At 74.3% G+C, this 55,605-nt stretch carries 52 protein-coding genes (1 of these 52 cut by a window edge); 28 read left to right on the top strand and 24 right to left on the bottom strand.

What is annotated here, in order from left to right; translation table 11 throughout:
• Nucleotides 1-74: 74 nt before the first annotated feature.
• Complete coding sequence (locus tag IE316_RS22635; protein WP_190206275.1) at nucleotides 75-449, top strand: YchJ family protein; 375 nt, start codon at nucleotides 75-77, stop codon at nucleotides 447-449.
• A 41-nt stretch (nucleotides 450-490) separates the two neighbouring features.
• Here the strand turns inward: IE316_RS22635 and IE316_RS22630 are convergent, their stop codons facing one another.
• Nucleotides 491-1,192, bottom strand: a complete 702-nt coding sequence (locus IE316_RS22630) for a FadR/GntR family transcriptional regulator (protein WP_190206274.1) — start codon at nucleotides 1,190-1,192, stop codon at nucleotides 491-493.
• A gap of 137 nt (nucleotides 1,193-1,329) precedes the next feature.
• Between IE316_RS22630 and IE316_RS22625 the strand changes: the two genes are divergently transcribed.
• The 3 genes from IE316_RS22625 (at nucleotide 1,330) to IE316_RS22615 (ending at nucleotide 4,490) form a co-directional block, all read left to right on the top strand.
• A complete protein-coding gene (locus IE316_RS22625; RefSeq protein WP_190206273.1) occupies nucleotides 1,330-1,854 on the top strand; it encodes a gluconokinase in 525 nt (174 codons plus the stop codon).
• A 51-nt stretch (nucleotides 1,855-1,905) separates the two neighbouring features.
• Entirely contained in the window at nucleotides 1,906-3,303 is a 1,398-nt protein-coding gene (locus IE316_RS22620; protein ID WP_190206272.1) for a GntP family permease, read from the top strand.
• An 83-nt stretch (nucleotides 3,304-3,386) separates the two neighbouring features.
• Nucleotides 3,387-4,490, top strand: coding sequence for a hypothetical protein (locus IE316_RS22615; protein ID WP_190206271.1), 1,104 nt, complete (start codon nucleotides 3,387-3,389; stop codon nucleotides 4,488-4,490).
• A 56-nt stretch (nucleotides 4,491-4,546) separates the two neighbouring features.
• Here IE316_RS22615 and IE316_RS22610 read toward each other — a convergent pair whose 3' ends face one another.
• Together IE316_RS22610 and IE316_RS22605 are read right to left on the bottom strand one after the other, a co-directional pair.
• On the bottom strand, nucleotides 4,547-6,091 hold the full coding sequence (locus IE316_RS22610) for an APC family permease (protein ID WP_190206270.1): 1,545 nt from the start codon (nucleotides 6,089-6,091) through the stop codon (nucleotides 4,547-4,549).
• Between the two features lie 102 nt (nucleotides 6,092-6,193).
• On the bottom strand, nucleotides 6,194-7,144 hold the full coding sequence (locus IE316_RS22605; protein WP_190206269.1) for a tetratricopeptide repeat protein: 951 nt from the start codon (nucleotides 7,142-7,144) through the stop codon (nucleotides 6,194-6,196).
• 225 nt (nucleotides 7,145-7,369) lie between these two features.
• Here IE316_RS22605 and IE316_RS22600 point away from each other — a divergent pair, with 225 nt between their 5' ends.
• From IE316_RS22600 to IE316_RS22580, 5 genes are all read left to right on the top strand, one after another.
• Complete coding sequence (locus IE316_RS22600; RefSeq protein WP_190206268.1) at nucleotides 7,370-7,888, top strand: NUDIX hydrolase; 519 nt, start codon at nucleotides 7,370-7,372, stop codon at nucleotides 7,886-7,888.
• Nucleotides 7,889-8,141: 253 nt separating this feature from the next.
• Nucleotides 8,142-8,534 carry a YidH family protein gene (locus IE316_RS22595; protein WP_190206267.1) on the top strand — a complete coding sequence of 131 codons (393 nt, stop codon included), beginning with the start codon at nucleotides 8,142-8,144 and terminating at the stop codon, nucleotides 8,532-8,534.
• Entirely contained in the window at nucleotides 8,531-8,872 is a 342-nt protein-coding gene (locus IE316_RS22590; protein ID WP_190206266.1) for a DUF202 domain-containing protein, read from the top strand. The genes IE316_RS22595 and IE316_RS22590 overlap by 4 nt, the downstream gene beginning before the upstream one ends.
• Before the next feature lie 121 nt (nucleotides 8,873-8,993).
• Nucleotides 8,994-10,016: a phosphotransferase family protein gene (locus tag IE316_RS22585; RefSeq protein WP_190206265.1), complete on the top strand. Its 1,023-nt coding sequence runs from the start codon at nucleotides 8,994-8,996 to the stop codon at nucleotides 10,014-10,016.
• Nucleotides 10,017-10,021: 5 nt separating this feature from the next.
• A complete protein-coding gene (locus IE316_RS22580; RefSeq protein WP_190206264.1) occupies nucleotides 10,022-11,236 on the top strand; it encodes an acyl-CoA dehydrogenase family protein in 1,215 nt (404 codons plus the stop codon).
• Between the two features lie 6 nt (nucleotides 11,237-11,242).
• On the opposite strand, the gene IE316_RS22575 is transcribed toward IE316_RS22580, so the two are convergent.
• Genes IE316_RS22575 through IE316_RS22565 form a run of 3 tightly spaced genes read right to left on the bottom strand, consistent with a single transcriptional unit; the run spans nucleotide 11,243 to nucleotide 14,297 of the window.
• Entirely contained in the window at nucleotides 11,243-11,836 is a 594-nt protein-coding gene (locus IE316_RS22575; RefSeq protein ID WP_190206263.1) for a TetR/AcrR family transcriptional regulator, read from the bottom strand.
• 26 nt (nucleotides 11,837-11,862) lie between these two features.
• Nucleotides 11,863-13,530: a class I adenylate-forming enzyme family protein gene (locus IE316_RS22570; RefSeq protein ID WP_190206262.1), complete on the bottom strand. Its 1,668-nt coding sequence runs from the start codon at nucleotides 13,528-13,530 to the stop codon at nucleotides 11,863-11,865.
• Nucleotides 13,527-14,297 (bottom strand): SDR family oxidoreductase, encoded by a 771-nt coding sequence (locus IE316_RS22565; protein WP_190206261.1) that lies wholly within the window; start codon nucleotides 14,295-14,297, stop codon nucleotides 13,527-13,529. The genes IE316_RS22570 and IE316_RS22565 overlap by 4 nt, the downstream gene beginning before the upstream one ends.
• Nucleotides 14,298-14,518: 221 nt before the next feature.
• Here IE316_RS22565 and IE316_RS22560 point away from each other — a divergent pair, with 221 nt between their 5' ends.
• Nucleotides 14,519-15,760, top strand: coding sequence for an exo-beta-N-acetylmuramidase NamZ family protein (locus IE316_RS22560; protein ID WP_190206522.1), 1,242 nt, complete (start codon nucleotides 14,519-14,521; stop codon nucleotides 15,758-15,760).
• Nucleotides 15,761-15,849: 89 nt separating this feature from the next.
• Nucleotides 15,850-17,157, top strand: a complete 1,308-nt coding sequence (locus IE316_RS22555) for a serine-threonine protein kinase (protein WP_190206260.1) — start codon at nucleotides 15,850-15,852, stop codon at nucleotides 17,155-17,157.
• Nucleotides 17,158-17,178: 21 nt separating this feature from the next.
• On the opposite strand, the gene IE316_RS22550 is transcribed toward IE316_RS22555, so the two are convergent.
• Entirely contained in the window at nucleotides 17,179-19,980 is a 2,802-nt protein-coding gene (locus IE316_RS22550; protein ID WP_190206259.1) for a penicillin acylase family protein, read from the bottom strand.
• 286 nt (nucleotides 19,981-20,266) lie between these two features.
• Between IE316_RS22550 and IE316_RS22545 the strand changes: the two genes are divergently transcribed.
• On the top strand, nucleotides 20,267-20,869 hold the full coding sequence (locus IE316_RS22545; protein ID WP_190206258.1) for a hypothetical protein: 603 nt from the start codon (nucleotides 20,267-20,269) through the stop codon (nucleotides 20,867-20,869).
• Here the strand turns inward: IE316_RS22545 and IE316_RS22540 are convergent.
• Both IE316_RS22540 and soxR read right to left on the bottom strand, forming a co-directional pair.
• Nucleotides 20,752-22,431 (bottom strand): ATP-binding cassette domain-containing protein, encoded by a 1,680-nt coding sequence (locus IE316_RS22540; RefSeq protein WP_229910521.1) that lies wholly within the window; start codon nucleotides 22,429-22,431, stop codon nucleotides 20,752-20,754. The genes IE316_RS22545 and IE316_RS22540 overlap by 118 nt on opposite strands.
• A 162-nt stretch (nucleotides 22,432-22,593) precedes the next feature.
• Entirely contained in the window at nucleotides 22,594-23,082 is a 489-nt protein-coding gene (gene soxR / locus IE316_RS22535; protein WP_190206257.1) for a redox-sensitive transcriptional activator SoxR, read from the bottom strand.
• Nucleotides 23,083-23,181: 99 nt separating this feature from the next.
• Between soxR and IE316_RS22530 the strand changes: the two genes are divergently transcribed.
• Entirely contained in the window at nucleotides 23,182-23,643 is a 462-nt protein-coding gene (locus IE316_RS22530) for a MaoC family dehydratase (RefSeq protein WP_190206256.1), read from the top strand.
• On the opposite strand, the gene IE316_RS22525 is transcribed toward IE316_RS22530, so the two are convergent.
• From IE316_RS22525 to IE316_RS22515, 3 genes are all read right to left on the bottom strand, one after another.
• Nucleotides 23,634-24,278 (bottom strand): TetR/AcrR family transcriptional regulator, encoded by a 645-nt coding sequence (locus IE316_RS22525; RefSeq protein ID WP_190206255.1) that lies wholly within the window; start codon nucleotides 24,276-24,278, stop codon nucleotides 23,634-23,636. The two genes, IE316_RS22530 and IE316_RS22525, sit on opposite strands and share 10 nt — an antisense overlap.
• A 75-nt stretch (nucleotides 24,279-24,353) precedes the next feature.
• The gene (locus tag IE316_RS22520; protein WP_190206254.1) at nucleotides 24,354-24,641 is read right to left on the bottom strand and encodes a YiaA/YiaB family inner membrane protein; all 288 of its coding nucleotides are present in this window, start codon (nucleotides 24,639-24,641) and stop codon (nucleotides 24,354-24,356) included.
• A gap of 139 nt (nucleotides 24,642-24,780) precedes the next feature.
• Nucleotides 24,781-25,932 carry an acyl-CoA dehydrogenase family protein gene (locus IE316_RS22515; protein ID WP_190206253.1) on the bottom strand — a complete coding sequence of 384 codons (1,152 nt, stop codon included), beginning with the start codon at nucleotides 25,930-25,932 and terminating at the stop codon, nucleotides 24,781-24,783.
• Between the two features lie 64 nt (nucleotides 25,933-25,996).
• Here IE316_RS22515 and IE316_RS22510 point away from each other — a divergent pair, with 64 nt between their 5' ends.
• Nucleotides 25,997-26,638 carry a TetR/AcrR family transcriptional regulator gene (locus IE316_RS22510; protein WP_190206252.1) on the top strand — a complete coding sequence of 214 codons (642 nt, stop codon included), beginning with the start codon at nucleotides 25,997-25,999 and terminating at the stop codon, nucleotides 26,636-26,638.
• Nucleotides 26,639-26,695: 57 nt separating this feature from the next.
• Here the strand turns inward: IE316_RS22510 and IE316_RS22505 are convergent, their stop codons facing one another.
• Entirely contained in the window at nucleotides 26,696-27,037 is a 342-nt protein-coding gene (locus IE316_RS22505) for an ArsR/SmtB family transcription factor (RefSeq protein ID WP_190206251.1), read from the bottom strand.
• 159 nt (nucleotides 27,038-27,196) lie between these two features.
• On the opposite strand from IE316_RS22505, the gene IE316_RS22500 reads away from it, so the two are divergent.
• The 3 genes from IE316_RS22500 to IE316_RS22490 all read left to right on the top strand — a co-directional run bounded on the left by IE316_RS22500 (nucleotide 27,197) and on the right by IE316_RS22490 (nucleotide 30,594).
• Nucleotides 27,197-28,669 carry an MFS transporter gene (locus IE316_RS22500; RefSeq protein WP_190206250.1) on the top strand — a complete coding sequence of 491 codons (1,473 nt, stop codon included), beginning with the start codon at nucleotides 27,197-27,199 and terminating at the stop codon, nucleotides 28,667-28,669.
• A 63-nt stretch (nucleotides 28,670-28,732) separates the two neighbouring features.
• Nucleotides 28,733-29,443, top strand: a complete 711-nt coding sequence (locus IE316_RS22495; protein ID WP_190206249.1) for an ArsR/SmtB family transcription factor — start codon at nucleotides 28,733-28,735, stop codon at nucleotides 29,441-29,443.
• Nucleotides 29,444-29,634: 191 nt separating this feature from the next.
• Complete coding sequence (locus tag IE316_RS22490; protein WP_373311261.1) at nucleotides 29,635-30,594, top strand: DMT family transporter; 960 nt, start codon at nucleotides 29,635-29,637, stop codon at nucleotides 30,592-30,594.
• Here the strand turns inward: IE316_RS22490 and IE316_RS22485 are convergent.
• The 8 genes from IE316_RS22485 to IE316_RS22445 all read right to left on the bottom strand — a co-directional run bounded on the left by IE316_RS22485 (nucleotide 30,591) and on the right by IE316_RS22445 (nucleotide 41,437).
• Complete coding sequence (locus IE316_RS22485; RefSeq protein WP_190206248.1) at nucleotides 30,591-31,679, bottom strand: Zn-dependent alcohol dehydrogenase; 1,089 nt, start codon at nucleotides 31,677-31,679, stop codon at nucleotides 30,591-30,593. The genes IE316_RS22490 and IE316_RS22485 overlap by 4 nt on opposite strands.
• 16 nt (nucleotides 31,680-31,695) lie before the next feature.
• Entirely contained in the window at nucleotides 31,696-33,084 is a 1,389-nt protein-coding gene (locus tag IE316_RS22480) for an aldehyde dehydrogenase family protein (RefSeq protein WP_190206247.1), read from the bottom strand.
• A 109-nt stretch (nucleotides 33,085-33,193) separates the two neighbouring features.
• Nucleotides 33,194-34,666: an ABC transporter ATP-binding protein gene (locus IE316_RS22470; protein ID WP_229910520.1), complete on the bottom strand. Its 1,473-nt coding sequence runs from the start codon at nucleotides 34,664-34,666 to the stop codon at nucleotides 33,194-33,196.
• 420 nt (nucleotides 34,667-35,086) lie between these two features.
• Entirely contained in the window at nucleotides 35,087-36,304 is a 1,218-nt protein-coding gene (locus IE316_RS22465; protein ID WP_190206246.1) for an MFS transporter, read from the bottom strand.
• A 27-nt stretch (nucleotides 36,305-36,331) separates the two neighbouring features.
• Nucleotides 36,332-37,765, bottom strand: a complete 1,434-nt coding sequence (locus IE316_RS22460; RefSeq protein WP_190206245.1) for a CitMHS family transporter — start codon at nucleotides 37,763-37,765, stop codon at nucleotides 36,332-36,334.
• A 123-nt stretch (nucleotides 37,766-37,888) separates the two neighbouring features.
• Nucleotides 37,889-40,120 carry a molybdopterin oxidoreductase family protein gene (locus IE316_RS22455; protein WP_190206244.1) on the bottom strand — a complete coding sequence of 744 codons (2,232 nt, stop codon included), beginning with the start codon at nucleotides 40,118-40,120 and terminating at the stop codon, nucleotides 37,889-37,891.
• Between the two features lie 139 nt (nucleotides 40,121-40,259).
• Nucleotides 40,260-40,883, bottom strand: coding sequence for a TetR/AcrR family transcriptional regulator (locus IE316_RS22450; protein ID WP_190206243.1), 624 nt, complete (start codon nucleotides 40,881-40,883; stop codon nucleotides 40,260-40,262).
• Entirely contained in the window at nucleotides 40,880-41,437 is a 558-nt protein-coding gene (locus tag IE316_RS22445) for a hypothetical protein (protein WP_229910519.1), read from the bottom strand. The genes IE316_RS22450 and IE316_RS22445 overlap by 4 nt, the downstream gene beginning before the upstream one ends.
• 136 nt (nucleotides 41,438-41,573) lie before the next feature.
• Here IE316_RS22445 and hmgA point away from each other — a divergent pair, with 136 nt between their 5' ends.
• Genes hmgA through IE316_RS22430 form a run of 3 tightly spaced genes read left to right on the top strand, consistent with a single transcriptional unit; the run spans nucleotide 41,574 to nucleotide 44,854 of the window.
• A complete protein-coding gene (hmgA, locus tag IE316_RS22440; RefSeq protein ID WP_190206242.1) occupies nucleotides 41,574-42,899 on the top strand; it encodes a homogentisate 1,2-dioxygenase in 1,326 nt (441 codons plus the stop codon).
• A gap of 27 nt (nucleotides 42,900-42,926) precedes the next feature.
• A complete protein-coding gene (locus IE316_RS22435; RefSeq protein WP_190206241.1) occupies nucleotides 42,927-43,676 on the top strand; it encodes a GntR family transcriptional regulator in 750 nt (249 codons plus the stop codon).
• Between the two features lie 23 nt (nucleotides 43,677-43,699).
• Entirely contained in the window at nucleotides 43,700-44,854 is a 1,155-nt protein-coding gene (locus IE316_RS22430; protein WP_190206240.1) for a type ISP restriction/modification enzyme, read from the top strand.
• Nucleotides 44,855-44,860: 6 nt separating this feature from the next.
• Here IE316_RS22430 and IE316_RS22425 read toward each other — a convergent pair whose 3' ends face one another.
• Entirely contained in the window at nucleotides 44,861-45,565 is a 705-nt protein-coding gene (locus IE316_RS22425) for a TetR/AcrR family transcriptional regulator (RefSeq protein ID WP_190206239.1), read from the bottom strand.
• A 63-nt stretch (nucleotides 45,566-45,628) separates the two neighbouring features.
• Between IE316_RS22425 and IE316_RS22420 the strand changes: the two genes are divergently transcribed.
• Both IE316_RS22420 and IE316_RS22415 read left to right on the top strand, forming a co-directional pair.
• Nucleotides 45,629-46,573, top strand: coding sequence for an ATP-binding cassette domain-containing protein (locus tag IE316_RS22420; RefSeq protein WP_190206238.1), 945 nt, complete (start codon nucleotides 45,629-45,631; stop codon nucleotides 46,571-46,573).
• Nucleotides 46,570-47,352 (top strand): ABC transporter permease, encoded by a 783-nt coding sequence (locus IE316_RS22415; RefSeq protein ID WP_190206237.1) that lies wholly within the window; start codon nucleotides 46,570-46,572, stop codon nucleotides 47,350-47,352. The genes IE316_RS22420 and IE316_RS22415 overlap by 4 nt, the downstream gene beginning before the upstream one ends.
• 117 nt (nucleotides 47,353-47,469) lie before the next feature.
• Here IE316_RS22415 and IE316_RS22410 read toward each other — a convergent pair whose 3' ends face one another.
• Nucleotides 47,470-47,739, bottom strand: a complete 270-nt coding sequence (locus tag IE316_RS22410) for a hypothetical protein (protein ID WP_190206236.1) — start codon at nucleotides 47,737-47,739, stop codon at nucleotides 47,470-47,472.
• A 392-nt stretch (nucleotides 47,740-48,131) separates the two neighbouring features.
• Here IE316_RS22410 and IE316_RS22405 point away from each other — a divergent pair, with 392 nt between their 5' ends.
• Nucleotides 48,132-49,745: a serine/threonine-protein kinase gene (locus tag IE316_RS22405; protein WP_190206235.1), complete on the top strand. Its 1,614-nt coding sequence runs from the start codon at nucleotides 48,132-48,134 to the stop codon at nucleotides 49,743-49,745.
• 12 nt (nucleotides 49,746-49,757) lie between these two features.
• Here IE316_RS22405 and IE316_RS22400 read toward each other — a convergent pair whose 3' ends face one another.
• Entirely contained in the window at nucleotides 49,758-50,570 is an 813-nt protein-coding gene (locus IE316_RS22400) for an SGNH/GDSL hydrolase family protein (protein ID WP_190206234.1), read from the bottom strand.
• 512 nt (nucleotides 50,571-51,082) lie between these two features.
• Here IE316_RS22400 and IE316_RS22395 point away from each other — a divergent pair.
• From IE316_RS22395 to IE316_RS22375, 5 genes are all read left to right on the top strand, one after another.
• The gene (locus IE316_RS22395; protein ID WP_190206233.1) at nucleotides 51,083-51,901 is read left to right on the top strand and encodes a glycosyltransferase family 2 protein; all 819 of its coding nucleotides are present in this window, start codon (nucleotides 51,083-51,085) and stop codon (nucleotides 51,899-51,901) included.
• Complete coding sequence (locus IE316_RS22390; RefSeq protein WP_190206232.1) at nucleotides 51,898-52,956, top strand: glycosyltransferase family 2 protein; 1,059 nt, start codon at nucleotides 51,898-51,900, stop codon at nucleotides 52,954-52,956. The genes IE316_RS22395 and IE316_RS22390 overlap by 4 nt, the downstream gene beginning before the upstream one ends.
• Nucleotides 52,949-53,749 carry a polysaccharide deacetylase family protein gene (locus IE316_RS22385; protein WP_190206231.1) on the top strand — a complete coding sequence of 267 codons (801 nt, stop codon included), beginning with the start codon at nucleotides 52,949-52,951 and terminating at the stop codon, nucleotides 53,747-53,749. Before IE316_RS22390 ends, IE316_RS22385 begins: the two co-directional genes overlap by 8 nt.
• A 67-nt stretch (nucleotides 53,750-53,816) precedes the next feature.
• On the top strand, nucleotides 53,817-54,914 hold the full coding sequence (locus tag IE316_RS22380) for a DUF5925 domain-containing protein (protein WP_190206230.1): 1,098 nt from the start codon (nucleotides 53,817-53,819) through the stop codon (nucleotides 54,912-54,914).
• Nucleotides 54,915-54,931: 17 nt separating this feature from the next.
• Nucleotides 54,932-55,605: the 5' portion of a DUF72 domain-containing protein gene (locus IE316_RS22375; RefSeq protein WP_190206229.1), read on the top strand. Its footprint extends 82 nt past the window's final position; 674 of the gene's 756 nt are visible here — the first part of the coding sequence; its start codon is at nucleotides 54,932-54,934; its stop codon lies off the right edge, out of view.

Here is a 55,605-nt window from a genome sequence, read left to right as displayed (position 1 = left end):
GGACGTGAGGGCCGTGACCGCCGAGGTCACGGCCCTCACGCGTTGACCCACCGAGTTGCCGCGGAAGGGTGGCCATGACCACGCGTTCCTGCCCGTGCGGGCTGCCGGAGCCGTACGAGAAGTGCTGCGGCCGCTTCCTGGCCGGGACCGCGGCGGCGCCGACGGCCGAGGCGCTGATGCGGTCGCGCTACACCGCGTTCGTGAGGCTGGACGCGGCGTATCTGCTGCGCACCTGGCATCCGCGGACCCGGCCGGCCCGGCTGGACCTCGACCCGGGGACGCGCTGGGCCGGGCTGGAGGTCCTGGACACCACCGGCGGCTCCGCGTTCCACTCCACCGGCACGGTGACCTTCCGGGCCTCGTACCGGGGCGGGGCGCTGCACGAGCGGAGCCGGTTCGAGCGGGTGGACGGGGCGTGGGTGTACGTGGACGGGGAGTTCCTCGCCTGACCGCGTGACCGCGTGACCGCGTGAACTGCGCGACCGCCTGCCTACGGGGCGAGGATGTCCAGCTCGTGCAGGGCGCCGACGGTGATCTCGCGGGTGAGCCGCTCGGCGCGCTCGGCGTCGCGGGCGCGGACCGCCTCGGCGACGCGGACGTGCAGGGTGACGGCGGCCGGGTCGGGGTCCTCGAACATCACGTCGTGCTGGGTGCGGCCGGTCAGCACCTCGGCGACCACATCGCCGAGCCGGGCGAACATCTCGTTGCCCGAGGCGTTGAGGATGACGCGGTGGAAGGCCACGTCGTGGAAGAGGTACTGCTCCAGCCTGTGACCGCTGGAGTTGGCGACCATCCCCAGGGCGCACTCGGTCAGTTCGGCGCACTGCTCCCGGCTGGCGTTGCGCGCGGCGAGGCCGGCCGCGACCGGTTCCACCGCCGAGCGCAGCACGGTGAGCGAGCGGAGCTGGCGCGGCCGGTCGGCGCCGGCCAGCCGCCAGCGGATGACCTGGGGGTCGTAGACGTTCCAGGCGTGCTCGGGCAGGACGGTGACGCCCACCCGGCGGCGTGAGGCGACCAGGTGCATGGACTCCAGGACGCGGACGGCCTCGCGCATCACGGAGCGCGACACCTCGAAGCGCTGGGCGAGTTCGTCGGTGCGCAGCACGCTGCCGGCGGGGTACTCCCCCGCGGTGATCGCGGGGCCGAGGGTGTCCAGTACGCGGCCGTGCAGCCCCCTGCCCGGTGTGCTCATGCACTCAGCGTACGGGGCGGATCACGGCAAGAAAAAGTCAGACTTATATGTCACACCCTCTTGAATTCGTCGTACCTAATGCGTTTCAGTGGCGTCGACATCAGGTGTCGACGAAGACAGCAGACAGCGAGAGCACGATGCAGCAACCGCAGACCTCCCACGTCGTCGTGGTCATGGGCGTGGCGGGCACCGGGAAGACCACCATCGGTCCCCTGCTCGCGGCCCGGCTCGGCGTTCCCTACGCCGAGGGCGACGACTTCCACCCGCCGGCCAACATCGCCAAGATGTCGGCCGGCACGCCGCTCACCGACGAGGACCGGTGGCCCTGGCTGGACGCCATCGGCGCCTGGGCGCACGGGCGGGCGGGGCTCGGCGGGGTGGTCAGCAGCTCGGCGCTGAAGCGGTCCTACCGGGACCGGCTGCGGGCCGCCGCGCCCGGTCTCGTCTTCGTCCATCTCACCGGCAGCCGCGAGCTGATCGAGGACCGGATGTCCCACCGGCAGGGCCACTTCATGCCGACGGCCCTGCTGGACTCCCAGTTCGCCACGCTCCAACCGCTCCAGTCGGACGAGGCCGGTGTCGCGGTCGACGTATCCGGCACCCCGGAGGAGATCACCGAACGGGCCGCGCGCGCCCTGCGGACCCTCCCCGAGCCCGCGTAACCCCCGGTACGCGCTCCTCCCCCGCACCCCATCACCGCAAGGAAAATCACCGTGACCAGACTCAGCGTCGAGATGCTGGCAGCGGACACCGTCGAGCCGATCACCTCGGCCGGTCATGCCCGGTTGGGCATCGCCGTGCTGTTGGGCATCGCCGTCATCGTCCTGCTCATCACCAAGTTCAAGCTGCACGCCTTCCTGGCGCTGACCATCGGGTCACTGGCGCTCGGCGCGTTCGCCGGGGCACCCCTGGACAAGGTCATCACCAGCTTCACCGCCGGACTCGGCTCCACCGTGGCCGGCGTGGGCGTGCTGATCGCCCTGGGCGCGATCCTCGGCAAGATGCTCGCCGACTCCGGCGGCGCCGACCAGATCGTGGACACCATCCTCGGGCGGGCGAGCAAGCGCTCGATGCCCTGGACGATGGTGCTGATCGCCTCCGTGATCGGGCTGCCGCTGTTCTTCGAGGTCGGCATCGTGCTGCTGATCCCGGTGGTGCTGATGGTCGCCAAGCGCGGCAACTACTCCCTGATGCGCATCGGCATCCCGGCGCTGGCCGGTCTCTCCGTGATGCACGGCCTGGTGCCGCCGCACCCCGGTCCGCTGGTCGCGATCGACGCGCTGGGCGCCAACCTCGGTGTGACGCTGGCGCTCGGGGTGCTGGTCGCCGTCCCGACGGTGATCATCGCCGGTCCGGTGTTCTCCAAGTACGCCGCCCGCTGGGTGGACGTGCCCGCCCCGGACCGGATGATCCCGCAGCGCGCCTCCGAGGAGCTGGAGAAGCGTCCCGGCTTCGGCGCCACGCTGGCCACCATCCTGCTGCCGGTGGTCCTGATGCTGGCCAAGGCGCTGGTCGACATCATCGTGGACGACCCGGACGCCCTGGTGCAGCGCACCTTCGACGTCATCGGCAATCCGCTGATCGCCCTGCTGGCCGCCGTGATCGTGGGCATCTTCACGCTGCTGCGGCCCGCCGGGTTCGCCAAGGACCGCGTCTCGGGCCTGGTCGAGAAGGGGCTCGCCCCGATCGCGGGCATCCTGCTGATCGTCGGCGCGGGCGGCGGCTTCAAGCAGACGCTGATCGACTCCGGCGTGGGCCGGATGGTCCTGGAGATCTCCGAGGACTGGTCCATCCCGGCGCTGCTGCTCGCCTGGCTGATCGCGGTGGCGATCCGGCTGGCGACCGGTTCGGCGACGGTCGCGACGGTCTCGGCGGCCGGACTGGTGGCGCCGCTGGCCGCCGACATGTCGACGACGCACGCGGCCCTGCTGGTCCTGGCGGTCGGCGCCGGCTCGCTGTTCTTCAGCCATGTCAACGACGCCGGTTTCTGGCTGGTGAAGGAGTACTTCGGGCTGAACGTCGGCCAGACCGTCAAGACCTGGTCGGTGATGGAGACGATCATCTCGGTGGTCGCCGGGGCGCTGCCGGTGCCGCCGTCGCTGATCATTTGACGGGACTTCCCCCACAGGGCGCGCTTCCGGATGATGGGAGCGCGCCCTTTCCATGTCCGGGGGTGTTCACGACGGGGGGCGTCATGGGGGTTCGGCTCGGCACGCGGATCGCGGGGCTCTGCCTGGCCGGCACGGTGGCGGTGGTCGCGGCCTCCTGCGCCGGTGACGCCGGCGGGCCGCCGCCGGAGGTCGCGCTTCCCGGCGTCTCGCGCGGCGCGGCGGACGGCGGCCCGGCCGGCGCCCCGCGCCCCACGGTGACGGCGCCCCGGTCCGTCCCGTCCTGGCGGGCGGACGGCGGCTCCGGTCCCGTCGCCGCCCCGGAGCCGTCCGCCCCGGTCCGCGCTCCCGCCTCCTCCCCCCGCCGCGCCCCGGCCGTCCCGTCGTCCCCCGCGGCCGGTCCGGCACCGGGTGACAGCCCCCGGCCGCCGGCCGTCCCGGACTGGCTGCCGCCGGGCCCGGACTCGCCGGACACCGACGCGGTCCCCGACCCGGGGAGCGTGTACGACCGGCTGCGCGCCCCCGACCGGTGCGGCGAGGTCCGGGACACCCTCGCGCAGACGCCGCCGACCGGCGACTGGCGGGTGCTGCGCGGCCTGGCCGAGGGCTGCCTGGCCGTGCAGGGCCGGGGCGGCGACTGGGCGGCGGCGGCCCGGGAGCACGCGGCGCTGGCGGGACGGCTGGACACCTGCAAGGGCCGGGCCGCGTACGCGGTCCTGGACGGGCTGCTCCGCTTCCACCGGCGCCACCCGGGGGCCACCGCGCGGCCCGCCGCGCCCTCCGGTGGCGGGGCGGCGTGCGCGTACGGCATCACCGGGGCGGACGCGGGCGAGGACGGGACGGTGATGCCGGGCGAGGTGGTCCGCGTCCACCTGCGCGACGCCTACTTCGACCCCGCCGAGCTGCTGCGCGACGGCAGCGTGTCCGTCGGCGGGGTGCCCGTGCCGGGCCGGCCGGTCGCCGCGGCCGGGTCCGGTGACCGGCTGACCCTCTCCGTCCTGGTCCCGCCGCTGCCGGCGGACCCGGCCACGCCGGTCGACGTGCGGGTCCGCCTCGGGGCGGTGGAGGCGGTGCTGGAGGGGGCGTTCCGGGTCGTGGGGGGCGGTGCGGGTGGCGGAAATGGCGGAGGTAGCGGGAGTGGCGAGGGTGGCGGGGGTGGCTCGCCGCGGCCGGCGCCGGGCACGTCCTGAGCCGCTCCGGGCGAAGCGGGCGACTCCCCGCGGCTTCCCCCGGGCCGCGCCCCCGGTCACTCCCGGTCGGCGGACGCGGCGTTGTCCAGGCGGAACGCCTCGTTGCCCAGGCCGATACGGGCGTGCCGTTCCGGGGCGCGGGCGCGCAGTACCAGGCCCTGGACCAGGCCGGCGACGATGGCGAGGCCGATGACGCCGGGCAGGAGCCGGCTCAGCGCGGAGCCGGGGCCGGCGCCGACGAGGACGTCGAAGTCCTTGACCGTGTAACCGGCGATCACCAGCAGGGCGAGGCCCGCCAGGGCGGACGCCGCCAGCCGGGCGCCCTGCGCGCGTCCGGCGCCCCGGCGGACGAAGAAGGCGACGACCGAGAACGAGGCCGCCGCCATCAGCACGATCACGCCCAGCGCGCCGATGTTGCCGCCCCAGGTGAACAGGTGCAGGACCGGTTCGGTCGGATCGCCGGTCGGGTGGTCGTCGGCGATCGCGAAGCCGATGACGACCAGCGCGGACACGGCCGTCTGGAGCACCGAGCCGGTGCCCGGGGCGCCGCTGCTGCCGCTGGTCCGCCCGAACGCGGCGGGCAGCAGTCCCTCGCGGCCCATGGCGAAGGCGTACCGGGCGACGACGTTGTGGAAGCTGAGCAGCGCCGCGAACATGCCGGTCACGAAGAGCACGTGCAGGACGTCGGTGAAGGTGCCGCCCAGCCGTGACTCGGTGAGGGAGAACAGCAGCCCGGCGCTCTGCTCGCGGGCGGCGCCGACGATGTGCGCGGGCCCGGTGGCGACGGTCAGCGCCCAACTGCTGAGCGCGAAGAACACGGCCACGCCGCCCACCGCGAGGAACATCACGCGCGGCACCAGGACGTGCGGGCGGCTGGTCTCCTCGGCGTACACGGGCGCCTGTTCGAAGCCGAGGAAGGCGGCGATGCAGAAGCACAGGGCGGTGCCGACGCCCGCGCCGGTCAGGGTGTCGGGGTTGAACGCGTGCAGGGACAGGCCCTGGGGGCCGGGGTCGGTGACGGCGGCGAGGTCGAAGACGACGACGAGGGCGACCTCGATCAGCAGCAGGACGCCCAGCACGCGCGCGTTGACGTCGATCTTCAGCCAGCCCAGCGCGCCGACGGCCAGCACGGCCGCCAGGGCCGGTATCCACCAGGCGATCTCCAGGTCGGCGTAGGTGGCCAGGAGGCCGGAGACCTCGAAGCCGAAGATGCCGTAGATGCCGACCTGGAGGGCGTTGTAGGCGACCAGCGCGACCAGGGCGGCGCCGGCGCCGGCGGTGCCGCCGAGACCGCGGGAGATGTACGCGTAGAAGGCGCCCGCGTTGTGCACGTGCCGGCTCATCTCGGCGTACCCGACGCTGAACAGGACCAGCACCACGCCCAGGACGACGAAGAGCAGCGGCTGTCCGACGATGCCCATCACCGCGTACGTGGTGGGCATGACCCCGGCGACCACCATCAGGGGGGCGGTCGCGGCGAGGACGGAGAGCAGCAGGCCGCCGGTGCCCAGGCGGTCGGCGCGCAGTGCCCGCTCCTGCCCCTTGAAGGTGCTGATGCCGTCGGGCGCGGACGTGGTCGCGCGCGAACTGTCCGTGGTCATCCAGGACCGTCCTTCTCTCGGTGGTTGCGTCGGACTGCGGTGGCCGTGCGGTGTGCCGTGCGGTGGCCGTGCGGTGGCGGTACGGGGGGCCGCGCGGGTGGGTCAGCCCGTGCCGAGGGCGGCGGCTCGGGCGGCGCGGAAGGCGGAGCGCGGGTCGCGGTCGGGGTAGGACCACGGGGCCGGTGTGACGTGGTCGCCGATGCGGTGGAACAGGGCGGCGGCCTCGGCGCCCCGCCGGCCGCAGGACTTGGCGTGGGCCAGGAAGTTGAGGTCGATCAGGCGGCGCGGGTGGCCGTCCTGCTCCCACTCCAGCCACCAGTCGAACGCCGCCTTCATCACCTGCCGGGCGCGGCGGCCGGACCAGTGGCCCGAGGCGCCCGGGTCGGCGGGTTCGTGCCCGGCGGCGGCCAGCACGCGGTAGCGCTCGGCGTGCGCGACGACCGGCAGCACGGCCAGCGGGGAGTCGGCGGGGGCCTGTTCGGCGGCCCAGTTGGCGAAGTCGTACACCTCGTGCAGCGGGTCGGCGCCGGCGTCGGCGCGGCGTTCGGCGAGGCGGGCGACCATCAGATGGTGGGCGTGGTGGTGGTCGGCGTAGCGGCCGCGCACCTCCTCGAAGGCGCGGACGAGGTCCGCGTCGGTTCCCCGTGCACGCTCCAGCATGAGGACGCCGAGCCAGGGGGTGGGGTCGGCCGGGAGCAGCCGGGCGGCCTCCCGGCAGGCGGTCCGGGCGCGGTCCGGGTCCTCCTTGCCGGCCAGGGCCCGGCGTACCCGGGACAGGGCGAGCAGCACGGTGGCGTCGGGCGAGTCGGGTTCGACGAGCAGCCACTCGCGGGTCCAGGCGGCGCAGTAGGACTCCCGGGCGAGGACGGTGACGCGGTGGCCCCGGCGGTCCCAGTCGTCGCCGGTGTGGGCGAGGAGGGAGCGGGCGGACTGCCATCTGCCCTGCGCGAGCGCGGCGCGGGCGGCGGCGAGTTCCGCGTCGTCCAGGGCCTCGTCGAAGGGCTGGGCCGCGGGTCTGCGGCCGCGGCCGAGGGGAGGCGGGGGTGGGGACACCGCGGGGACTTCCTCACGCGACGCGGGGTGTCGGTTGCCTGGGCTGGGTTTGGGCTAGGTCTGGTTTTTTGGGGCGTGTGTTGCGGGTTGCCATGGGCTGGTCACGGACAGCAAAGCGGCAGCCAAGGGTTGGCGTCAAGGGCGAGGAGGGCGTTACACGCGTCAACTCATGGTGTTTTTGCGGTAGTTGAGGATTGGAGTTCTGGTGCTGCTTGGATGGTGTCCATGAGTGCTGCGAGTGCCGCTGACGAGATCCTTGACGTCGTCGACGAACACGACCGGGTGGTCGGGCAGGCGCCACGGGGTGAGGTGTACGCCCGGGGGCTGCGCCACCGGTGTGTGTTCGTGCAGGTCCGGGACGCGCGGGGGCGGATCTTCGTGCACCGGCGGACGGCGGGGAAGCTGGTGTTCCCGTCCCTGTACGACATGTTCGTCGGCGGGGTGGTGGGGGCGGGCGAGTCCTACGACGACGCGGCGCTGCGGGAGGCGGAGGAGGAGCTGGGGGTGTCGGGGCTGGGGCGGCCCCGGTTCCTGTTCAAGTTCCTGTACGACGGCGGGGGCGGGCGCACCTGGTGGTCGGCGGTGTACGAGGCGCGGTGGGAGGGGGCGGTGCGGCCGCAGGTGGAGGAGGTGGCGTGGTTCGACTTCCTGACGGAGGAGGAGGTGGGGCGGCGGCTTGGGGAGTGGGAGTGGGTGCCGGATGGGGTGGCGGCGTATGAGCGGTTGCGGGGGTATGCGGGGTGAGGTGATCGCGGGTCGTTGCGTGGTCCGGCGTCGGTGCTGGGGGGTGGGTCGCGCGGCCCGGCGCTGGCGGGGTGCCGCCGCGCCCACCCGTGCCGCCCTAGGCGGCACGAATGCCCGCGGTTGGGCGGCGGCCCCGCGGTTGGGCGGGGTGGGCGGGGGCGGCGGCCCCGCGGTTGGGTGAGGTGGGTGGGGGCGGGCGTCCCGCCGTTGGGTTGCGGGTGGGGTGGGGCCGGTGGGTCGTTAGAGTCGGGGGGTGAGTGAGTTTGTGCGGGGTGTGCGGTTGTGGTTCGTGCCGGAGGAGGTGCGGCGGGAGGGGGAGACGCCGGACTACCGGTTCTCGCTGGCGAACGAGCGGACGTTCCTCGCCTGGCTGCGGACCGCGCTGGCGTTGATCGGCGGGGGGTTCGCCGTCGACCAGTTCCTGCCCGACCTGCGCGGCGCCTGGCGGATCGGGATCGCGCTGGCGCTGCTCGGCGCGGGCGTGCTGTGTGCGCTGCGGGCCGTGAACCACTGGGTGCGCTGCGAGCGGGCCATGCGGCGCGGCGAGGACCTCCCCGTCTCCCGCTTCCCCGCCCTGCTCGGGGTGGTCGTCGCCGTGCTGGCCGTCGCCATGGTCGTCGTGGTCCTCGTCGGGTGGAAGGGGTGACCGGCGGCCCCCTCACCCCGCGCACCGCCGACCGTGACCCCGGGCTCCAGCCCGAGCGCACCCGGCTCGCCTGGCGCCGTACCACCCTCGCGGGGGCCGTCGCCGCCGTGCTCGCCGCGAAGGCCGCCCTGCACGGGCCCGGCGCCTCGGCGGTCACCGCCGCCGCCGGCGCCCTGTGCTGCGTCCTGTGGCTGGCCGCCCTGCGCCTCGCCCACCGCAGGGTCCGCGTCCTCGCGGCCACCGGCCGCCCGCCCGCGCTCACTCCCCCGCACGCCGCCGCCGTCGCCCTGTGCACCGTGGCGACGGCCGTGTGCGGCATGGTGCTGGTGCTGGCCTGATGCGGCTCCCGCCGCCCGGTGATCACCGTGGCACCGATCACGTTCCGCCGCCCCCCTGGACGCCATACCGACCGGTCGGCATCATGAGGCGGGTACTGTTCACCTGCCCGTAGGAGCGACGATGAGCCCCGACCACCCGCCCGGACTCGATCTCGACCGGCTGCGCGGCCTGCTCGACCGGGAGCGGCCCGGCCTGGTGAACGGGCCGCTGTCCGGCCGGCTGATCGAGGGCGGACGGTCGAACCTCACGTACGCGGTCACGGACGGCGTCTCGCGGTGGGTGGTGCGGCGTCCGCCGCTCGGCCACGTCCTGGCCACCGCGCACGACATGCGGCGCGAGCACCGGGTGATCAGCGCGCTGCGGCCGACCGCCGTGCCGGTACCCGGGACCGTACTGCTGTGCGAGGACGAGGAGGTGCTCGGCGCCCCGTTCTACGTGATGGACTTCGTCGAGGGCACCCCGTACCGCACCGCCGGCCAGCTCCGCCCGCTGGGCCCGGAGCGGACCCGGGACGCGGTGCTGAACCTGGTCGACACCCTCGTCGAGCTGCACGCCGTGGACCCTGCCGGGGTGGGCCTGGAGGACTTCGGGCGGCCGGCGGGCTTCCTGGACCGCCAGTTGCGCCGCTGGGGCAAGCAGCTCGACGCCTCCCGCAACCGCGAGCTGCCCGGCATCGACGAGCTGCACGCCACCCTCGGCCGGGAGCTGCCCGACTCCTCCGCCCCCGCCGTCGTGCACGGCGACTACCGGATGGACAACGTCCTGATCGGCGAGGACGACCGGATCAAGGCGGTCCTCGACTGGGAGATGTCCACCCTCGGCGATCCGCTGACCGATCTGGGGCTGCTGGTGATGTACAGCCGGCCGCTGGGGATGCCGGACTCCCCCGTCTCCACCACCGCCGAGGCGCCGGGGCACCCGGGCCCCGCCGAGCTGATCGAGCGGTACGCCGCCCGCTCGGGGCGGGACGTCTCCGCGGTCTCCTGGTACACGGCGTTCGCCTTCTTCAAGCTGGCCGTGATCCTGGAGGGCATCCACTACCGCTACACGCTGGGCCAGACGGTCGGCCGCGGCTTCGACCGCATCGGCGAGCTGGTCCCCGTCTTCATCGAGCACGGCCTGACCACCCTTCAGGAGGGCTGACCGCCATGGACTTCGCGTTCGACGCACGCACCGAGGAACTGCGCGCCCGGCTCTCGGCCTTCATGGACGAGTACGTCTACCCGGCCGAGCCGGTCGCCCACGAGCAGCGGGCCCGGCTCGCCTCCCCGTGGCAGGAGCCGCCGGTCGTGGCGGAGCTGAAGGCGGAGGCCAAGCGGCAGGGCCTGTGGAACCTGTTCCTGCCCGACGCCGAGTACGGCGCCGGCCTCACCAACCTCCAATACGCGCCGCTCGCCGAGATCATGGGCCGCTCCCCGCAGTTGGCGCCGACGGCGACGAACTGCGCGGCGCCCGACACCGGCAACATGGAGGTGCTCGCCCAGTTCGGCGACGAGACACAGAAGAAGCAGTGGCTCCAGCCGCTGCTCGCGGGCGAGATCCGCTCGGCGTTCGCGATGACCGAACCGGAGGTGGCCTCCTCCGACGCCACCAACATCACCACGCGCATCGAGCGCGACGGCGACGAGTACGTGATCACCGGCCGCAAGTGGTACATCTCCGGGGCGATGCACCCGGACTGCGCCGTCTTCATCGTGATGGGCAAGACCGACCCGGACGGCGCGGACATCCGCCGCCAGCAGTCGATGGTGCTGGTCCCGCGCGACACCCCGGGCGTCACGATCGAACGCGCGATGCAGGTGTTCGGGTACGAGGACCACTACCACGGCGGCCACGCGGAGGTCGTCTTCGACCACGCGCGCGTGCCGGTGGCGAACCTGGTCGGCGAGGAGGGCGGCGGCTTCGCCATCGCGCAGGCCCGGCTGGGCCCCGGCCGGATCCACCACTGCATGCGGCTGATCGGCATGGCGGAGCGGGCGATCGAGCTGATGTGCCGACGGGCGGCGTCCCGGACCGCGTTCGGCAAGGCGCTGGCCCAGCAGGGCGTGGTGCAGAACTGGATCGCCGACGCCCGGGTCGCGGTCGAGCAACTGCGGCTGCTGGTGCTGAAGACCGCCTGGATGATGGACACCGTCGGCAACCGGGGCGCCCACACCGAGATCCAGGCCATCAAGATCGCCACGCCCCGCACGGTCGTCGGCATCCTGGACCGGGCGATCCAGTTGCACGGCGCGGGCGGGGTCAGCCAGGACTTCCCGCTGGCCGAGCTGTACGCCGGGGCGCGCACCCTGATGCTGGCCGACGGGCCGGACGAGGTGCACCAGCGCTCGCTGGCCCGCCGGGAGCTGAAGAAGTACCTCTGAGCCCGCTCAGGGCCGCAGCGCCCGCAGCAGGAGGTCGGCGAGGTGGTCGGCGACCTCCTGCTTGCTGAGCGGGCCGTCGGGGCGGTACCAGGTGGACAGGTGGTGGATGGAGCCGAAGTGGTAGTCCACCACCAGGTCGGCCGGGGTCTCCTTGGTGAAGACGCCGGTGCGCTGGCCCTCCTCGATCAGCGCCCGGAACCGCTCGTGGTAGCGCCGCCGCTCGGCGCGCACCTGGCGGTTCTTGTCCGGGCTGAGGTGGTGCATGGAGCGGAAGAAGATCGACGCGTCGTCGAGGTTCTCGATGGTGGTGACGACGACGTCGGCCGCCGCGTCCCGCAGCCGCTTCTCCACCGGCTCGTCGGCGTCCGCGAAGGCGTCCAGGCGTTCCTGCTGGACGCGCAGCACGCGCGCGTACACCTCGTGCAGCAGGTCGTCCTTGGAGCCGAAGTAGTGGTAGAGCGCGCCCTTGGTGACGCCCGCCGCCTCGACGATCTCCTGCACCGAGGTGCGGTCGTAGCCCCGCTCGGCGAAGAGCCGGGTGGCGGCGGCCAGGAGCCGCTGCGGTACCGGGGTGCCGTCCCCGTCCGTCGTTCTGGGCACTGCCGCCACCTGCCTTTCGTGAACTGTCAGTCGTGGTCCGCGCGGGAGCGCAGTTCCCGCCGGAGGATCTTCCCACTCGCGGTCTTCGGCAGCTCGGGCAGGATCTCCACCTGGCGCGGATACTTGTACGCCGCCAGTCTCTCCTCGCAGTACGCGGCGAGGTCGTCCGGGTCCGCGGCGACGCCCGGCCGCAGGCTGATGTACGCCTTGACGGTCTCTCCGCGGTACCCGTCGGGCACCCCGACGACGGCCGCCTCGCGGACCGCCGGGTGGGTGTAGAGCACGTCCTCGACCTCGCGCGGCCAGACCTTGAAGCCGGACGCGTTGATCATGTCCTTCTTGCGGTCGACGACGTACAGCCAGCCGTGTTCGTCCATGAAGCCGATGTCGCCGGTGCGCAGTTCGCCGCCGGGGAAGGTCTCGGCGGTGGCGTCGGGGCGGCGCCAGTAGCCGGGGACCACCTGGGGGCCGCTGACGACGATCTCGCCCGGTTCCCCGAAGGGCACCTCGGCGCCCCGGTCGTCGACGATCCGCACGACCGTCTCCGGTCCCGGCACGCCCACCGCGAGGGTCCCGGAGGCCGGGTCGACGGGCGCCTCCAGGTGGGGCGGGACGGAGGCGCAGGGGGCGGTGCACTCGGTGAGGCCGTAGCCGTTGCGGATGTACGGGCCGAAGCCGGCGCGGAACTTCTCCACCAGGGCGGGCGGCAGCGGGGCGCCGCCGGAGGAGAGCACCGTGAAGGACGCGAAGTGCTCCCGGGTGGCGGCCGGGTGGGCGGCCAGCGCCATGAAGGCGGTGGACGGGCCGACCGTGTAGTGCGGCCGGTGCTCGGCGAACGCGTCCAGGACGACGCCCGCCTCGAAGCGGTACGCCAGGACGAGCGTGCCGGCGCTGTTCAGACAGGCGCCGAACTGGCAGACCATGCCGGTGATGTGGAACAGCGGGGCCAGCGCGAAGTAGACCGGCGCCGCGGGCAGTGCGAGGCCGGTGCGCTGCCGCTCGGCGTTGTACATGATGTTGCGGTGGGTGTTGGTGGCGCCCTTGGGGGTGCCGCTGGTGCCCGAGGTGTAGCTGATCAGCGCGATGCCGTCGGGCTCCGGGTCGCGGCCCCCGGGGGCGCGGTGCCCGGCGCGGGCCGCCTCGGTGAGGTCGTCGGCGTCGGTGACGCGCAGCCTCTCGAAGGAGAGCACGCGCGCGTCCTGGCGGGTCTGGAAGTCCAGCTCGCAGGCGGTGAGCGCGATCCGCACCGGAGAGTCGGCCGCCGTCTCGCGCAGATACGCCTCCCAGGCCCGGTCGGAGCAGATCAGCGCGGCCACCTCGCCGTCCCGCAGGACGTGCCCGACCTCGCCGGCCTTGTACATCGGGTTGACCGGCACCACCACCGCCCCCGCCTTCCAGGCGCCGAGCACGGCGAGCACGAAGTGCGGGGAGTTCTGCAGCGCGACCGCCACCCGGTCGCCGGGCCGCAGTCCCCGGGCGGCGAGGTGCCCGGCGACGGAGTCGCTCAGCTCGTCCGTCTCGCGGTAGGTCAGGCGGCCGTCGAAGTAGGCCAGGAAGACCCGGTCGGGGGCCTCGGCGGCGGCCCGGCGCAGGGCGTGCACCAGGGACGCCTCGGGGTGCAGCGGCGCCTTCTGGGCGTCGGTGAGCAGCTTCAGCCAGGGCTTGGCGGCGTACCGGGAGGCGGTGGCGCTCATCGGGCGGTCGCCTCCTCCCACTGCCGCTGGAGGCGGTTCATGCCGCGCAGCCAGCGGTCGGGCTCGGTGGCGCGGGCCCGGTAGTACTCGGCGACCTCGGGGTGCGGCAGGATCAGGAAGCGGTCCTCCTCGATGCCCTTGAACAGGGCGTCGGCCACGTCGTCCGGTTCGATGGCGGTCGGGGCGAGGACGAGTTCGCCGGCGCTGCCGCTGGCGGTGAGCATGTCGGTGCGCACGCCCTGCGGGCAGATGGCGTGCACCTTGACGCCGCGGTGGCGGTAGGTCAGCGACAGCCACTCGGCGAAGGCGTAGGCGCCGTGCTTGGTGACGCTGTAGGGGGCGGCGCCGATCATGGTGAGCAGGCCGGCCGCCGAGACGGTGGAGACGAAGCGGCCGGCGCCGCGCTCCAGCCAGTCCGGGAGCAGTGCGTGGGCCGCGCGGACGTGCGCCATGACGTTGACGTCCCAGGCGAGCGCCCAGACCGCCTCGTCGGCCGCCTCGGTGCCGCCGGAGCCGACGCCCGCGTTGGCGCAGTACACGTCGACCCGGCCGCCGAGCGCGTCGCGGGCGTCGGCGACGATCGCCGAGGCGTCGCCCGGGACCGCGACGCCGCCGATCTCGCCGGCCACCGCCTCGGCCTTCGCCGGGTCGAGGTCGTTGACCACGACCCGGGCGCCCGCGGCGGCGAAGCGGCGGGCGAGCGCGGCGCCGATGCCGCCTCCCGCCCCGGTCACCACGACTGCGGCATCCTGCACGGCTTCCACCATCGGTCTCCTTCGACACGGTGCGACACGGCGTGACACGGCGCGGCCCGGACTCCGCGTCGGCGTGCGGACGGTCCGGCGCGGCCCGGCCCGGCGACCGCCAGACTAACCAGTCGGTATGTTCGGCGGAAGGGGTCGCCCGCGGTTCGCCTCGTTCCGCCGGGGCCGTCCGGGCGCTAGCGTGCGTGGGCATGTCAGCCGCTGCGACCACGGAGGTCACCGCCATGACGCTGTCCAGACGGACCCTGCTCGCCGGCCCGGCCGCGGTGGCGGCCACCGGCGGCGCCGCCGAGGCGGCCCCCGCGCACGGCGGCGGGCGCACACTGCGCACCGGCTTCGAACGGCTCGCGGCCGGCGGCTACGCGCTCCTGGACGGGCAGCGGGTCGGCGTCGTCACCAACCCGACCGGCGTCACCCGGGACGTACGCCACATCGTGGACGTGATGCACGCCGACGACCGGGTGGAGCTGACCGCCGTCTTCGGCCCCGAGCACGGCTTCCGGGGCACCGCGCAGGCGGGCGGCTCCGAGGGCCGCTACGACGACCCGGCGACCGGCCTGCCCGTGTACGACACGTACCTCAAGAGCGGGCAGCCTCTCGCCGACGTGTTCACCGCCTCGGGCGTGGACACCGTCGTCTTCGACATCCAGGACGTCGGCGCGCGCTTCTACACGTACATCTGGACGCTGTACGACTGCATGGCGGCCGCGAAGCTGGCGGGCAAGCGGTTCGTGGTGCTGGACCGGCCGAACCCGGTGACCGGGCGGGCGGCGCTGGGGCCGGTGCTGCACCGGGAGTTCGCGACCTTCGTGGGGCGGGAGCCGATCGCCCAGGCGCACGGCATGACCGTCGCAGAGCTGGCGGAGCTGTTCAACGGCGAGTTCCTGACCGCGCCGGTGGAGCTGGAGACGGTGCTCATGACGGGCTGGCGGCGCTCGGAGTTCTACGACGCCTGGGGGCTGCCCTGGGTGCCGCCGAGTCCGAACATGCCGACGCCGGACACCGCCCTGGTGTACTCCGGCACCTGTCTGTTCGAGGGCACCAACCTCTCCGAGGGGCGCGGCACCACCCGTCCCTTCGAACTGCTCGGCGCGGAGGGCGTCGACGGGGCGTGGGCCGCCGCCGCGAACGCGCTGGACCTGCCCGGGGTGCGGTTCCGGGAGGCGTACTTCGCGCCGAGCTTCTCCAAGTTCCAGGGAAAGACGGTCGGGGGCGTGCAGCTCCATGTGCACGACCGGGCCGCGTTCGACCCGGTGCGCACCGGGATCGGGCTGCTGGTGACCGCCCGGCGGGTCTGGGCGGGCTTCGCCTGGCGGCCGGACCTGTGGATCGACAAGCTGACCGGCTCCACCCGGGTGCGCACGATGATCGACGCGGGCGCGGACACCGACGAGGTGACGGGCGCCTGGCGTCAGGAGCTGGCGGCCTTCCGCCGGGTGCGCGGGCGGTACCTGCTGTACCGGTGACGTCCGGCGGCCGTGACGTATGGCCGGCTCGGCCCCGGCGCGGGACGATACGGGCTGAGCCCCCGCCCCGGGGCACGAGGGAGCCCGTCATGGCCGGTCCGCGGATGAGCGTGTCGCCCTACTGGGAGCTGGTTTTCGACGCCGACGGGGACACCGACGCCGGGCGGCGGGACCGGCTGCTCGCCGGGGCGGCGGAGCGCGGGGTGCGCGACCTGATCGTCGTCGCGCACGGCTGGAACAACGACCGCTCGTTCGCCACCGGCCTCTACAGCCGCTTCCTCGCCCCGGTGCCCGCGCTGGCACCGGCCGCCCGGATCGGGTACGCGGGCGTGCTCTGGCCGTCGATGCGGTTCACCGACGAGCCGATCCCCGACTTCCCGCGCACGGCCGCGCCGCAACCGGACCCGGGCCCCGGGCTGTCCGAGGAGACCCGGCGGGCCCTGTCGGCGGTGTTCCCGGGCCGGGCGGCCGTCGTCGGGCAGCTCGCCCGGCTGCTCGGACGGCGGCCTGCCGAGGAGAGCGCACTGGAGGAGTTCCGGGCGCTGGTGCGGCTGCTGGCGGAGCCGGTGCCGCCCGGGCCGCGGGAGCCGTCCGCGACGGACACCCCGGGCGAGGGCGAGCCATGGATGTTCTCCGCCCCGGCGGCTCGGGTCTGCGCGGAGTTCGCCGAGGCGGCCGGTCACGGGCGGCCGCCCGGCCCGGCGACCGCCGCCCCGCCGCTGCCCGGCCTGTGGGACGGGGCCCTCGAACTGGTGCGGCAGGCGACGTACTACGCGATGAAGCGCCGCGCGGGCACCGTCGGGGAACGCGGGCTCGGCCGGGTGCTCGGGGAACTGGCCGCGGCGGCACCCGGCGTACGGGTGCACCTGGTGGGGCACAGCTTCGGCGCCCGCCTGGTGTCGTTCGCGCTGCGCGGGCTGCCCGAGGGCGTGCGCGCGGTGAAGTCCGTGACCCTGCTCCAGGGGGCGTTCTCGCACTACGCGTTCGCCCCGCGCCTGCCGTACGACGCCCGCGCGGGAGGCGTCCTGCACGGCCGGCCGCGGCGGGTCGACGGGCCCCTGGTGTGCTGCTGGTCGCGGCACGACGGGGCACTGGGCACGCTGTACCCGCTCGCCTCCCGGGTGGCCGGGGACGACCGGTCGGTGGACCTACCGGACATCGGCCGGACGCTGCGCGAGCGGTGGGGCGCGATGGGCTACGACGGGCTGCGCTCGGTGCCCGGCACGCGCGCGTGCACGCTCGCCGGGGCCCTGCGCGGCGCGCTGCCCGCGGCGGGCTGCGTCAACGTGGACGCCTCGGCGGTGGTCCGGCGCGGCCGGCCGCCGTCCGGGGCGCACAGCGACATCCTGCACACGGAGCTGGCCGCACTGGTGCTGGCGGCGGGGCGGATCGGCTGACCGCCCCGCCACCCGCCGGCCTCACCGGTGCGAGGTGAACTCCACGACCTGCTGGTAGGTCGGCCGGTTCTGCCAACTGATCGGGCCGTGCTTGATGCCGCCCAGGGTGCGGTGCACGATCGCGTCGGCGCACCACTGGTCGCCCGCGGCGCAGGTGTCGTCGCCGGGGTAGACCTGCGCGGGCGTCTTCGCCGCCGCCTCCTTCAGGGTGGCGAGCAGCGCGTCCCGGCAGGCCCCGAGGTCGCCGCCGCCGCAGTAGGTGCGGGCCAGCGGGCCCTGGACGGGCTCGCCGAGCACCGCCCGTACGTCCTTGTCGACATAGCTCCACCAGCCGTACTGGAAGGCGCTGCCGGCGTGCGCGCCGGTCGCGCCGTGCCCGGCGGACGGGGACTCGTCGACGGACAGGTTGCGGGTGAAGGCGGTGTAGAGGTCGTCGCCGAGGCCCGGGGCGAACTGGGCCCGCACCAGCAGCGGCCACCAGGCGTCCATCGTCCGGATCGCGTCGGCGTGGGCGTACTTCTTCGAGCCCGCCGAGGTCTCGGCGCGCTTGCCGCCCGCCGTGAGCCAGGCCCGCAGCCGGTCGACGGCCGCCTTGGCGGCGGTGTCGGTCACCGGCACGGAGTCGATCACCTTGAGCAGCTTGGGCAGCACGTCCTCCGCGCGGAGGTCGGCCAGCCCCGCGTCGGCCATCGCCCGGACCAGCGCGGCCCGGGTCACCCCGCCCGCGGCGACCAGCGCGCGCACCCGGTCGTCGAGCAGGTCGCCGCGGTGCACGGAGCCGTTGCCCCAGGAGGCCGCCGAGTAGTTTGCGGCCACCTTGTTGTTCCAGGAGACGTAGTAGTCCTGGTCGGTGGAGCGGGGGTGCGCGGACGGGGGCGTGTACCGGGCGGTGTTGGCCGCCGGGTCCCAGTCCCGCCACTCCCGCTCGGGCCGCGCCCAGACGGGGAAGTCGGGGTCGACGCCGTCGGCCCGCACCGGGTTGTCGCCGCTGTTGTAGTACGCGGTGTGCTCGGCGTTGGCGTAGAACCAGTTGAAGGTGTAGTTGATGTGCTCGGTCGCCCGCTGGAAGTCCCCGGGGCCCTTGACGTAGTCCGGGTCGTTCAGCATCTGGAAGCCGATGATCGAGTCGGCCTCGTGCAGGAACGAGGAGCGCAGCGAGGTGTAGGCGACCTTCTTGCCGCCGACGGTGGCCCGGTACTCCACCGGCCCGTACTTCGTGCGCCAGACCCGCATCGTGTAGGACCCGGCGGCGGTGCCGTCGGCGACGGTGGGCTTCCAGGAGTTCTTCCGCTCGATCTTCTCCATCGGCGTGCAGGTGCCGCGGTACAGGTAGTGGTAGTCGTCCTGGCACAACTCGACGGCGTAGGTGTCGATGATGTCCTGCCCGGAGGTGGTCGCGCTCCAGGCGTAGTCCTGGCCGCGGCCCAGTTCGACGTACATGCTCAGACCCGCGAAGGAGGCGCCGCGGGCGCTGATGCCGGGGCCCTGGATCTCCTGGAGCATCAGCAATTGCGGGGCGAAGTACCCGGTCTGCGGGCCGAAGACGGCGACGGGGTGGCCGCTCGCGGTGTGCGCGCCGCTGACCACCAGGGCGTTGGACATCCCGCGCCGGGCCGAGCCGAGCGCCGCCCGCGCCGCGGCCCGGTCGGCGGTGCCGGCCGCCGCGCCGCCCGTACGGTCGTACAGCAGCGGTTCCGCCGTCACCGAGCCGGCGTCGGGCAGCGCGCGGCCCTGCGGGTCCGCGGGCCGGGGCAGGTACGGGAAGCTGCCGTCGCGGACGGTGCGCACGGCCTCGGGGTCGTCGCGCTGGCGGAAGGACTCCCAGACCTCGGTGCCCTCGCGTACGCCGTACTTCTGCTGGGCGGCCAGCAGCGACAGGGCGTTGTCCACCTCGCCCCCGCCGCCGGAGCCGAACAGGGCGCCGATCACCGAGGCCAGCGCGACCAGGTCGGTGGGCTTGAAGTGCTCGATGGTGCCGGCGTTGGTGATCGCGTCCTTGTGGCCGGTCAGGACGTACTCGCCGGGGAAGTAGCGGCCCTTGTCGGAGGCGTCGATGTAGGCGTTGATCCCGGCGAGGTAGGCGTCGACGTCGGCGAGGGCCAGCTTGCCGCGCTCGCCGGCCCGGGCGGCGGCGCTGTCGATCTGCGCCTGGAGTTCGGCCTCGGTGTAGGGGGCGGTGCGCCAGAACTGCTGTTCAAGTCCCTGGTTGGCGGGGGCGCCGCCGGCGAACGGCGTCAACTGGCCGCGTCCGACGTGCCGGAAGAGGTCCATCAGCCACAGCCGGTCCTGGGCGGCGGCGTACCCGGCGCCGAACTCGGTGCCGTAGCGGGTGGTGCCGGTGATGTGCGGGACGCCGGTCCTCTTGTCCCGGACGATCGTCACGTCGGTGCGGCCGGCCGGGCGGGTGGTGGAGGCGACCTGGTCGGCGGGGACACCGAATGAGGCGTCATTGAAGAAGCTGTTGATCTTGTCATCGGTCAGCGAGGGGTGGCCGGCGGCGAGGTTCGCGTAGGGCCCGAGCTGATCCTCGGCGTGCGCCGGCTGGGTGCCGAACGCCTGGTTGAGCAGGATTTCGGCGAGGGTGGCGTTGCCGTTCTGGCCGGGCGGCAGGATGTCGGAACACCGCCCCCCGCAGTGGTCGTTCGCGGCGGTCGCGGCGGTGTCCTGTTTTGTGCCCGGGGTCGTGTCCGCCGCCCATGCCGGGGAAAGCGGTGACAAAAGACCGGCAATGAGGACGCATATGGACGCGGACTTCAGGAACCCGTGGATTCCGCGGGGAGTTCTCAGTCTGTCGAGGGCGTTGCGTGGGGTGCGCCGTGGCATGGCGGCTCCTCCCGACGGGGATGGGCCGGGACGTTACCGCCGGTATCCCCGGGAGTGAAGATGAACATGCGTCACTTTTCAGATCAGGTACAGGGGATACACAGGTCACGGAGACCGACTCACGCGGCACCCGGAAGGGCCAGCGGCAGTTGCCGGACAGCGGAGGGATCCGATCCGGGTGCCGGTACGTCTATTCGGCGACGTCCGTACGACGGCCGTACGAAGGCCGGGCGGCGGCGCCGAAGTGACCGGAAAACAGGTGCAGGTGTGACGGAGGTGCAGGGCGATGGCCGGTTTCCGGAGTCTGGCGAGACAAGTCCGCGATCCACGCTGCGACCTGGCGCTGCGGCGCTACTCGCTGCGCAAGTGCCTTGAGCGGTTCGCCCCTTACGGGCACAGGGCGACCTGGGACCATCTGTGCTCGCGGTGGGGTTTCGGGCCCGAGGACAGGTCCCCCGACCCGGCGCGGCTGGTGGCCGCGCTGGACGAGCTGGAAGAGGCGCGCAAGGTGTGGCTCGCCTATGAGGTGGAGTTCGCCGCGCGCCGCAGGAAGGAGAAGCACGACGGGCTGCGCAGGCCCGGCTACGTGGACGACTGGCACCGCCTGACCTGGGGCGGTTTCGGCGTGGCATGGTGCGACGACCCGCGGCTGCACCCCCGTGAGCCGCTGGCCGAGGTGCTGCGCCGGCTGATCGCCGCGCTGGAGCGCGAGCCGGGCGAGGTCTGCCCGGTGTGCGCGGGCGAGCAGTTGACCTGGCGGTACGACCTCGATCACGAGCCGTCCGAGGGTCCGGTCTGCACGGACTGCGGCATCCTGGTGCCGTGCCCCGTGCTCACCCAGGAGGCCCTGACCATGGCCCGGCGCGAACGCCTGCTGGTACCGGCGTGACGACGAGCCCGCGCGGCCACGGGGCGGCGTGCGGCGCGCCGGTTCGGTCCCGGGGTGCGCGAGGGCGTGCCGGGGCGGCTATGAGCCACGGTGACGGCGAGCCGACGCGGAGGTGTGCCGACGTGCCCACGAACCGGCATGACCACGAGCCGGTGTGACGACGGGTGCGGACGACGGGGGACGCCGTCCGGTCCCGCCGTGGGCCTCCCCACGTCCACGGCGGGCAGGACCAGAGTCTTGGCCAAAGCATCCCGTTCGACGGCGGTCAGGCCGGTGACCGGACGGCCCGCCACCCGGACCTCGCCGGCGCTCGGCGCGAGGGTCCCGGCGACCAGGCGGGTCAGCGTCGACTTGCCGATGCCGCTCGGGCCGACCACGGCGAGGTGCTCGCCGGGCGCGATCCGCAGGTCGAGGGAGTCCAGGACGGGTTCGGCCCCGACTCCGTACGCCAGGGTCACGTTCCGCAGTTCGACGGCGAGGGGGGCGGCGGGTCCCGTCCCGCTGTGGTCCACGGCCGGGAGGGCAGGTGAACCGGCCGAGGGCGCGGTGGGGGTCGGCGCCTTCAGGTCGGCGGGCGTCGCGGCATCGCCGGGCCCCGTGATGCGGTCCAGGACGATCAGCAGGCGGGCGCCCGCCGCGCCGAGGGCGGTCATGAGAGTGTGCAGGGCGGGCAGCAGCGACTGGACGAGGTAGGTGAACGCGCCCAGCAGCGCGCCCGCCGTGACGCCCCGGTCGCGCAGCCAGGGCACGGCCAGCAGCAGGGCGAGCACCGGGAGCTGGCCGGAGACGCCGAGCGCGGCGGTGCGTACGGCGGCCCAGCGGGCCAGCGTCCGGGACGCGGCGGCGGCGCCGGCCACCAGGTTTGCGCCGTGCCGCGCCGCCTCGGGTCCGGTCGCGCAGGCGGTGAGGTCGCGCAGGGCGGCGCGGGTGCAGGCGGCGTGGTCGCCCAGTTCCTCGTCGGCGGCCAGCGCGCGCCGCTGGGCCGCCGCCATCCGCCGCAGGGTCGCCAGGAACAGTGCCAGCCCCGCCGTCAGCGGCGGCAGCACCACCACCAACAGCGCGGGGTGCAGGGACAGCAGTCCGAGCAGGGCGCCGGCGGCGGTGAAGACGAACGAACGCAGGGTGAGGACGAGTCCGGCGAAGCTGTCCCGGGCGATCTCCACCTGGTTCGTCAGCCGGGAGACCGCCGCCCGGTCGGTGCCGCCGGGGCCGTGCAGGGCCTGGTCCAGGGACCGGTCGACCGCGCGGCGCACGAGCCCGTCGCGGAGCGGTTCGGTGAGTCCGGCCAGTTCGGCGAAGACGCCCCGGATCACCGGCGCGCCGAGCAGGACGGCCGCCGCGGCGACGCCGAGCCAGAGCAGCCCCCGGCGGGTGTCCCCGGCGAGGAAGCCCTGGTCGACGGAGTGGGCGACGCCGTAGCCGACCACGAAGGTCTGGCCCGCCTCGGCCAGCGACCACAGGCCGAGCCGGGCCAGCACGCCCTTGCGGCCGGCCAGGAAGCGGCGGGCGCGCGGCGCGATCCGGCGCAGCGCCCCCGCCCCGGGGCCCGGGGGCGGCGTCATGCCCGTACTCCGGCGGGCGAGGGGTCGCGGTCGTCTCGTGCGAACGGCCCGCCGGGCGACGGGTCACCGCCCGGCGGACCGAGGAAGGGCGACGGGTCACCGCCCGGCGGGCCGAGGAAGAGCGGCGGGTCACCGCCCGGCGCACCGAGGAAGGAAGGCGGGTCACCGCCCGCCCGGCCGGCGCGGTCCGCCGCGGTGTTCCACCAGCAGGCGGGAGCCGGTGCCGCGGCGTTCGCCGAAGGCGTCGTCGGGGTTGGACAGCACACAGGTGTCCAGGGAGAGGCAGCCGCAGCCGATGCAGTCGGTGAGGTGGTCGCGCAGCCGGTTGAGCTGCTGGATGCGCTCGTCCAGCTCGGAGCGCCACGCCTCGGAGAGGCGGGCCCAGTCGTCGCGGGTGGGGGTGCGCTCCTCGGGCAGTTCGGCGAGCGCCTCGCGGATCGTGGCCAGCGGGATGCCGACGCGCTGGGCGGCGCGGATGAAGGCGACCCGGCGCAGCGTGTCCCGGCTGTAGCGACGCTGGTTGCCCGGGGTGCGGCGGCTGCTGATCAGGCCCTTGGACTCGTAGAAGTGCAGGGCCGAGACGGCGGCGCCGCTGCGCGCGGCGAGCTGGCCGACGGTGAGCTCGTGGATCTTCTCGGGAATCTGAGGCACTCCGCAGACCCTACCCACCGGGTCCGTTGACAGGGGCCGCCCGGCCGACCATGCTAAGCAGTTGCTTAGCGATGACGTTGATGTGGGAGGCCGGGACAGATGGCAGAGCCGAGGATCTTCACCTCCGCCGACGAGCTGAAGGCGGCGGTGGGCGAGCGGTTGGGGTACACCGACTGGCTGGAGGTCGACCAGAAGCGGATCGACCTGTTCGCGGAGGCGACGGGCGACCACCAGTGGATCCACGTGGACCCGGAGCGGGCCGCCGCGGGCCCGTTCGGCACCACGATCGCCCACGGGTACCTGACCCTGTCGCTGCTGCCCCTGTTCGGGCCGCAGTTGCTCACCGTCGAGGGCGTGAAGATGGGCGTCAACTACGGCACCAACAAGGTGCGCTTCCCCGCCCCCGTGCCGGTCGGCTCCCGGGTGCGCGCCACCGCGACGATCACCGGCGTCGAGGACGTCACGGGCGGCGTCCAGGTGGCCGTCGCCTTCACCGTGGAGCGCGAGGGCGGCGACAAGCCGGTGTGCGTCGCGGAGTCCGTCTCGCGCTACTACCTCTGACCGGCGCCCCGGTCCTTGGCCCCCACCATGCGCAGCACGAGGTCGGCGTAGAGCGCGCCGACCTCGTCCGGGGTGCGGGGCCCGGCGGTGTTGAACCAGCGGGCCACGTCGATGCAGAGGGACAGCACGGCGAGGGTGGTGCCCTTGACGTCGAGCACCTCGAACTCGCCGGCGGCGATGCCGTCCTCGATGATCCCGCGCACCTCGGCGTCGCACTGCCGGCGCAGCGCCACGATCTCGGCGCGGGCCTCGGGGCCGAGCGCGTCCAGCTCGTACTGCACCACCAGAGCGGTGGTGCGCCGGCCGGCGTGCCAGCGGACGAAGGAGCCGACCGCGTCGGCGAGCCGCTCGGTGGCGCTGCCCTCGCCGCGGGCCGCGGTGCGCAGGATGTCCAGCGCCCGGTCGTGGCCGATCCGGCTGATGCGGTGCAGCAGCTCTTCCTTGGTCTTGTAGTGGATGTAGAGCGCGGCCGGGCTCATCCCGGCCCGCCCCGCGATGTCCCGGGTGGTGGTGGCGTGGTAGCCGCGCTCGGCGAACGCCTCCACGGCGGCGACCAGCAGCTTCCGGGCCGCGTCAGGGGTGACCTCGCTCCAGGGCTCGGTGTCGCCGCCCCTGGTCTCCTCCGCCGTACTCATCGCCTCTTGGCCCCTCTCGGTGACAGGAGGTCCACCATACCGCCGAAACTGAGCGACCGCTTAGCGCACCCCTGGTCAGAGCTTTTCGAACGGGTCATGGGCGGCGAGCAGCTTCTCCAGCCGGGCCTGGTCGACCCGGCTGACGAGCTGCCCGGCCTCCTGCCGGTCGCGGATGATCTTGGCGAGGGTGAAGGCGGAGGTGACGAGGTAGAGGACGGCGATCCCCAGGAAGGCCCGCACCCAGGCGTCGGCCTCCAGATTGACGATGCCGATGGCGGTCGCGGCGATGGCGACCGCGAACGACGCGACCGCCTGCCCGTAGAAGGCGGCGGTGCTCTGCTGCTTGACCGGTGTGTCACTCATGCCGACCAGCGTCGGCGCACCCGGCCGCCGCCGCATCCGCCGGAATACTCAGACCGGCTACTCAGAACGGCTGCTCAGACCGGCTGCTGAGACCGGCTGCTGAGACCGGCTGCTCAGTCCGGCTGCTCAGTCCGGCTGCTCAGAACGCCGATACGCCGGTCAGCGCGCGCCCGATGACCAGCTTCTGGATCTGGCTGGTGCCCTCGTAGAGGGTCATCACCCGGGCGTCGCGCAGCAGCTTGCCCGCCGGGTACTCGTCGATGTAGCCGTAGCCGCCGAAGACCTGAAGGGCGTTGTTGGCGGCGCGCACGGCGGCCTCCGAGGCGAACAGCTTGGCCTTGGAGGACTCGACGGCGAAGGGCTGCCCGCGGTCGATCAGGTCGGCGACCCGCCAGGTCAGCAGCCGGGCGGCGTCCACGTCGACGGCGATGTCACTGATCAGCTCCTGGACGAGCTGGTGACCGGCGATGGGCTTGCCGAACTGCTCGCGCTCCCCCGCGTACCGGACGGCCGCGTCCAGCGCGGCCTGGGCTATGCCGACGCAGCCGGCCGCGACCGACATCCGGCCCTTGGCCAGGGCGGACATGGCGACCGGGAAGCCCCGGCCCTCCTCGCCCAGCAGCGCGGAGGCGGGTACCCGGACGTCCTCCAGGACCAGTTCGGCGGTGGCCTGGCCGCGCAGGCCGAGCTTGCCGTGGACGGTGCGGCGGGACAGGCCGGGGGTGTCGGTGGGCACCAGGAAGGCGGAGACGCCCTTGTGGCCGGGGGCGTCGGTGGAGCGGGCGAAGAGCAGGACGACATCGGCCCAGGTGCCGTTGGTGATGAACATCTTGGTGCCGTTGATCACGTAGTCGCCGCCGTCGCGGACCGCGCGGGTGGCGAGGTTCCCGGCGTCGGAGCCGGTGCCCGGCTCGGTCAGGCCGAAGCAGCCGACGTACTCGCCGGAGGTCAGCCCCGGCAGCCACCGGCGCTTCTGCTCCTCGTCCCCCCAGGCGGCGACGGTCTTGGCGACCAGGCCGAGGGAGACCGAGACGATGCCGCGCACCGAGGAGTCGCCGCGGCCCAGCTCCTCGGTGACCAGGCAGTACGCGAGGTGGTCGCCGCCGCAGCCGCCGTACTGCTCGTCGACGGTGAGCCCGAGGAAGCCGACCTCGCCGAGCTTCTTCACGATGGCCCGGTCGACCTCCTCGGCCCGGTCCCAGGCCACGACATGGGGGGCGATCTCGCGCTCCACGAAGTCCCGGGCCAGTTGCCGCACGGCCCTCTGCTCCTCGCTCAGCTCCAGGTCCATGGCGCCCCACCTCACAGGAAAATTAGCACTGCTAGTTTCTCTTGGCAGCCCTACTATGTGCGCCATGGCCCGACCGCGCAAGCCCCTGCTCAGCACCGACCGGATCGTCCAGGCGGCTCGCGCCCTGGTGGACGCGGAGGGGCTGGCCGCCGTTTCCACCCGCCGCCTCGCCGCGGAACTCGGGGTGAGCGGCCCCTCGCTCTACAACCACTTCCGCACCAAGGACGAGATCCTGGAGGCGGTCGCCGACTCGGTGAGCGCCCAGGTCGACCTGTCGATGTTCGAGGACGGCCGGCCCTGGCGGACCGCGCTGCACGACTGGGCCGTCTCCTACCGGGCCGCCCTGCGCGACCACCCCAACATCGTCCCGGTGCTGGCCCGCGGCCCCGGCCGCCGCCCGGCCGCGCTGCACCTGGCGGACGCGGTGTACGGGGCGATGGTCGAGGCGGGCTGGCCCCCGGCGCAGGCCACCTCGATCGGCGCGCTGATGCGGTACTTCGTCATGGGCTCGGCGCTGGGCTCCTTCGCGGGCGGCTTCCCGGACGACGCCGGCGCCTACGACCCCGAGGACTACCCGCACCTCCAGCAGGCCCACCGGCTCGCCGAGCAGCAGGAGAAGATCGACGAACGGGCCTTCGAGACGGGCCTGGCCGCCCTGCTGGACGGGCTGGCCCAGCAGTACGAGCAGGTACAGCGGACGGCGTAGCTCCGCTCACCGCGGCGGCGCCGGGTCAGGCGTCCGCCGCCCGGCCGTGACGCCGGGTCAGGCGTCCGCCGCCGCCCGGGTGAGCGTCTCGTCGGCGGCGGCGCCCGCCAGCACGGCGTCCAGCAGTCCGGGGTAGCGCGCGTCGAGGTCCTCGCGGCGCAGGGTGAGCAGGTTCTCCCGGCCGGAGGGGCGCTGCCAGATGACGCCGCTCTCGCGCAGCACGCGCCAGTGGTGGGTCATGGTCGACTTGGCGGTGATCCCCAGGACCGCCAGCACGCTGCCGCAGTTGTGCTCCCCGCCCGCGTCGAGCACCCGCACGGCGGCGAGCCGTACCGGGCTGCCCAGCGCGGACAGCACGCTCTCGATCCGGATCTGGTCGCGATCGGGGTGGCGGCTCATGCTCCCACAGTACCGCGACATACGAACGTTCCCTCGGTACGCCTTTCCTCGAACAGTCCGACTGCACTAAGTTCCTCGTACAGTAGAACGATGTGACGGCCCGGGTGCCCCGGCCGCCACACGCGTCCGTACGCGCCGACCCCGAAGGAGCGTCTTGTCATGTCCGCTACCTCAGCGCCGTCCCGCGGGGCCCCCGGAGGCGCCCCGCGCCACCTGGGGTGGACCCTCGCCCTGCTCGCCCTGGCCCAGTTGCTCTACGGCCTCGACCTGAACATCGTGTTCGTGGCCCTCCCGGAGATCGGCCAGGACCTGGGCTTCCCCGGCCAGACCCAGCAACTGGTGGTCAGCGCCTACGTCGTCTTCGCCGGCGGCTTCCTGCTGTTCGGCGGGCGCGCGGCCGACCTGCTGGGCCGGCGCCGGATGTTCGTCCTCGCCCTCACCCTGTACGCGCTGGCCTCGCTGGCCGGCGGTCTCGCGCCCGGCCCCGGGTACATCGTCGCGGCCCGGGCCGTCCAGGGCATCGGCGGCGCGCTGCTGCTGCCGTCCACCCTCTCCCTGATCAACACCCTGTTCGCGGAGGGCCCCCAGCGGAACCGGGCCCTCGCGGTCTGGGGCGGCGCCGGCGCCAGCGGTCTGACCCTCGGCGCGCTCCTGGGCGGCGTGCTGACCGACAACTTCGGCTGGTCCGCCGTCTTCTACGTCAACGTGCCGCTCGGCGTCCTGATCGCGCTGGGCGCGCTGTACGTCGTCCCGCGCGACCCCGCCCGCACCGAGCGCCGCAGGTTCGACCTGCCGGGCTCGCTCAGTGTCACCGGCGGTGCCACCCTGCTGGTGTTCGCCCTCGTCGAGGGCCCCGAACTCGGCTGGGGCGACGGGCTGGTGATCGGTGCGTCCGTCCTCGCCGTCCTGCTGCTGGCGCTGTTCGCGCTCGTCGAGGCGCGCAGCGCCGACCCGCTGATGCCGTTCCGGCTGCTGCGCAACCGCCACCTCACCGTCGGGATGCTGGTCACCTTCCTCTACATGGCGACCTTCGGCGTGCTGCCGTACTTCCTCACCGTGCTGATGCAGAGCGTGCACGGCTACGACGCCCTGCGCACCGGTCTGGGCTTCCTGGTGCCGTCCCTCGCGATCGCCACCGGCACCCAGCTCGGGGAGCGGCTGGCCGGCCGGATCGGCACCCGCGCCACCCTGGTCACCGGCTTCGTCACCGGCGTGGCCGGGACGGTCGCCCTCGCCTTCGGCTTCGACGTCGACGCCGGGTACGGGCTGCTGGTGCCCGGCCTGATCGTCTCCGGCGTCGGCCAGGGCATCGTCTGGACCGCGATGTGGATCGCGGCGGCGACCGGTACCGCCCCGCACGAGCAGGGCGTGGCCAACGGCATGGCGTCGACCGCCCTGAACCTCGGCAACGCCATCGGCCTGGCCGTCTTCACCGTCCTCGCCGACCTCGGCACCGAGGGCCTGACCGGCCGGGAGCTGAGGGCCGCGACGGCCGACGGCGAGTTCCGGGTGGTGCTGCTCACCGCGGCGGGCATGGCCGCCGGCCTGCTCGCCACCCTTCTGCTGAAGCGGCGGCCGGAGCGCGTTTCCGGACCGGCGCCGGAGGGCGAGGAGGTGCTGGTGGCCCGCTGAGCCATGGGCGGCGGCACCGACGCTTCGGCGGGGACCGAAGCGTCGGTGCGCCATGCTGGACCCATGGCACGGGACCCCCAGGCAGGACACCTCGCGCGGCTCGCCGCGCTGATCGCCGACGACACGCGGGCCGCGTGTCTGCTGGCGCTGCTCGACGGGCGGGCCTGGACCGCCGGTGAGCTGGCCCGGCACGCGGGCGTGGCCCCCTCCACGGTCAGCGAGCACCTCGGCAAGCTGGTCGCGGGCGGACTGCTCAGCGAGGAACGCCAGGGGCGGCACCGGTACGTGCGGCTGGCCGACGACCGGGTGGCGCACCTGGTGGAGGACCTCACCGCGCGGATCGCGCCCGAGGCGGCGGCCCGGCGGCCCCGTACCCTGGCCGCGGCGGGCGCCGGGTCGGCGATGGCCCGGGCCCGGACCTGCTACGACCATCTCGCCGGGCGGCTCGGGATCGCGCTGACCGACGCGCTGACCGCCCGGGGCCTGCTGCGGCAGGACACCGGGTTCGCGCTGACGGAACCGGGGCTGGCCTGGTTCGCCGGCGCCGGTATCCCGCTGTCCCGCACCGGCCGCCGTCCGCTGGCCCGGGCCTGCCTCGACTGGACCGAGCGGCGGCCCCACCTCGCGGGCGTCGCGGGCGCGGCCCTGTGCCGGCACGCGCTGGACGCGGGCTGGTGCGTACGCGTCGGCAGCGCGCGGGCGGTGAAGGTGACGGAGGCGGGCGAACGCGCGCTGTCCGAACTGCTCGGCATCAACGCGGCGGCCCTGCGCTGACCCGGCCCCGGCTTTCCCGGACCGGATCAGCCCTGCGCGGACCCGGCCCCGACTGCCCGGACCGGATCAGCCCTGCGCGGGCCGGCCCCAGCCCCCGGCCGGGTCGGCCCAGCGCGGGCCCGGTCCCGGCCCCCGGACCCGTCCGGACCCGTCCGAGAACCGCCGCCCCCCTCCCCCGTAACGTCAGGAGCATGATGAACGTCTCCCCCGCCCGCCGTCCCGAGCTGCTCGCTGCCGGTGCCGCCACGGTCACCGTGGTGCTGTGGGCCTCCGCCTTCGTCTCCATCCGCAGCGCGGGCGCGGCCTACTCGCCGGGCGCGCTGGCGCTCGGCCGGCTGCTGTCCGGGGCGCTGGTGCTGGGGGTGATCTGCCTGCTGCGCCGCGAGGGGCTCCCGCCCCGGGCGGCCTGGCGGGGCATCGCGATATCCGGCGTGCTCTGGTTCGGCTTCTACATGGTCGCCCTGAACTGGGGCGAGCAGCAGGTCGACGCCGGCACCGCCGCGCTGGTGGTGAACATCGGCCCGATCCTCATCGCGCTGCTCGGCGCCCGGCTGCTCGGCGACGCGATGCCGCCCCGGCTGCTGGCGGGGATGGCGGTCTCCTTCGCCGGGGCGGTGACCGTCGGGCTGTCGATGTCCGGCGAGGGCGGGGCCTCGGTGCTCGGGGTGGTGCTGTGCCTGCTGGCCGCCGGGGCGTACGCGGCCGGAGTGGTCGCCCAGAAGCCGGCCCTGGGCCACGCGAGCGCCCTGCAGGTGACGACGTTCGGGTGCCTGACCGGGGCGGTGCTCTGCCTGCCGTTCGCGGGGCAGTTGGCAGGCCAGGCGGCCGACGCGCCCCTCTCGGCGACGCTCAACATGGTCTACCTCGGCGTCTTCCCGACCGCGCTGGCCTTCACCACCTGGGCGTACGCCCTGGCCCGTACGACGGCCGCCCGGATGGGCGCGACGACGTACGCGGTGCCCGCGCTGGTCGTCCTGATGTCGTGGCTGGCGCTGGACGAGGTGCCGGGGGCGCTGACGCTGGTCGGCGGGGCGCTGTGCCTGGCGGGGGTGGCGGTGTCCCGGTCCCGGAGCCGGCGGGCGGCCGCCGCTCCCCGGGTGGTGGCGGAGCGGCGGCCGGAGGAGCCCGCCCGGATCCAGGACCGGACCTAGAAGACGACCAGGGCCCGGCCCCCCTTGCCGGCCAGCATGTTGTCGAAGGCCGCCGGGATGCCGTCCAGGGCGATGCGCTCGGTGACCAGGGCCCCGAGGTCGAGGCGGCCGGCGCGCACGTGGTCGGCGAGGACCGGCAGGTCGCGGGCCGGGTCGCAGTTGCCGTAGACGCAGCCGGCCAGGGTGCGGCCCCAGTGGAAGATCTCCAGGGCGTTGAAGGTGACCTGCTGGTCCTTGCCGCCGATGCCGACGACCGTGGTGCGTCCGCCGCGCCGGGTGGACTCCCAGGCGGTGCGGATGGTGACCGCGCGGCCGACGCACTCGACGGCCACGTCGACGCCCTGCTTGCCGGTGAGGCCCCGGATCTCGCGGGGGGTGGTGTCGGAGGCGATGAGGTAGTGGGTGGCGCCGGCGGCGCGGGCCAGTTCCTCCTTCTCCGGCGAGACGTCGACGGCGACGATCGTCGAGGCCCCGGCGATCCGGGCGGCCTGGAGGGTGGCCAGGCCCACTCCCCCGACGCCGAAGACGGCGACCGTCTCGCCGGACCGCACCTTCGCCGCGTGGTGGACGGCGCCGTAGCCGGTGAGGACGGCGCAGCCGAGCAGGGCGGCGTCGGTGAGGGGGACGCCCGCGGGGGCGGGCAGGACGCAGGCGGCGTCGACCACGGTCTCCTCGGCGAACGCGGCGACGTTCAGGCCGGGGTGCAGGCCGGTGCCGTCGTCGGCGCGGCGGGCGTGCGTGCGGGCGGCGCCGGTGAGGGCGTTGGCGCAGAGCCAGACCTCGCCGAGGGTGCAGGGGTGGCAGGTGCCGCAGGACGGCGCCCAGTTGAGGACCACCTCGTCGCCGGGGGCGAGGTGGGTGACGTCCGGGCCGACCGCGAGGACGGTGCCGGCGCCCTCGTGGCCGAGGACGGCGGGCAGCGGTACCCGCATGGTGCCGTTGGACAGGGACAGGTCGGAGTGGCAGACCCCGGCGGCGGCCAGCTTGACCCGGACCTGGCCGGGGCCGGGCTCGGGCAGCTCGATGCCGGTGATCTCCAGCGGGGAGCCGATCGCGGGGACGACGGCGGCGCGAACGAGGGCCATGGCGGAGGCAACTCTCCTAGAACTGGAGGGACTTGGTCTGGAGGTACTCGGTGAGTCCGTGCGCGCCGAGTTCCCGGCCGACGCCCGACTGCTTGTAGCCGCCGAACGGGGCGAGGGGGTTGAACCGGCCGCCGTTGATGTCGACCTGCCCGGTCTCCATCCGCCGGGCGAAGGCGACCGCCTCCGCCTCCCGACCGGCCCAGACCGCGCCCGCGAGGCCGTAGACCGTGCCGTTGGCGATGCGCAGGGCGTCGTCCTCGTCCTCGTACCTGAGGACGGTCAGGACGGGGCCGAAGATCTCCTCCTGGGCGACGGTCATCTCGGGGGTGACGTCGGCGAAGACGGTGGGGCTGACGTAGTAGCCGCGCTCGCGCGGGGCCTCGGGGCCGCCCGCGACCAGCCGGGCGCCCTCGGCGACGCCCTGCTCGATGTAGCCGCGGACGCGCTGCTGCTGCCTGGCGTTGACGACCGGGCCGATGCGGTCGCCGTACTTCGCGGCGGCGGCCGCGGCCAGTTCGACGGCCTCGTCGTACTGGTCGCGGTGGACCAGCATCCGGGTCCAGGCGCTGCACGTCTGCCCGGAGTTGGACATGACGTTGGCGACGCCGACGTTGACCGCCTTGGCGAGGTCGGCGCCGGGCAGGATCACGTTGGCGGACTTGCCGCCGAGTTCGAGGGCGACGCGCTTGACGGCGGCACCGGCCGCCGCGCCGATCCGGCGGCCGACGGCGGTGGAGCCGGTGAACGACACCATGTCCACGCCCTCGTGCTCGGCCAGGGCCTGCCCGGCGACCGGGCCGAGGCCGGTGACCAGGTTGAACACCCCCGCCGGTACGCCGGCCTGGTCGACCGCCTCGGCGAACAGTTGCGCGACGAGCGGGGTGTCCTCGGCGGGCTTGAGCACGAGGGTGCAGCCCGCGGCGAGGGCCGGGGCGACCTTGGCGACGATCTGGTGCAGCGGGTAGTTCCAGGGGGTGATGGCGCCGACCACCCCGATCGGCTCCTGGTACACCACCGAGTTGCCGACCTTCTCCTCGAAGGCGTACGTCCCCGCCAGTTCGGCGTACGAACCCGCCACCGCGATCGGCGCCCCGGCGTGCACCGCCTCGGAGAACTTCAGCGGCGAGCCCAGCTCGGCGGTGACGGTCGCGGCGATCTCGTCCTTGCGGGCCACCAGGACGTCCCGCAGGGCGGCCAGGCGCGCGGCCCGTTCGGCGGGCGGGGTGGCGGCCCAGCCCGCGAGGGCACGGCGGGCGGCGGTCACGGCGGCGTCGACGTCCAGGGCGGTGCCGGCCGGGACCTCGCCGATCACCTGCTCGTCGGCCGGGTTCACGACCTCGATCGTGTCCCGGCCGGCGGGGGGTCGCCAGGCGCCGTCGATGTACATGCCGTCGTGAGCCTTCATGGCGTTCCTTCCGGGCGGTCCTCGTCGTCCGAGGCCCAAACTAGCGCCGTTAGTTTTCCGGCACCAGGGGCGACCGACATGGCGCGGCTCACCCTGCCCCGCCCGGCCCTCACTCCTCCAGGTCGGGCAGTCTCGCCGGGGCGGGGCAGATCCGCTCGCCGTGCTGGTCGAAGACGAACAGGTGGGCGAGGTCGACGAGGAGCGGGACCTGCATGCCGCGGCGCAGGTCGATGTCCGGGGTGGTACGGACGATCAGGTCACCGGGGAGGCGGCCCTCGGGGGGCACGGGGTCCTCGCGGCGGGCGGGGGCCGCATTCCATCCCCGGTCCCGGCCCTGGTCCTTGTTTCGGTCCCGGCCCTGGTCCTGGTCCTTGTGTCGGTCCTGGTCCTTGTGTCGGTCCTGGTCCTTGTGTCGGTCCTGGCCCTCGCCTTCGTCCTGATCCTGCGGGTCGTCCAGGACGACCACCGGGCCGGCCCGCAGGGCGCCCGCGCGCTCCTTCAGCTTGTCCAGGACGGTGCCCTCGCGGCGGCGGCGCCGGGCCGGGCGGACCGGGCGCGGGGCCTCCAGTTCCGGGACGACGGCGGGGCGGGAGCCGGTGTCCAGGTGCACGAGGGCCTCGTGGCCCTGGAACTCCACGTGCTCCACCAGGCCGGTGATCAGTACCTCGCCGGGGCGGGCGGAGGCCGGCTTGGCGATCCGGACCGCCTCCGAACGCAGGCCGACGATGACCTCGCGGCCCTGCTGGACGCGGAGCAACTGGTGGTCGAGGCTGAGCGGTTCGGGCAGCCGCAGGTACTGCTTGCCGAGGCTGATGGTCATCGCCCCGTCCAGCGGGGCGCGGATCAGGCCGCGCAGCAGGTTGATGCGCGGGGTGCCGATGAAGGCGGCGACGAAGACGTTGGCGGGCAGGGCGTAGACCCGGCGGGGCGTGTCGACCTGCTGGAGGACCCCGCCGCGCAGCACGGCGACCCGGTCGCCGAGCGACATCGCCTCGGACTGGTCGTGGGTGACGTACACCGTGGTGACGCCGAGTTCGCGGGTGAGCTTGGTGATCTCGGCGCGGAGGTGGTTGCGGAGTTTGGCGTCGAGGTTGGAGAGCGGTTCGTCCATCAGGAAGGCGGAGGGGTGGCGGGCGATGGCCCGGCCCATGGCGACGCGCTGGCGTTCGCCGCCGGACAACTGGGCGGGGAGGCGGTCCAGGAGGTCCTCGATGCCGAGCATCCGGGCGGTGGCGTCGACCCGTGGGCCGGGGTCGGCCTGGGGGTTCTCCACGCGCAGGGGGAAGCCGATGTTTCCCCGGCCGGTCATGTTCGGGTAGAGGGCGAAGTTCTGGAAGACCATCGCCATGCGGCGCTCGGCGGGGAGCAGGTCGTTGGCGTACTGGCCGTCCAGCAGCAGTTGGCCCTCGGTGATCTCCTCCAGGCCGGCGATCATCCGCAGGACGGTGGACTTGCCGCAGCCGGAGGGGCCGAGGAGGACGAGGAACTCGCCGGGCGCGATGTCCAGGGAGAGGCGGTCCACCACGCGGACGCCTCGGGTGTAGGTCTTGCTCACGTCGTGCAGGGTGATGGCGCGTGTCATGAGGGTGCCCCCGAAGGCTCACGCTGGTGCTCGCCTCGTGCGGGGTGGTGCTGTACGGGGCGGCGTGTGGGTGACGGAAGTTAACGGATTGTGCGCGGGTGGGGAAGACGTGGGGCGGGATCGGGTGGGGGGTTCGGAGCGTGGGGTGGGGGGCGTGGTTGTTCTGTGGGGGTTTGTGCGGGGCGTGTTGCGCGGCTCGGCGTTGACACGGTGCCGTCAGGGCGTTGCGCAGCCCGGCGGAGCGGCGGGCTCCGGTCAGGGCGTTGCGCAGCCCGGCGGAGCGGGGTGCCGCCCGCGCCCACCCGTGCCGCCCCAGGCGGCACGCATGCCCGCGGCTGGGCGGGGGCGGCCGCCCGCGGCTGGGCGGGGGCGGCCGGTCGCGGATGGGCTGGGGGGCGGCCGGTCGCGGCGGGGTGGGGATCAGTGCTGGGGCTTGGAGGTTGGGGTGGGGTCCGAGGAAGGGGAGGGGTGAGGACGGCGAGGTGCGCGGAGCGAGGTCGCTGAGGAGGTGAGGAGGAGGGCGGCCAGGAGGAGGAAGGGGGAGGCCGGGCCGGTCGTGCCCGCGATCAGGCCCGCCGCCGCGGGGGCCGCGACCTGGCCGAGGCGGTTGCCGGTGAGGCGCAGCGCGAGGGCGGTGGAGCGGGCCTCGGGCGGGGCGGCCTGGACGACGGTGGTCATGGACAGCGGCTGGCCGACGCCGAGGCAGAAGCCCAGTACGGCCAGGACCAGGGCCAGCGCCCACACCGGCAGCGGCAGCGCGACGGCCGCGCACAGCAGCGCGGCCAGCGCACACGTGGTCGCCAGCAGCGCGGTGCGGCCCAGCAGGCGCAGCAGCGGCGTCAGCACCAGCCGGCAGGCGATCGTGGCCGCCGCCCGCAGGCTGAGCAGGGCGCCGATCACCGAGGGCGCGATGCCCCGGTGTTCGCCGACCACCGGCAGGTAGGCGGTGAGGATGTCGGTCGCGGAGAGCACGGAGAGGCTGACCAGCATCCCGGCGGGGACGCCCCGGGCCCGCAGGATGCGCCCGACGGGGACACGGGCCCCCGGCGCGGCGGACGCCTTGACGGCCGTACGGTGTTCGATGCGCCACAGGGACGTGAGCGCGACCGCCCCGCCCGCGCCCGCCGCCACCAGGGCGAGGGCGCTGCTGCGGGCCATGTCCGAGCCGTCGACGACCGCGCCCGCGGCGATCGGGCCGAGGAGCTGGCCGAGCGAGGCGCCGATGGTGAAGTGGCCGAAGTTGCGGTCCTGTTCCTGGGGCGCCGACTGGCGGGCGACCAGCGACTGCGCGCCGATCACGAAGCACAGGTGGCCGAGGCCCATCACGCCGCTCCACAGCGCCATCGTGCCCAGCGACCCGGCGAGGCCGCTGAGCGCGCAGCCGCCGGAGATCAGCACCACCCCGGCGGGCAGCAGGGGCGCGCAGCGGCCGTGGTCGGTGCGGCGGCCCAGCGGTACGGCGGCGAACAGCGGCAGCAGCGCGTAGACGCCCGCGATGACACCGACGGCCCGTTCGTCCGCGCCCAGGGCGAGGGCCCGGTAGGAGACGGCGGGCCGGGCCATCGACACCGCCCCCTGCGCGAAGGAGAAGGCGATGACGAGGCGGAGCAGCCAGCCGCGGTTCCCACCGGGCCCCATGGTCGTTCCTCCGGTACGTACGACGGGTCAGACGATGCCGAACAGGATGGCCGCGCCGAGGACGACCAGGCAGGTGAGGGCCGCCCACTTCACGACGAACCGGGTGTGGTCGCCGAACTCGACCTTGGCCATGCCGACGAGGACGTACACGGCGGGGACGAGCGGGCTGGACATGTGCAGCGGCTGGCCGACGATGGAGGCGCGGGCGATCTCCAGCGTGGAGACGCCGTGGGCCTGGCCGGCCTCGGCGAGGACGGGCAGGACGCCGAAGTAGAAGCCGTCGTTGGACATGAAGTAGGTGAGCGGCAGGCTGAGCAGGCCGGTGACCAGGGCCATGTGCGGGCCCATGCCCTCGGGGACCGCGCCCACCAGCCAGTCGGCCATGTGGTCGACCATGCCGGTGCCGGTGAGGACGCCGGTGAAGACGGCGGCGGCGAAGACCATGCCGGAGACGTTGAGGACGTTCTCGGCGTGGGCGGCGATCCGGGCCTTCTGGTCGGGCATGTGGGGGAAGTTGACGGTGAGCGCGAGGGCGGCGCCGATCAGGAAGAGCACCGGGATCGGCAGCAGCTCCATGATCATGGCGGCGAGCAGGGCGACCGTGAGCAGCGCGTTGAACCAGTACAGCCTGGGCCGCAGGGTGGGCCGGTCGGGGTCCAGGCCCTGGAGTCCGTGGTCGTCGGCCCCGGCGGCACCGGAGGCGGACGCACCGGAGCCGGCCCCGCCGGACCCCGTACCGCTCCCCCCGCCGGCCACGCCACCCGCGCCGACCGCGCCCCCCGCGCCGACCAGCACGGCCTCCTTCTCCCTCTCCTTCTCCCCGGCCGGCGCCGCGTCCAGCGTCAGCGTGCCCAGCCGCCTGCGTTCGCGCAGGCCGAGGACGTAGGAGAGGACGACGACGAAGAGCAGGCCCGCGGCGAGGGCCGGGATCATCGGGACGAAGATGTCGGTGGCGTCCACCTTGAGCGCGGTGGCCGCGCGGGCGGTGGGGCCGCCCCAGGGCAGGGTGTTCATCACGCCGTTGGCCATGGCGGCGACGCCGGTCAGCACGACCATGCTCATCTTCAGCCGCTTGTAGAGCGGGTACATCGCCGACACGGTGATCATGAACGTGGTGGAGCCGTCGCCGTCCAGGGAGACGATCGCGGCGAGCAGCGCGGTGCCGACGACGATGCGCATCGGGTCGGCCTTGCAGAAGCGCAGGATCGCGCGGACGACCGGGTCGAACAGGCCGACGTCGATCATCACCCCGAAGTAGACGATCGCGAACATGAGCATCGCGGCGGTGGGGGCGAGGCTGGAGACGCCGTCGATGACGTAGTCGCCGAGGTGGGCGCCCTTGCCGACGGCCACGCAGAACAGCGCGGGGATCAGCACGAGCGCCGCGATCGGCGACATCTTCTTCAGCATGATCAGGACCAGGAAGGTCGCGATCATGGCGAAGCCGAGGAGGGTCAGCATGAGTGAGTACCTAACGTTCGCCTTTGAACATCCCACCTGGGACCGGCGGTGCGACGACGTTAGGTGCCCCCGGACGGCGTTAACAAGATGTCGACGTGCGAGCAATAAGCGCAAAACTCCAGGTCACGCGGGGGTGCTCACGGTCACGGGGATGCCGTTGAGGACCGCGTTGCCGGACAGCGGGTCCAGCGCGGTGCCGTCGAGGAGCTGGTTGACGTTGGCGCCGGGCACGGTCGCGGCGTGGGTCAGGCGGGTGCCGGGCCGGTCGTGGCCCCAGCCGTGCGGGAGGCTGACCACGCCGGGCCGGACGCCGTCGGTGATCTCGGCGGGGACGGTCACCGCTCCCCCGGCGCCCTTGACCCGCACCGGCGCCCCGTCGCGGACGCCGAGCCGGGTGGCGTCCTCGGGGTGGATGTGCAGGGTGCAGCGGTTGGAGCCGCCGGTGAGGGCGGGCACGTTGTGCATCCAACTGTTGTTGGAGCGCAGATGGCGGCGGCCGACCAGGACCAGTCCGGCGGGGCGGTCGGTCAGGGCCCGCTTGAGCCGGGGCAGGTCGGCGGCGAGGGGGGCGGGCAGGAGTTCGATCTTGCCGCTGCGGGTCTTGAGGGGTCCCGGGAGGCGGGGGCGGAGCGGGCCGAGGTCGATGCCGTGCGGGTGGGCGAGGAGCTTCTCCAGGGTCAGGCCGTCGGGGCGGGCGCCGAAGCCGTCGCCGTACGGGCCGAGGCGGAGCATCATGTCGAGCCGCCGTTCGGGGCCGTCCGCGCCGGTGAGCAGGCCGGCCAGGTCGCGGGGGTCGCGGCCGTGGACCGGGGAGTGCGGCTCGCGCACCGCCTTGCCGAGGGTCCGTTCGACGACCATCGCGTCGACGGCGCCCGGGTCGGCGCCGTGTCCGCCGGTGGCGGCGAGGACCAGGCGGGCGAGGATCTCGGTCTCGGCCATCCTGCCGGGTTCCAGGGGGACGGCGGGGCGGGTGTAGCGGACCTGGTGGCGGACGGCGAGGGTGTTGAAGGAGAAGTCGTGGTGCGGGCTCTGGGCGGGCGGGGGCGGCGGCAGCACGACGTGGGCGTGGCGGGAGGTCTCGTTGAGGTAGGGGTCGACGCTCACCATGAAGTCGAGGGAGCCCAGGGCCTTGTCGAGGCGGTCGCCGTCGGGTGCGGAGAGCACGGGGTTGGCGGCGACGGCGATGAGCGCGCGGACCGGTTCGCCGTCGGGGGTGGCGGTGTCGATCTCCTCGGCGAGGGCGGCCAGCGGCAGTTCGCCCTTGGCCTCGGGGTGCCGGCTCACCCGGGAGTGCCAGCGGCCGAGGTCGAAGCCGCGCCCGGGTCCGGCGGGGCGCGGGGTCCGGTCGGTGGCGGCCTGCGGGAAGAGGGCGCCGCCGGGCCGGTCGAGGTTGCCGGTGAGGATGTTGAGGACGTCCACCAGCCAGCTCGCCAGGGTGCCGTGCGGGACGGTGCAGGTGCCGATGCGGCCGTAGACGGCGGCGGTGGGCGCGGCGGCCAGTTCACGGGCGAGGGCGCGGATCTCCTCGGGCGGTACGTCGCAGGCGGCGGCGACCGCCTCCGGGGTGAAGTCGCCGAGCGCGGCGCGGAGTTCGGCGACGCCCTGGAGGTGCGGGGCGAGCGCGCCGAGGTCGGTCAGCTCCTCCGCGAAGAGGACCTGGGCGAGCGCCGCCAGCAGCAGCGCGTCGGTGCCGGGCCGGATCGGCACGTGCCGGTCGGCGAGCCGGGCAGTGCGGGTGCGGCGCGGGTCGACGACGGTGAGGGTGCCGCCGCGGGCCCGTAGCGCCTTGAGCCTGCCGGGGAAGTCGGGGGCGGTGCACAGGCTGCCGTTGGACTCCAGCGGGTTGGCGCCGAGCAGCAGCAGGTGGTCGGTGCGGTCCAGGTCCGGTACGGGGATGGCATTGGCGTCGCCGAAGAGGAGCCCGCTGGAGACGTGCTTGGGCATCTGGTCGAGGGTGGAGGCGGTGAAGACGCTGCGGGTGCCGAGGCCGCCGATCAGGAGGGGCGGGTAGAGGCCGCCGGCCATGGTGTGCACGTTGGGGTTGCCGAGGACGACGCCGACGGCATGGGGACCGTACCGCTCGGCGACCCGCCGGACACCCGCGGCGACCGCGTCGAACGCCTCCTCCCAACTGGCCTCCCGCAGGGCGCCGTCGCGGCGTACCAGGGGGGTGCGGAGCCGGTCGGGGTCGGCGTCGAGGGCGCCGAAGGAGGCGCCCTTGGGGCAGATGAACCCCCGGCTGAACACGTCGTCGGCGTCACCGCGGGCGGCGGTCACCCGGCTGCCGTCGAGGGTCAGGGTCAGGCCACAGGTGGCCTCGCACAGGGGGCAGATGCGCAGGGCGGTGCGGGACACGGGGTCCTCCCGGTGGGCGGGGCGGCGGCGGGGAGCGTGGAGCGTCGAACGTGGCAGCGAGCATACCGACCGGTAGGCATGTCGGGGAGGGTCTGTGGGACGCCCCGTCACACAGACCCGCAAGGCGGGGGGTGCCGCCTCAGTCCAGCACCCGCCCCAGATACGCCCGCAGCAGTCCCCGCGTCTCGTCGATGATCTTCGGGTCGCCCTCCGGAGCGACCCGGAAGGCGAGCTGGACCAGGGTGTCGGCGGTCTCCACGGCGATCAGGAACACCCGGCGCAGATCGTCGTCGGGCCGGCGGCCGAGGTGGCCGGCGAGCAGGTCGGTGAGGCGGTCGGCGACCCGGTGGTTGGGGGCGGCGGAGCGGCCGCCGACCGGGATCTGGTTGCCGAAGTCGACCAGGGAGAAGCCGGGCGCGGTCCGCTTCATCGCGAGGTACTCGTCGAGCACCGCGTCCAGCGCCGTGCGCCAGTCGCCGTCGCCGCCGCCGGTCTCGCCCAGCTTCCCGGTCACGCGCTCCGCGAACCGCTCCAGGTTGCGCTGGGCCAGCGCGTCGGCCATCTGCCGCTTGTTGCCGAAGAAGCGGTAGACCGAGCCGATGGGCACTTCGGCGCGCTGGGCGACGGCGCGGGTGCTCAGCCCGTCGTAGCCGACCTCGTCGAGGAGGTGGGCGCAGGCGTCGAGGATCCTGGTCAGCCGTTCGGCGCTGCGCCGCTGGACGGGGGCGCGGCGCAGTGGGGAGGTGGGGGGCACACCGCTCATGATGCCCTCCCGGCGGACGCCGGTGAACCGTTCCCGGGGGACGGGGCCGCGGCGTCCGGTCCGGAGGCGGTGATGTCCGCCGTGCTGCGCACCGGCTCGCCGTCGACGGCCCAGACGGTGCCGTCGTCGGCGCCCAGTTGGGCGGTGACGTGGTGGGTGCCGCGCGGCACCAGCTCGCCGGGGAGGCGGTGGCCGGGGCCGCGCAGCTCGGCGACCAGGTCGCCGTCGACGTAGAGGTAGGCCAGCCCCCGGCCGGCCACCGCCCGCCCGGCCGTACCGGCGGGCGAGAAGCGGAAGTTGCGCAGGGTGAGGCGGACGTCCCAGCTCGCGTCGGCCTCGGGCTGCACCTCGATGCCGACCTCGGGGGCGCCCTCGGCGTCGACCTCGCGCAGGGTCCGGCCGTCCTCGTCGGTGGCGTCCAGGAGCCGGCCCGCGGGCGCGGCCGAGGCCGTCCGCTCCGGCTGGCCGGCGTCACTGGAGCCGCAGCCCGCGGATCCGGTCAGCAGCAGGACACAGACCGCGAGCGCGGCGAAGGGTCTCCGCGTCCACGTCATGACCGGAGCCTAGAACACGAGTCCGACCACCGAATCCTCCCGGGGTCGGAAGCACACACCCCGTGCGCACCCCTTGCGCCCGGGAAACCGCAATCCTACGGTGATGCAGAGGAATCGAGCGCGCGAGGGAGCGAGCATGAGCGGGGACGCGCGGAAGGCCGCCGAAGGGCTGTCCTACCTGTCGGGATTCGGCAACGAACACAGTTCGGAGGCGGTGCCGGGCGCGCTGCCCGAGGGCCGCAACTCGCCGCAGCGCGCGCCGCTCGGCCTGTACGCGGAGCAACTGAGCGGCACCGCGTTCACCGAGCCCAGGGCCCAGAACCGCCGCTCGTGGCTGTACCGCATCCGCCCGTCGGCCGCCCACCCGGCGTTCACCCGCACCGGCAACGGCACGGTCCGCACCGCCCCGTTCACCGAGACGGTCCCCGACCCCAACCGGCTGCGCTGGGACCCGCTGCCCGAGCCGCCGGAGGGCACCGACTTCCTGGCCGGCCTGTGGACGCTGGGCGGCAACGGGGACGCGGCCCAGCGCACCGGCATGGCCGTGCACCTGTACCACGCCACCGCCGACATGCGCCGGGTCTTCGGCGACGCCGACGGCGAGCTGCTGATCGTCCCGGAGCGCGGCGGCCTGCTGCTGCGCACCGAGTTCGGGCTGCTGCACGCCGAGCCGGGCCATATCGCGCTGGTCCCGCGCGGGGTGCGGTTCCGCGTCGAGCTGCTGGACGGCACGGCCCGGGGGTACGTGTGCGAGAACTACGGCGCCCCGTTCCGCCTCCCCGACCTCGGCCCGATCGGCGCCAACGGGCTGGCCAACCCCCGGGACTTCCGGGCCCCGGTCGCGGCGTACGAGGACGTCGAGGGTCCGGTGGAGGTGGCGCACAAGTACTGCGGCAACCTCTGGAGGGCCACCTACGACCACTCCCCCCTCGACGTCGTCGCCTGGCACGGCAACCACGTCCCGTACGTGTACGACCTGCGCCGCTTCAACGTCATCGGCACGATCTCCTACGACCACCCGGACCCGTCGATCTTCACGGTGCTGACCTCGCCGTCCGACACCCCGGGCCTGGCTGGCGTGGACTTCGTGGTGTTCGCGCCGCGCTGGCTGGTGGGCGAGGACACCTTCCGGCCGCCGTACTTCCACCGGAACGTGATGAGCGAGTACATGGGCCTGATCGAAGGGGCGTACGACGCGAAGACGGCCGGGGAGGGTGGCTTCGTACCGGGCGGCGGCTCGCTGCACACCATGATGTCGGCGCACGGCCCGGACCGGGAGACCTTCGACCGGGCGAGCGCGGCCGACCTGCGCCCGCAGCGGATCGACGACGGGCTGGCGTTCATGTTCGAGACCCGCTGGCCGGTGATCCTGACCCCGCAGGCCGCCGGCGCGCCCCATCGGCAACAGGGGTACGACGACGTGTGGCGGGGCCTCCAGCGGCACTTCCGCCCCTTGCACTGAGCGATCGCCTACCGGTACGGATGGCCCGTGACCTCCTTCGCCCCGGACTCCGTCGTCCTGAACCGCAAGCTGCCGCTCTGGTACCAGGTCTCGCAGTCGCTGCGCGCCTCGATACTGGGCCGCTCGCCCCAGGACCCGCTGCGGCTGCCCACCGAGGAGCAGTTGGCCGGGCACTACGGGGTGAGCGTGCTGACCATGCGGCAGGCGCTGAAGGAACTGGAGGACGAGGGGCTGATCACCCGGCACCGGCGGCGCGGCACCTTCATCGAGCCGCACGCCCTGCGGGCCGCCCCGGTGCGGCTGCTGGGCTCGGTGGACGCGATCGTGGCCCAGCAGTCCGGCATGAAGACCGAACTGCTGGACCGGGGCACCGTCCCCGTGCCGCCCGGCCTCGCCGAGTACTTCCCCGATCTCACCGAGGTGGCGGCGTACCACCGGCTGCGCAGCGACGAGGAGACGGGTGAGCCCACCAACCACGCGCACAACCACGTCCGTCCGGAGCTGGCGGCCCGGATCGACCCGGACGACCTGGCCCGCTGGCCGATGACGAAGGTGCTGCGGGACGTGGTGGGCGCGGACATCAGCCGCATCACCGACACCGTGGAGGCCCGGCTCGCGGACCCGGAGACGGCCCGGCTGTTGGACGTGCCGCTGCTCAGCCCGATCCTGTACTACACGGGCGTCACCTACGACTCGGCGGGGCGGGTGCTGGACGTGGCGGTCATCCACTACCGGGGGGACCGCTTCTCGTTCACCGTCACGCTGGACGCCACCTGACCGCCGGGGCCGCCCGTCGTACGATGCCGGGCGTGACGCACGACGACGCTCCGCCGCTGGCGGACCTCATGCCGTGGTCCGTCGCACCGCCGCGGCTCGGCCGGGGCTGGCCGGCGGCCCCCGACCCGGCGTCCCTGAAGGCGCGCTGGGACGCGCTGCTGAAGGCCGAGGGCCCGGACCGGGAGGCGCTGCTGGAGCCGACCCGCGCCCGGTCCCTGCACACCGCGGTCGGGAAGCTGCCGGGCGGCGCGGGCGGCACCGAGAAGCTGGCCCGCGCCTCGGGCCCCTGCCCGGAGCCGGTACGGGTGCTGCGGGCGCCCTTCGACGAGCAGTGGCTGATCCCGGACCACCGGCTGATCGACGCGGCCCGTCCGGAGCTGTGGCGGGTGGCGGACGCGCGGCAGACCTTCGTCGTCGAGACCCCCGACGCGCCCGCCCCGCTCCTGGCGACCGCCCTGCCGCCCCTGTTCGGGCCGGGCCGGATCCGCCCGTTCCACCGGCGCCCCGGCGGCACCGAACCCAACCTGGCGCCGGGCCTGCTGGACCACCTCGCCGTCCGGCTCGGCACCCGCCCCGACCCGCTGGACGTGCTGGCCTGGACGGTGACCGCGGCCCGCCCCGGCCCGGTGGTGCCGCTCACCGCGGACCCCGGGGTGTGGGCGCGCGGAGTCGCGCTCGGCCACCGGGCGCTGTGGCTGATGCGCCGCGACGGCGAGCGCCCCAAACTGCCGGGCGGCCGGCGCCCGTACGTCCGCGCCCCGCTGCCGCCCCGCCCGCTGACCCTGCGCTACGACCGGGAGGAGGAGGCCCTGTACCTGGACGAGGGCCGCATCGCCCCGGTCCCGCCGGCCGCCTGGGACACCGAGACCGGCGGGACCCGGGTACTGGAGCGCTGGTTCACGGCCCGCACCGCCGAGGCCGGGCCGGGCACCCTCGCCGCCATCCGCCCCGCCCACTGGCCGCAGAGCTGGACCTCCGAACTCCTGGAACTCATCACGGTCCTGGCCCTGCTCGCCGAGGTCCGCTCGACGGCCGCCGGCCTGCCCCCGGCCGCCCCGATCACCGCATCGGAGCTGCACGACGCGGGCGTCCTCCCGCCCCCCGCCGCCACCCGCCGCCCCGCCTCCGTCCTGGACCCCCACGAGGAGGGCCCGGAGGGTCAACTGGCGCTGATCTAGGGGCCTTCAGGAGAAGCCGTCCAGGACGCGGGTGACCGCCCGCCGGAAGACCGCCTCCAGGTCGATCGGCCCGGCGTCCTCCGCGAAGGCCGCCGCCATCCGCGGATAGGCGCCGGTGGCGATCTGCCGGCCGAGGTAGGCGATCCGCACGGCGTTCTCCTGCTCCTCCGACCAGGGCAGCGAGCGGGTGCGTTCGGCGGTGGCGAGCTCGTTGGAGACGTACGTCGTCACCACGCCGTTGATCATCGCGATCAGCTCCAGCTTGGTGCCGTAGGGCGCGTCGAGCGGGTCCAGACAGGCCAGGCAGTGCTCCAGGAAGCGCAGAGAGTTGGGGCTGAAGCCGTAGACCGGCGACATCAGGCGCGGCAGCCAGGGGTGGCGGTGCATCAGCGCGCGGGTCCGGTCGGCCACCCGCACCATGTCGGCCCGCCAGTCCCCGCCGGGCTCCCACAGCTCGTGCTCGCCGCCCACGGCGTCCACCATCAGCTCGTGCAGGTCCTCCTTGCGGGGGACGTAGTTGTAGAGCGACATGGTGCCGCAGCCCAGTTCGGCGGCGACCCGCCGCATCGAGACGGCGTCCAGGCCCTCCGCGTCGGCGATCCGCACCGCGGCGGCCGCGATGTCGGCACGGCGGTAGGCCGGCCGGGGCCCCCGGCCGGTGCGCTCGGGGCGCGCCCAGATCACTTCGGGTTCGGCCGCTCGGCCCGCCATCGGTCATCACCTCGCCCACCATCCTAGTTACGTACACCGTACGTAGTGCGCTAAGGTCGCCCCATGACGACTACGTACGCTGTACTTAGTGAGGGTCTGGAGAAACGCTTCGGGGAGGTGCGGGCCCTCGCGGGGCTGGATCTCGCGGTGCCGGAGGGCACCGTGTGCGGGATCCTCGGGCCGAACGGGGCGGGCAAGACCACGGCGGTGCGGCTGCTGACCACGCTGCTGCGGCCGGACGCGGGCTCGGCGCGGGTGGCGGGGCACGACCTGGTGCGGGAGCCGGCGGAGGTACGCCGCCGGATCGCGGTGACCGGGCAGGACGTCTCGGTCGACGGGGACCTCACCGGACGGCAGAACCTGCGGCTGTTCGCGAGGCTGCACCGGATACGGGACGCCCGGGCGCGCACGGCCGAGCTGCTCGACCGGTTCGGGCTGGCGGAGGCCGCCGACCGGCCGGTGTCCACGTACTCGGGCGGGCTGCGCCGGCGGCTGGACCTGGCGGCGAGCCTGCTGCGGCGGCCCGAGGTGCTGTTCCTGGACGAGCCGACGACCGGCCTGGACCCGGCGAGCCGGAACCGGATCTGGGCGGCGGTACGGGAGCTGAGGGAACGGGGCACCACCGTGCTGCTGACCACGCAGTACCTGGAGGAGGCCGACCGGCTCGCCGACGACATCGCCCTGGTGGACCGGGGCCGGGTCGCGCACACGGGCTCCCCGGCGGCGCTGAAGGCGCTGGTCGGTGCCTACGCCGAGGCCGTGGTGACCGACCCGGCGGCGCTGGTCCGGGCCGCCGCCGTGCTGGACCGGCTCACCGGCGCCGAGCCGGCCCTGGACGCCGCCCGGCTGACCGTCGGCGCGGTCAGTACCGATCCGGCGCTGACGCTGCCCCGCCTGGTGCGCGAACTGGACGCCGCGGGCGTGCCGCTGGCCGACGCGCGACTGCGCCCGCCCACTCTCGACGACGTCTTCCTCCGCCTGACCGGCAGCAAGGAGCCCGTGGCATGAACACCCTCGCCCATGACGGCACGGCGATGCTGGGCCGCCAGTTGCTGCGGATGCGGAACAACCCGGGGCTGCTGATCCTCACCCAGTCGATGCCGGTGAGCATGCTGCTGTTCTTCGGTTACGTCTTCGGCAGCGCGCTGGCGATGCCGGGCGCGGAGTACCGGGCGTTCCTGGTGCCGGGTCTGCTGGTGGCGACGGCGGCGGGCGGGATCATGACCGGGATGTTCCAGGCGGCGCAGGACACCCACCGGGGCGTGACGGACCGGTTCCGCACCCTGCCGGTGAGCCGGGCGGCGGTGCCCCTGGGGCAGGCGGTGGCGGATCTGGTGGTGACGGCCGCGGGGACGGTGCCGTTCCTGGCGGTCGGGCTGGCGGTGGGCTGGCGGGTGGAGGGCGGGGCCCTCCGGGCGGCGGGCGCGCTCGGCCTGCTGCTGCTGTTCCGGTTCGCGGCGAGCTGGGCGGGGATCTGGCTGGGGCTGCTCACCCGGAGCGAGGAGGCCGCCGGGCAGTTGGGCGGCGCGGTCTTCCTGCTGCCGCTGCTGTCCAACGCGTACATCCCGGTCGAGGGGCTGCCCGGCTGGCTCCGGACGCTCGCGGAGTGGAATCCGATCAGCGCGGTGACCACGGCACTGCGGGACCTCTTCGGCAACGCGCCGGTCCCGGACGGGGCGGCCTGGCCGGTGGCGCACCCGGTCGCCGGGGCGCTGGGGTGGTGCGCGGTGCTGCTGGCGGTGTTCGTGCCGCTCGCCGTCCACCGCCACGCGCACGGGAAGGGCTGAGCCGGGGGCCGGCCCGCACCCGGGCGTACACCGGGGCGCCGCCGCGTGCCGTGGGGATGACGGTCGACGCGGGCGCGGCGCGTGCCGGGGCGGTGTGGCCGCCGGGGTGCGGGTCTTTCAGTTGCCGCCGAAGAGGGAGCGGCGGAGCCGGCGCAAGGGTGCGAAGAGCGAGACCCGGCGTACCCGGGCGCGTCGGGCGCTGCTGCGGTGCGCGGGCTCACGCGCGGTCAGCTCACGCATCAGCGAGGTCGCCTCGACCGTCTCGCGCTGCGGCACGGCGGGCCCGCCCAGCACCGCGAGATGGCGGTCCAGACGCGAGCTGGTCGCGCTGCTCCCGCAGGTGATCGCAGGGACCCTGGCCCTGCTGCGCACTGTTATCTGTTCCATGTCACTCCCCACCCGTACGAGTCCACCCGGCCCGGGCAGGGTAACCCTATCGCCCTCTCGGGGCACTCGTGTATCACGGTCACAGGATTCACCTACCCCGCAAGGGTGTTGACGATCACTCTCCGAATCCGGAAGGTTCCAGGGCGAGTTGGACAACCTGCCTCGTCAAGGGACCGGTCCGCGCCGCCACCCGGTCCGCCGGTCACGGCCGGTGACGGACCGGTCGGTTCCGGACGGGCGGCGGCCGGGGGCGTGTCGCCGGGGTCCGGGGTGCGCGGCGGCGGCCCGCCCGGGGACGGACCGGCGTTCGGGGGGCGGCATCCGTACTCGGCCGGGCTACTTTGGGGAAGGGAATCGGGGAGGAATCACCCGAGACGTCATAGGGGGCGCCGGTGTCCGGAGAACCCGGTGGCGAGCGTGTGATCGCCGGCCGCTACCGCCTGCTGTCCCCGCTCGGCGAGGGCGGCATGGGGACGGTGTGGCGCGCCCGCGACGAGGTGCTGCACCGCGAGGTCGCCGTCAAGGAGGTGCGCGCGCCCGCCGGGCTGCCCGGCACCGATGTACGGCGGATGTACGCCCGGCTGGAGCGCGAGGCGTGGGCGGCGGCCCGGATCTCCCACCGCAACGTGGTCACCGTGTACGACGTGGCCACCGACGACGGCCGCCCCTGGATCGTCATGGAGCTGGTACGGGGCCTGTCCCTGGCCGAACTCCTGGCGGCGGACGGCCCGCTGCCGCCCGCGCGGGCCGCGCACCTCGGCGCGGAGGTGCTGGCCGCGCTGCGGGCGGCGCACGAGGCGGGGGTGCTGCACCGGGACGTGAAACCGGGCAACGTGCTGCTGGCCGACGACGGCCGGGTGGTGCTCACCGACTTCGGCATCGCCACGGTGGAGGGCAGCTCGGCGCTGACCATGACCGGCGAGGTCGTCGGCTCCCCGGAGTACCTCGCGCCGGAGCGGGCGCTGGGGCGCACACCGGGGCCCGAGTCCGACCTGTGGTCGCTGGGCGTCCTGCTGTACGCGGCGGTCGAAGGGGTCTCCCCGTTCCGTCAGGACACGCCGCTGAGCACGCTGCGGGCGGTCGTCGACGAGGAGTTGCCGCCGCCCCGGCGGGCCGGTGCCCTCGCCCCCGTCATCGAGGGGCTGCTGCGCAAGGACCCGGCGGCGCGGCTGCCCGCCGAACGGGCCGAGCGGGAGCTGCGGATCGTCGGGGCGGGCGGCACCCCGCGCGCGGACACCGTGCCGGACGCCTCGCTCGCGCCGACGCTCGTGGCGCACGCCGCGTCCGATGGGCCGGCCCCGCCCTTCGCCGCGCCGGCGCCGGCCACGACCGCGTCGGACGGTACGGCCCCGGCCGCTTCCCCGCGCCGGGACCGCCGCGCGGTCGTGGCGCTGATCGCCGGCCTGGCCGCCCTGGCGCTGGCGCTGGCCGCACTGACGTACGCGCTGCTGGACCGGGAGGACGGCGGCAAGGAGCACGGCGCGGAGGCGGGTTCCTCCGCGCCGGACCCGGGGGCGAGCGGCACGGAGCCGGGCCCGGGCCCCACCACGGCCCCCTCCGGCGACGAGAGCGAGAGCAGTGGTCCCGGTACGTCGTCGCCGGCGCCGCAGTCGGTCCGGGTGAGCGTGGCGGGCTCGCACCGGCGGTACACGGGGCCCTGCCCGCCGCCGGACGAGGAGGCGCCCGCGTTCACCGCGACGTTCACGGTGGGGAGGGTGCCCGCGGAGGTCGGCTACCGCTGGGTGACGGACCGCGGGGCGATGCCGGGACGGGGCTGGGAGACGCTGTCGTTCCCCGAGGGCGGCGCGAGGACCCGCGAGGACACCGTGACCGTGACGACGTACGAGGAGGGCGGCACGGTGACCGGGTGGATCGGGGTGGAGGTGCGCGACCCGGTGGACGTCACGTCGGACCGGGTGGCGTTCTCGGTGACCTGTGAGACGGAGACCGGGACGGAGACCCCGACGGGCGGGGCCTCCGCTCCCTCCGCTTCCGGCTCCCCGTGAGGGACCGGCGGGTCAGACGTTGTCGGCGCTGTTCAGAACCGGGAGGTAGCCGCTGGACTGGCCGGCCGCCGTGGGGTGGTAGGACTCGCTGGTGTTCAGCCAGTTGACGCTGTGCAGCCAGGAGCTGCCGGAGCAGATCTCGTGGCCGGTGAAGGTGGTCCGCACGTCACCGAAGACGAACCCGTGGTCGGCGGCGCGCTTCGCGATCGTGGTGTTCAGCAGGTCGGAGCCGTCGTTGATGGCCTTGCGCTTGGTCTCGGACAGACCGATGCAGGTGGTGCCCAGCTTGTAGAAGCGGGGGTAACCGAGGACGACGACACGGGCGTTGGGGGCCTTGTCGCGGATGGCCGTGTAGACGCTGTCGAGGCGGCCGGGGAGCGTGGATTCGACGTAGGCGCGGGCGGTGGCGATCCGGTCCAGGCAGGCGCTGTCGGACTGCAGGACACAGGTCGTCATGGCGTCGCCGAAACCGGCGTCGTTGCCGCCGACGGTGATCGAGACCAGCTCGGTGGCGGCGGAGAGCGGGGCGAGCTGCCCGGCGACGACATCACCCGTACGGGCTCCGGCGCAGGCGGTGAAGGAGAAGGACGAGGGGGCGTGGGCGGTGGCCCACAACTGGGGGTACGCCTTGGTGCTGCGCTTGCAGTCGCCGCTGGCGGAGATGTAGGAGCCCGCTCCGACCCCGGAGGAATAGGAGTCGCCGAGGGCCACATAACCACCGGGAGCGAGCTGTTGGGACGTCTGGGCGGAGGCGACGCCGGTGAGGGTGACACCGACGGCCAGGAAGAGCGAACTGAGGAAGCCGACAAGTCGGGAACGTCTCATGGAACCTCCCTTTAGCAGGTTCTCTGCCATGACCGTGGTACCAGCTACGCGTGTTGACAGGAAGCGTTCATGCCAAAGAGGCGGTCTTGACGGCCCCTGCCGACTGCGCCAGATTGAGGCCCGGCATCCGAACGGATGGCGGCAAACCAACAAAAACGTGAGAGCTCGTTCCAGGTCTTGCCGTACGGGTTCAATCGTCAATACCGTCAGACAACTCGCCCGATCGGTACGTCGATCAGCGGCTCCAGGGGAGGGCTCAGGGACCGCGGCGGACCGGGGCGGGGCGCGGTAGGGGGGTGCCGCGCCCGGTGGCCGCCGAGGCGACCGGGCCGGTCGTGCCGCGTGGCCGGCTGCCGTATCTTCCCTGGCACCGGCCGGCTTTGTCAGCTCATCCCACGGGCACGGAGCGTGAGGCGTCCGTGACATGGATGAGAACCACCCCCCTTTCGAACCGGGTTACAGTGCCGGACCGCTCCGGGGCGGCGGTCCGCCGGACGAGAGGGACCAGACTCATGGGTTCAGTTCTGCCGCCGACGACGACGGGCGGGGACCCGCCGGCCGCCGCCAGGTACCGGCCCGTCTCCACCCACTTGGCCATCGCGCCGCCGGTGAGCGTGGTGATCCCCGCGCTGAACGAGGCGGAGAACCTGCCGTACGTCTTCAAGACGCTGCCCGACTGGGTGCACGAGGTGGTGCTGGTGGACGGCAACTCCACCGACGGCACCGTGGAGGTCGCGCGGGCGCTGCGGCCGGACGTGAAGGTGGTCGAGCAGCGCGGCAAGGGCAAGGGGGACGCGCTGATCACCGGGTTCCAGGCGTGCACCGGCGACATCATCGTGATGGTCGACGCGGACGGCTCCGCCGACGGCCAGGAGATCCTCTCCTACGTCTCCGCGCTGGTCTCCGGCGCGGACTTCGCCAAGGGCTCGCGGTTCGCCAACGGCGGCGGCACCGACGACATGACCTTCGTCCGCAAGCTCGGCAACCGCGTGCTGTGCGCGGCCGTCAACCGCAAGTTCGGCGCCCGCTACACCGACCTGTGCTACGGCTACAACGCCTTCTGGCGGCACTGCCTGGACAAGATCGACCTGGACTGCACCGGGTTCGAGGTCGAGACCCTGATGAACATACGGGTCGTCAAGGCGGGCCTGAGAGTGCAGGAGATACCCAGCCACGAGTACCTGCGCATCCACGGCGTGAGCAATCTGCGCGCGGTCCGGGACGGGCTGCGGGTGCTCAGGGTGATCCTCCAGGAGCGCTCCAACCGGCGCGCGCTGCGCGGCCGTACGCACCCGGCGGCGCCCGGCGCGGTGCGCGGGCGGGCCTCTTGAGCGGCCCGCCCGGCGTCTCCGTGGTGATCTGCGCCTACACCGAGGACCGCTGGGCGGCCATCCTCGCCGCGGTCTCCTCGGTGCGGGCGCAGTCCCGGCCGGCCCTGGAGACCCTGCTGGTCGTCGACCACAACGCGGCGCTGCGGGGCCGGCTGGCCAGGGAGTACAAGGAGGCCCCGGAGGTGCGGGTGCTCGCCAACGCGGGCCCGCGCGGGCTGTCCGCGGGCCGCAACACCGGCATCGCCGCCTCCCGCGGGGAGGTGATCGCGTTCCTCGACGACGACGCGGTGGCCGAGCGGGACTGGCTGGCGTACCTCGCCGCGGCGTACGCCGACCCGGCGGTCATGGCCGTCGGCGGGCGCACGGAGCCGGTCTGGGCGTCGGGGCGGCGGCCCGCCTGGTTCCCCGAGGAGTTCGACTGGGTGGTGGGCTGCACGTACCGCGGCCTGCCGCCGGGCCGGGCCCGGGTGCGCAACGTGCTCGGCGGCAACGCCTCCTTCCGGCGCGCGGCGTTCGACGCGGCGGGCGGCTTCGCCACCGGCATCGGACGCGGCGGCGACCGGCGTCCGCTGGGCGGCGAGGAGACGGAACTCTGCATCCGCCTCACCCGGGCCCGGCCCGGCGCGGTCCTCCTGGTCGACGACCGCGCGGTCGTCCACCACCGGGTGCCCGCCTCCCGCGAGCGGTTCGCCTACTTCCGCGCCCGCGCCTACGCCGAGGGCCTGTCCAAGGCGCTGGTGGCGCGGAGCGTCGGCACCGGCAAGGGCCTGGAGTCCGAACGCCGGTACGCCACCCGCGTGCTGCCCGCCGGGGTGGTACGCGGTCTGCGCGACGCCCTGCTCGCCCGCCCCGGCGGCGCCGCCCGCGCGGGCGCCATCGTCACCGGCGTCCTCACCGCGACGGCCGGCTATCTCCTGGGCACGGCCCGGGCCCGCCGGGGGGCGGTGACCTTCGCGTCCGGGCCCGTCGCGGCGGAGGGGCCGGGGGCCGAGCCCGTCTCAGCGGCCGGGGCGGGCCCGGGCCGGGCCGGGGCCGCGGAGGGCGGCGATGGGTGAGGCCGCCGTGCCGGTGCTGATGTACCACGCCGTCGCGGACGAGCCGGCGGACGCCACCCGGGCGCTGTCGGTGACCCCCCGGGCGTTCGCGGAGCAAATGGCGGCGGTGGCCGAGCGGGGGCTGACCCCGGTGACCACCGCCGACCTGGCCGGGGCCTGGCGGAGCGGCCGTCCGCTGCCGCGCCGCCCGGTGCTGATCACCTTCGACGACGGCTACGAGGGCGTGCACCGCCACGCCCTGCCCGTGCTGGCCGCGCACGGCTTCCCGGCCACCCTGTTCGTCACCACCGGCTGGCTCCGCGGCCCGTACGGCACCGGCGGCGCCCTGGACACCATGCTCGACTGGGACCAGGTCCGCGCGCTCGCCGGGGCCGGCGTGGAGATCGGCGGGCACAGCCACACCCACCCCCAGCTCGACCAGCTCGGCACCGGCGCTCTGCGCCACGAGCTGATCCGCTGCCGGGAGATCCTCACCGGCCACCTGGGCACCGCCCCGGCCTCGTTCGCGTACCCGTACGGCTACTCCGACCGCCGGGTGCGCGCGGCGGTCCGGGAGACGGGGTACGCGCAGGCCCTCGCCGTGGGCAACGGGCCGGCCCGCCGCGCCCAGGGCCCGTACGCGCTGCGCCGTCTGACGGTGCGCCGGACCACGGGGGCGGAGGAGTTCGCCCGGCTGCTTGAGGGCCGCGGGATCGCCCGTGCCTTCGCCCGGGACCGGGCCCTGACCAAGGGGTACGCCGTGGTCCGCCGGGCCCGGCGACTGCGCGGCCGGACGCGCGGCGCGGACGCCTGAGCGCGGGGGCGGGCGGGTCCCGGGGAAACCGGGTGCACGCGCCGTCCCCGTGCCGGATCATGGCGGTATGTCAGCGAACCCGCACGACACCTTGCCGATCCGGCTCCACCTCGACGACAGCGACTCCCCCACCGATGTCGTCGACGCGCTGTTCCTCGGCCGTTTCGCGACGGGCGAGCAGCCGTACTCGCACGCGGCCGGCATCGACCGGGTCCGGTCCGGCGCGACGCTGCTGCCGCCCGGCGCGCGGATCCTGCGGGCCGCCCGGGACGACGACCGCAGCGCGCTCCTCGCGGAGGGCGACGGCTGGACCGTACTGGTCTCCCGGTGGAACCGGCGCGCCGACGTCACCGTGACCGCGACCAGCCCGGAGCTGGCCGAGAAGGTCCTCGGCGAGGCCACCGACGGCGCGGCCGACGAGCCCGAACCCCGGCCGGAGCACGTGCCGATGGGCTTCTGGCACCTCTCCCCGCGCTGCGGCCCGCGCCGCACCACCCGGCAGATCTCGGCCGGCACCTGGGAGGAGGTGCGGCCCAACTACACCGCGCCGGTGGCGGACGCGATGGACCGCCTGATGAAGACCGGCCCCGAGAACATCGCGGGCCGGCTGCTCCTGCTGCACGGCCCGCCCGGCACCGGCAAGACCTCCGCGCTGCGCACCCTGGCCCGGTCCTGGCGGGACTGGTGCCAGGTGGACTGCGTCCTCGACCCCGAGCGCCTCTTCGCCGACGTGGGCTATCTGATGGACATCGCCATCGGCGAGGACGACGACTCCACCGGCACCGGCCGCTGGCGGCTGCTGCTCCTGGAGGACTGCGACGAACTGATCCGCGGCGAGGCCAAGCACACCGCCGGGCAGGCCCTGTCCCGGCTGCTGAACCTCACCGACGGCCTGCTCGGCCAGGGCCGCAACGTCCTGGTCGGCGTCACCACCAACGAGGACCTGGAGCGCCTGCACCCCGCCGTCGTCCGCCCCGGCCGCTGTCTGGCCCGGATCGAGGTCGGCCCGCTCACCCGCGCGGAGGCGGCGCACTGGCTCGGCACCGAGGAGGGCCTCGGCCGCGAGGGCGCCACCCTGGCGGAGCTGTACGCGCTGCGCCGGGGCACCTCGCCGACCGCGCTGCCCGAGCCGCGGGCCGGTGCGGAGGCAGGGCTGTACCTGTAACTGCTTTGATGGGGGGTATGACCCTGTTCGTCGGCACGTCGGGCTGGCAGTACCGGGACTGGCGGGGCGTGCTGTACCCGGCCGGGCTGCCGGTGCGGCGGTGGCTGGAGGAGTACGCGGCGGGCTTCGCGACGGTCGAGGTGAACAACGCGTTCTACCGGCTGCCGGCGCCGGAGACGTTCGCGGCGTGGCGGGAGCGGGTGCCGGGGGACTTCGTCGTCGCGGTCAAGGCGAGCCGGTTCCTGACCCATGTCAAGCGGCTGCGGGACCCCGGGGAACCGGTGCGGCGGCTGCTGGCCCACGCGGGCGGGCTCGGCGACCGGCTCGGGCCGGTGCTGCTCCAGCTCCCGCCCACCCTGCGCGCCGACCCGGGTCTGCTGGACGCCTGCCTCGGCTGCTTCCCGGCGCACGTCCGGGTCGCGGTGGAGCCCCGGCACGACTCCTGGTGGACGCCGGAGGTGCGCGACGTCCTCACCGCCCGGAACGCGGCCCTGTGCTGGGCCGATGTGCGCGCCCGCCCGGTCACGCCGCTGTGGCGCACCGCCGACTGGGGTTACGTCCGCTTCCACCAGGGCCGCACCGCCGACTGGCCCCGCTACGGCCGCCGCTCCCTGTCGACCTGGGTCACCCGCATCGGCACGACCTGGCCCGACGGCCAGGACGTCTACGCGTACTTCAACAACGACCCGAA

It is taken from the genome of Streptomyces fumanus, from assembly GCF_014655295.1.
Lineage (GTDB): Bacteria > Actinomycetota > Actinomycetes > Streptomycetales > Streptomycetaceae > Streptomyces > Streptomyces fumanus.
This window is presented reverse-complemented; position numbering and strand designations above follow the sequence as displayed.

Coding starts and splice junctions, on each gene's coding strand:
- IE316_RS22510 (WP_190206252.1), top strand. CDS start 25,997: ATGGCCCGACCGCGCAAGCCCCTGCTCAGCACCGACCGGATCGTCCAG.
- IE316_RS22545 (WP_190206258.1), top strand. CDS start 20,267: ATGGCCGGTTTCCGGAGTCTGGCGAGACAAGTCCGCGATCCACGCTGC.
- IE316_RS22625 (WP_190206273.1), top strand. CDS start 1,330: ATGCAGCAACCGCAGACCTCCCACGTCGTCGTGGTCATGGGCGTGGCG.
- IE316_RS22615 (WP_190206271.1), top strand. CDS start 3,387: ATGGGGGTTCGGCTCGGCACGCGGATCGCGGGGCTCTGCCTGGCCGGC.
- IE316_RS22520 (WP_190206254.1), bottom strand. CDS start 24,641: ATGAGTGACACACCGGTCAAGCAGCAGAGCACCGCCGCCTTCTACGGG.
- IE316_RS22570 (WP_190206262.1), bottom strand. CDS start 13,530: ATGAGCGCCACCGCCTCCCGGTACGCCGCCAAGCCCTGGCTGAAGCTG.
- IE316_RS22380 (WP_190206230.1), top strand. CDS start 53,817: ATGTCAGCGAACCCGCACGACACCTTGCCGATCCGGCTCCACCTCGAC.
- IE316_RS22525 (WP_190206255.1), bottom strand. CDS start 24,278: ATGAGTACGGCGGAGGAGACCAGGGGCGGCGACACCGAGCCCTGGAGC.
- IE316_RS22610 (WP_190206270.1), bottom strand. CDS start 6,091: ATGACCACGGACAGTTCGCGCGCGACCACGTCCGCGCCCGACGGCATC.
- IE316_RS22470 (WP_229910520.1), bottom strand. CDS start 34,666: ATGACACGCGCCATCACCCTGCACGACGTGAGCAAGACCTACACCCGA.
- IE316_RS22485 (WP_190206248.1), bottom strand. CDS start 31,679: ATGGCCCTCGTTCGCGCCGCCGTCGTCCCCGCGATCGGCTCCCCGCTG.
- IE316_RS22560 (WP_190206522.1), top strand. CDS start 14,519: ATGACGCTGTCCAGACGGACCCTGCTCGCCGGCCCGGCCGCGGTGGCG.
- IE316_RS22480 (WP_190206247.1), bottom strand. CDS start 33,084: ATGAAGGCTCACGACGGCATGTACATCGACGGCGCCTGGCGACCCCCC.
- IE316_RS22515 (WP_190206253.1), bottom strand. CDS start 25,932: ATGGACCTGGAGCTGAGCGAGGAGCAGAGGGCCGTGCGGCAACTGGCC.
- IE316_RS22580 (WP_190206264.1), top strand. CDS start 10,022: ATGGACTTCGCGTTCGACGCACGCACCGAGGAACTGCGCGCCCGGCTC.
- IE316_RS22530 (WP_190206256.1), top strand. CDS start 23,182: ATGGCAGAGCCGAGGATCTTCACCTCCGCCGACGAGCTGAAGGCGGCG.
- IE316_RS22430 (WP_190206240.1), top strand. CDS start 43,700: ATGCCGGGCGTGACGCACGACGACGCTCCGCCGCTGGCGGACCTCATG.
- IE316_RS22425 (WP_190206239.1), bottom strand. CDS start 45,565: ATGGCGGGCCGAGCGGCCGAACCCGAAGTGATCTGGGCGCGCCCCGAG.
- hmgA (WP_190206242.1), top strand. CDS start 41,574: ATGAGCGGGGACGCGCGGAAGGCCGCCGAAGGGCTGTCCTACCTGTCG.
- IE316_RS22415 (WP_190206237.1), top strand. CDS start 46,570: ATGAACACCCTCGCCCATGACGGCACGGCGATGCTGGGCCGCCAGTTG.
- IE316_RS22495 (WP_190206249.1), top strand. CDS start 28,733: ATGGCACGGGACCCCCAGGCAGGACACCTCGCGCGGCTCGCCGCGCTG.
- IE316_RS22635 (WP_190206275.1), top strand. CDS start 75: ATGACCACGCGTTCCTGCCCGTGCGGGCTGCCGGAGCCGTACGAGAAG.
- IE316_RS22410 (WP_190206236.1), bottom strand. CDS start 47,739: ATGGAACAGATAACAGTGCGCAGCAGGGCCAGGGTCCCTGCGATCACC.
- IE316_RS22540 (WP_229910521.1), bottom strand. CDS start 22,431: ATGACGCCGCCCCCGGGCCCCGGGGCGGGGGCGCTGCGCCGGATCGCG.
- IE316_RS22395 (WP_190206233.1), top strand. CDS start 51,083: ATGGGTTCAGTTCTGCCGCCGACGACGACGGGCGGGGACCCGCCGGCC.
- IE316_RS22585 (WP_190206265.1), top strand. CDS start 8,994: ATGAGCCCCGACCACCCGCCCGGACTCGATCTCGACCGGCTGCGCGGC.
- IE316_RS22555 (WP_190206260.1), top strand. CDS start 15,850: ATGGCCGGTCCGCGGATGAGCGTGTCGCCCTACTGGGAGCTGGTTTTC.
- IE316_RS22490 (WP_373311261.1), top strand. CDS start 29,635: ATGATGAACGTCTCCCCCGCCCGCCGTCCCGAGCTGCTCGCTGCCGGT.
- IE316_RS22600 (WP_190206268.1), top strand. CDS start 7,370: ATGAGTGCTGCGAGTGCCGCTGACGAGATCCTTGACGTCGTCGACGAA.
- IE316_RS22500 (WP_190206250.1), top strand. CDS start 27,197: ATGTCCGCTACCTCAGCGCCGTCCCGCGGGGCCCCCGGAGGCGCCCCG.
- IE316_RS22505 (WP_190206251.1), bottom strand. CDS start 27,037: ATGAGCCGCCACCCCGATCGCGACCAGATCCGGATCGAGAGCGTGCTG.
- IE316_RS22420 (WP_190206238.1), top strand. CDS start 45,629: ATGACGACTACGTACGCTGTACTTAGTGAGGGTCTGGAGAAACGCTTC.
- IE316_RS22400 (WP_190206234.1), bottom strand. CDS start 50,570: ATGAGACGTTCCCGACTTGTCGGCTTCCTCAGTTCGCTCTTCCTGGCC.
- IE316_RS22565 (WP_190206261.1), bottom strand. CDS start 14,297: ATGGTGGAAGCCGTGCAGGATGCCGCAGTCGTGGTGACCGGGGCGGGA.
- IE316_RS22385 (WP_190206231.1), top strand. CDS start 52,949: ATGGGTGAGGCCGCCGTGCCGGTGCTGATGTACCACGCCGTCGCGGAC.
- IE316_RS22460 (WP_190206245.1), bottom strand. CDS start 37,765: ATGCTGACCCTCCTCGGCTTCGCCATGATCGCGACCTTCCTGGTCCTG.
- IE316_RS22465 (WP_190206246.1), bottom strand. CDS start 36,304: ATGGGGCCCGGTGGGAACCGCGGCTGGCTGCTCCGCCTCGTCATCGCC.
- IE316_RS22450 (WP_190206243.1), bottom strand. CDS start 40,883: ATGAGCGGTGTGCCCCCCACCTCCCCACTGCGCCGCGCCCCCGTCCAG.
- IE316_RS22445 (WP_229910519.1), bottom strand. CDS start 41,437: ATGACGTGGACGCGGAGACCCTTCGCCGCGCTCGCGGTCTGTGTCCTG.
- IE316_RS22630 (WP_190206274.1), bottom strand. CDS start 1,192: ATGAGCACACCGGGCAGGGGGCTGCACGGCCGCGTACTGGACACCCTC.
- IE316_RS22550 (WP_190206259.1), bottom strand. CDS start 19,980: ATGCCACGGCGCACCCCACGCAACGCCCTCGACAGACTGAGAACTCCC.